This window comes from Synechococcus sp. KORDI-49 (genome assembly GCF_000737575.1).
GTDB lineage: Bacteria > Cyanobacteriota > Cyanobacteriia > PCC-6307 > Cyanobiaceae > Parasynechococcus.
In genome coordinates this window covers 2458902-2514673 of sequence record NZ_CP006270.1, presented here as the reverse complement: position 1 = coordinate 2514673, position 55772 = coordinate 2458902, and the positions used below count along the sequence as shown (strand labels likewise).

60 protein-coding genes, 3 tRNA genes, 1 other RNA gene and 2 pseudogenes (1 of these 66 only partly in view) are annotated in these 55772 nt (G+C 59.5%); 25 read left to right on the top strand and 41 right to left on the bottom strand.

The window, feature by feature from the left end; all coding sequences use genetic code 11:
• A protein-coding gene (locus KR49_RS12685) for an IMS domain-containing protein (RefSeq protein WP_043697557.1) crosses the window boundary here: on the bottom strand, positions 1-596 show its beginning. It extends 1348 nt beyond the left edge of the window; 596 of the gene's 1944 nt are visible here — the first part of the coding sequence; it begins with the start codon at positions 594-596; its stop codon lies off the left edge, out of view.
• Between the two features lie 101 nt (positions 597-697).
• Here KR49_RS12685 and pdhA point away from each other — a divergent pair, with 101 nt between their 5' ends.
• Positions 698-1783: a pyruvate dehydrogenase (acetyl-transferring) E1 component subunit alpha gene (gene pdhA / locus KR49_RS12680; protein ID WP_043696173.1), complete on the top strand. Its 1086-nt coding sequence runs from the start codon at positions 698-700 to the stop codon at positions 1781-1783.
• A 30-nt stretch (positions 1784-1813) separates the two neighbouring features.
• On the opposite strand, the gene KR49_RS12675 is transcribed toward pdhA, so the two are convergent.
• Positions 1814-2755 (bottom strand): RpoD/SigA family RNA polymerase sigma factor, encoded by a 942-nt coding sequence (locus tag KR49_RS12675; RefSeq protein WP_043696170.1) that lies wholly within the window; start codon positions 2753-2755, stop codon positions 1814-1816.
• Positions 2756-3082: 327 nt separating this feature from the next.
• On the opposite strand from KR49_RS12675, the gene mnmA reads away from it, so the two are divergent.
• Positions 3083-4297, top strand: a complete 1215-nt coding sequence (gene mnmA, locus KR49_RS12670) for a tRNA 2-thiouridine(34) synthase MnmA (protein ID WP_052378264.1) — start codon at positions 3083-3085, stop codon at positions 4295-4297.
• On the opposite strand, the gene KR49_RS12665 is transcribed toward mnmA, so the two are convergent.
• Positions 4222-5658 carry an apolipoprotein N-acyltransferase gene (locus KR49_RS12665; RefSeq protein ID WP_043696167.1) on the bottom strand — a complete coding sequence of 479 codons (1437 nt, stop codon included), beginning with the start codon at positions 5656-5658 and terminating at the stop codon, positions 4222-4224. The two genes, mnmA and KR49_RS12665, sit on opposite strands and share 76 nt — an antisense overlap.
• Positions 5659-5711: 53 nt before the next feature.
• On the opposite strand from KR49_RS12665, the gene KR49_RS12660 reads away from it, so the two are divergent.
• The 4 genes from KR49_RS12660 to sodX are packed head-to-tail and all read left to right on the top strand — an operon-like array spanning position 5712 to position 7570.
• The gene (locus KR49_RS12660; protein WP_043696164.1) at positions 5712-6041 is read left to right on the top strand and encodes a phasin family protein; all 330 of its coding nucleotides are present in this window, start codon (positions 5712-5714) and stop codon (positions 6039-6041) included.
• A 37-nt stretch (positions 6042-6078) separates the two neighbouring features.
• Positions 6079-6687, top strand: a complete 609-nt coding sequence (locus tag KR49_RS12655; protein ID WP_043696159.1) for an FKBP-type peptidyl-prolyl cis-trans isomerase — start codon at positions 6079-6081, stop codon at positions 6685-6687.
• Between the two features lie 42 nt (positions 6688-6729).
• Positions 6730-7203: a superoxide dismutase, Ni gene (gene sodN / locus KR49_RS12650; protein WP_043696156.1), complete on the top strand. Its 474-nt coding sequence runs from the start codon at positions 6730-6732 to the stop codon at positions 7201-7203.
• Complete coding sequence (gene sodX / locus KR49_RS12645; protein WP_253912771.1) at positions 7181-7570, top strand: nickel-type superoxide dismutase maturation protease; 390 nt, start codon at positions 7181-7183, stop codon at positions 7568-7570. Before sodN ends, sodX begins: the two co-directional genes overlap by 23 nt.
• A 24-nt stretch (positions 7571-7594) precedes the next feature.
• Here sodX and KR49_RS12640 read toward each other — a convergent pair whose 3' ends face one another.
• The 6 genes and pseudogenes from KR49_RS12640 to KR49_RS12615 all read right to left on the bottom strand — a co-directional run bounded on the left by KR49_RS12640 (position 7595) and on the right by KR49_RS12615 (position 11908).
• The gene (locus KR49_RS12640) at positions 7595-8263 is read right to left on the bottom strand and encodes a hypothetical protein (RefSeq protein ID WP_043696153.1); all 669 of its coding nucleotides are present in this window, start codon (positions 8261-8263) and stop codon (positions 7595-7597) included.
• Positions 8264-8305: 42 nt separating this feature from the next.
• A pseudogene (gene trpC, locus KR49_RS12635) lies at positions 8306-9191 on the bottom strand (indole-3-glycerol phosphate synthase TrpC).
• A gap of 24 nt (positions 9192-9215) precedes the next feature.
• Positions 9216-10658, bottom strand: coding sequence for a dihydrolipoyl dehydrogenase (gene lpdA, locus KR49_RS12630; protein ID WP_043696149.1), 1443 nt, complete (start codon positions 10656-10658; stop codon positions 9216-9218).
• Complete coding sequence (locus KR49_RS12625) at positions 10655-11494, bottom strand: RNA methyltransferase (protein WP_043697549.1); 840 nt, start codon at positions 11492-11494, stop codon at positions 10655-10657. Before KR49_RS12625 ends, lpdA begins: the two co-directional genes overlap by 4 nt.
• 47 nt (positions 11495-11541) lie before the next feature.
• The gene (locus KR49_RS12620) at positions 11542-11790 is read right to left on the bottom strand and encodes a hypothetical protein (RefSeq protein WP_043696145.1); all 249 of its coding nucleotides are present in this window, start codon (positions 11788-11790) and stop codon (positions 11542-11544) included.
• A 34-nt stretch (positions 11791-11824) separates the two neighbouring features.
• Positions 11825-11908: transfer RNA gene (locus tag KR49_RS12615), tRNA-Leu, on the bottom strand.
• Positions 11909-12066: 158 nt separating this feature from the next.
• Here KR49_RS12615 and murA point away from each other — a divergent pair.
• The 5 genes from murA (at position 12067) to KR49_RS12590 (ending at position 16468) form a co-directional block, all read left to right on the top strand.
• The gene (murA, locus tag KR49_RS12610; protein WP_043696142.1) at positions 12067-13368 is read left to right on the top strand and encodes a UDP-N-acetylglucosamine 1-carboxyvinyltransferase; all 1302 of its coding nucleotides are present in this window, start codon (positions 12067-12069) and stop codon (positions 13366-13368) included.
• Positions 13369-13411: 43 nt separating this feature from the next.
• A tRNA-Leu gene (locus tag KR49_RS12605) sits at positions 13412-13494 on the top strand.
• A gap of 13 nt (positions 13495-13507) precedes the next feature.
• Positions 13508-14689 carry an aspartate aminotransferase family protein gene (locus KR49_RS12600; protein WP_043696139.1) on the top strand — a complete coding sequence of 394 codons (1182 nt, stop codon included), beginning with the start codon at positions 13508-13510 and terminating at the stop codon, positions 14687-14689.
• A gap of 16 nt (positions 14690-14705) precedes the next feature.
• Positions 14706-15929 (top strand): folylpolyglutamate synthase/dihydrofolate synthase family protein, encoded by a 1224-nt coding sequence (locus KR49_RS12595; RefSeq protein WP_043696136.1) that lies wholly within the window; start codon positions 14706-14708, stop codon positions 15927-15929.
• A gap of 44 nt (positions 15930-15973) precedes the next feature.
• On the top strand, positions 15974-16468 hold the full coding sequence (locus KR49_RS12590) for a pentapeptide repeat-containing protein (protein ID WP_253912880.1): 495 nt from the start codon (positions 15974-15976) through the stop codon (positions 16466-16468).
• Positions 16469-16486: 18 nt separating this feature from the next.
• Here KR49_RS12590 and KR49_RS12585 read toward each other — a convergent pair whose 3' ends face one another.
• The 3 genes from KR49_RS12585 to KR49_RS12575 are packed head-to-tail and all read right to left on the bottom strand — an operon-like array spanning position 16487 to position 19543.
• Complete coding sequence (locus tag KR49_RS12585) at positions 16487-17836, bottom strand: FAD-binding oxidoreductase (protein ID WP_043696130.1); 1350 nt, start codon at positions 17834-17836, stop codon at positions 16487-16489.
• Positions 17837-17861: 25 nt separating this feature from the next.
• Positions 17862-19115 (bottom strand): amidohydrolase family protein, encoded by a 1254-nt coding sequence (locus tag KR49_RS12580; RefSeq protein ID WP_043696127.1) that lies wholly within the window; start codon positions 19113-19115, stop codon positions 17862-17864.
• Positions 19112-19543: a DUF4359 domain-containing protein gene (locus KR49_RS12575; protein WP_253912770.1), complete on the bottom strand. Its 432-nt coding sequence runs from the start codon at positions 19541-19543 to the stop codon at positions 19112-19114. The genes KR49_RS12580 and KR49_RS12575 overlap by 4 nt, the downstream gene beginning before the upstream one ends.
• A gap of 42 nt (positions 19544-19585) precedes the next feature.
• Here KR49_RS12575 and KR49_RS12570 point away from each other — a divergent pair.
• Positions 19586-19658: transfer RNA gene (locus tag KR49_RS12570), tRNA-His, on the top strand.
• A 4-nt stretch (positions 19659-19662) separates the two neighbouring features.
• Here the strand turns inward: KR49_RS12570 and KR49_RS12565 are convergent.
• On the bottom strand, positions 19663-20733 hold the full coding sequence (locus KR49_RS12565) for a DUF1611 domain-containing protein (RefSeq protein ID WP_043696124.1): 1071 nt from the start codon (positions 20731-20733) through the stop codon (positions 19663-19665).
• Complete coding sequence (locus tag KR49_RS12560; protein WP_043697544.1) at positions 20733-21809, bottom strand: dipeptide epimerase; 1077 nt, start codon at positions 21807-21809, stop codon at positions 20733-20735. Before KR49_RS12560 ends, KR49_RS12565 begins: the two co-directional genes overlap by 1 nt.
• A gap of 83 nt (positions 21810-21892) precedes the next feature.
• Here KR49_RS12560 and miaB point away from each other — a divergent pair, with 83 nt between their 5' ends.
• From miaB to ftsZ, 5 genes are all read left to right on the top strand, one after another.
• Entirely contained in the window at positions 21893-23296 is a 1404-nt protein-coding gene (gene miaB, locus KR49_RS12555; RefSeq protein ID WP_043696121.1) for a tRNA (N6-isopentenyl adenosine(37)-C2)-methylthiotransferase MiaB, read from the top strand.
• Positions 23297-23333: 37 nt separating this feature from the next.
• A complete protein-coding gene (locus KR49_RS12550; protein WP_043696118.1) occupies positions 23334-24392 on the top strand; it encodes a D-alanine--D-alanine ligase family protein in 1059 nt (352 codons plus the stop codon).
• 32 nt (positions 24393-24424) lie between these two features.
• A complete protein-coding gene (locus tag KR49_RS12545; RefSeq protein ID WP_043696115.1) occupies positions 24425-24835 on the top strand; it encodes a hypothetical protein in 411 nt (136 codons plus the stop codon).
• Positions 24823-25683 carry a cell division protein FtsQ/DivIB gene (locus KR49_RS12540; protein WP_071839752.1) on the top strand — a complete coding sequence of 287 codons (861 nt, stop codon included), beginning with the start codon at positions 24823-24825 and terminating at the stop codon, positions 25681-25683. Before KR49_RS12545 ends, KR49_RS12540 begins: the two co-directional genes overlap by 13 nt.
• Before the next feature lie 80 nt (positions 25684-25763).
• Positions 25764-26915 (top strand): cell division protein FtsZ, encoded by a 1152-nt coding sequence (gene ftsZ / locus KR49_RS12535; RefSeq protein WP_043696108.1) that lies wholly within the window; start codon positions 25764-25766, stop codon positions 26913-26915.
• Between the two features lie 5 nt (positions 26916-26920).
• Here ftsZ and ffs read toward each other — a convergent pair.
• An RNA gene (ffs, locus tag KR49_RS13455) (signal recognition particle sRNA small type) lies at positions 26921-27017 on the bottom strand.
• Between the two features lie 43 nt (positions 27018-27060).
• Here ffs and panB point away from each other — a divergent pair.
• Positions 27061-27876, top strand: a complete 816-nt coding sequence (panB, locus tag KR49_RS13450; RefSeq protein WP_071839751.1) for a 3-methyl-2-oxobutanoate hydroxymethyltransferase — start codon at positions 27061-27063, stop codon at positions 27874-27876.
• On the opposite strand, the pseudogene hemW reads toward panB, so the two are convergent.
• A pseudogene (gene hemW, locus KR49_RS12530) lies at positions 27773-29005 on the bottom strand (radical SAM family heme chaperone HemW); the annotation flags it as partial. The gene panB and the pseudogene hemW sit on opposite strands and share 104 nt — an antisense overlap.
• Before the next feature lie 39 nt (positions 29006-29044).
• On the opposite strand from hemW, the gene KR49_RS12525 reads away from it, so the two are divergent.
• The 5 genes from KR49_RS12525 to cbiB are packed head-to-tail and all read left to right on the top strand — an operon-like array spanning position 29045 to position 33581.
• Positions 29045-30193, top strand: a complete 1149-nt coding sequence (locus tag KR49_RS12525) for a PIN/TRAM domain-containing protein (RefSeq protein WP_043696104.1) — start codon at positions 29045-29047, stop codon at positions 30191-30193.
• A 31-nt stretch (positions 30194-30224) separates the two neighbouring features.
• Complete coding sequence (locus KR49_RS12520) at positions 30225-30893, top strand: ATP-dependent Clp protease proteolytic subunit (RefSeq protein ID WP_043696100.1); 669 nt, start codon at positions 30225-30227, stop codon at positions 30891-30893.
• A gap of 41 nt (positions 30894-30934) precedes the next feature.
• Positions 30935-31537: an ATP-dependent Clp protease proteolytic subunit gene (locus KR49_RS12515; RefSeq protein ID WP_043696097.1), complete on the top strand. Its 603-nt coding sequence runs from the start codon at positions 30935-30937 to the stop codon at positions 31535-31537.
• Between the two features lie 36 nt (positions 31538-31573).
• Entirely contained in the window at positions 31574-32569 is a 996-nt protein-coding gene (gene ilvC, locus KR49_RS12510; protein ID WP_043696093.1) for a ketol-acid reductoisomerase, read from the top strand.
• Between the two features lie 4 nt (positions 32570-32573).
• Positions 32574-33581 carry an adenosylcobinamide-phosphate synthase CbiB gene (cbiB, locus tag KR49_RS12505; RefSeq protein ID WP_043696089.1) on the top strand — a complete coding sequence of 336 codons (1008 nt, stop codon included), beginning with the start codon at positions 32574-32576 and terminating at the stop codon, positions 33579-33581.
• Here cbiB and KR49_RS12500 read toward each other — a convergent pair.
• The gene (locus KR49_RS12500; protein WP_043696086.1) at positions 33575-34333 is read right to left on the bottom strand and encodes a sugar transferase; all 759 of its coding nucleotides are present in this window, start codon (positions 34331-34333) and stop codon (positions 33575-33577) included. The genes cbiB and KR49_RS12500 overlap by 7 nt on opposite strands.
• A gap of 30 nt (positions 34334-34363) precedes the next feature.
• Complete coding sequence (locus tag KR49_RS12495; RefSeq protein WP_043696083.1) at positions 34364-35593, bottom strand: glycosyltransferase; 1230 nt, start codon at positions 35591-35593, stop codon at positions 34364-34366.
• Between the two features lie 62 nt (positions 35594-35655).
• On the opposite strand from KR49_RS12495, the gene KR49_RS12490 reads away from it, so the two are divergent.
• Both KR49_RS12490 and KR49_RS13080 read left to right on the top strand, forming a co-directional pair.
• Positions 35656-35925, top strand: coding sequence for a hypothetical protein (locus KR49_RS12490; RefSeq protein WP_043697541.1), 270 nt, complete (start codon positions 35656-35658; stop codon positions 35923-35925).
• Positions 35926-36015: 90 nt separating this feature from the next.
• Positions 36016-38136 (top strand): calcium-binding protein, encoded by a 2121-nt coding sequence (locus tag KR49_RS13080; RefSeq protein WP_162176166.1) that lies wholly within the window; start codon positions 36016-36018, stop codon positions 38134-38136.
• Positions 38137-38818: 682 nt separating this feature from the next.
• On the opposite strand, the gene KR49_RS12480 is transcribed toward KR49_RS13080, so the two are convergent.
• The 23 genes from KR49_RS12480 to KR49_RS14020 all read right to left on the bottom strand — a co-directional run bounded on the left by KR49_RS12480 (position 38819) and on the right by KR49_RS14020 (position 55723).
• On the bottom strand, positions 38819-42304 hold the full coding sequence (locus KR49_RS12480; protein WP_156957220.1) for an Ig-like domain-containing protein: 3486 nt from the start codon (positions 42302-42304) through the stop codon (positions 38819-38821).
• Between the two features lie 1431 nt (positions 42305-43735).
• Positions 43736-43933 carry an AlpA family transcriptional regulator gene (locus KR49_RS12470; protein WP_043696072.1) on the bottom strand — a complete coding sequence of 66 codons (198 nt, stop codon included), beginning with the start codon at positions 43931-43933 and terminating at the stop codon, positions 43736-43738.
• Positions 43933-44229, bottom strand: a complete 297-nt coding sequence (locus tag KR49_RS12465) for a hypothetical protein (RefSeq protein WP_043696069.1) — start codon at positions 44227-44229, stop codon at positions 43933-43935. Before KR49_RS12465 ends, KR49_RS12470 begins: the two co-directional genes overlap by 1 nt.
• A complete protein-coding gene (locus tag KR49_RS12460; RefSeq protein WP_156957219.1) occupies positions 44229-45986 on the bottom strand; it encodes a primase-helicase family protein in 1758 nt (585 codons plus the stop codon). The genes KR49_RS12465 and KR49_RS12460 overlap by 1 nt, the downstream gene beginning before the upstream one ends.
• Positions 45987-46231: 245 nt before the next feature.
• Positions 46232-46474: a hypothetical protein gene (locus KR49_RS14040; RefSeq protein WP_156957218.1), complete on the bottom strand. Its 243-nt coding sequence runs from the start codon at positions 46472-46474 to the stop codon at positions 46232-46234.
• Positions 46475-46875: 401 nt separating this feature from the next.
• Positions 46876-47103 (bottom strand): hypothetical protein, encoded by a 228-nt coding sequence (locus KR49_RS14035; protein ID WP_156957217.1) that lies wholly within the window; start codon positions 47101-47103, stop codon positions 46876-46878.
• A complete protein-coding gene (locus KR49_RS12455) occupies positions 47103-47447 on the bottom strand; it encodes a hypothetical protein (RefSeq protein WP_043696061.1) in 345 nt (114 codons plus the stop codon). Before KR49_RS12455 ends, KR49_RS14035 begins: the two co-directional genes overlap by 1 nt.
• Before the next feature lie 90 nt (positions 47448-47537).
• Positions 47538-48176: a hypothetical protein gene (locus KR49_RS12450; protein ID WP_043696058.1), complete on the bottom strand. Its 639-nt coding sequence runs from the start codon at positions 48174-48176 to the stop codon at positions 47538-47540.
• An 88-nt stretch (positions 48177-48264) separates the two neighbouring features.
• Positions 48265-48696 (bottom strand): hypothetical protein, encoded by a 432-nt coding sequence (locus KR49_RS12445; protein WP_156957216.1) that lies wholly within the window; start codon positions 48694-48696, stop codon positions 48265-48267.
• 199 nt (positions 48697-48895) lie between these two features.
• Positions 48896-49534, bottom strand: a complete 639-nt coding sequence (locus KR49_RS14030; RefSeq protein ID WP_156957215.1) for a hypothetical protein — start codon at positions 49532-49534, stop codon at positions 48896-48898.
• Entirely contained in the window at positions 49531-49791 is a 261-nt protein-coding gene (locus KR49_RS12440; RefSeq protein ID WP_156957214.1) for a hypothetical protein, read from the bottom strand. The genes KR49_RS14030 and KR49_RS12440 overlap by 4 nt, the downstream gene beginning before the upstream one ends.
• A gap of 199 nt (positions 49792-49990) precedes the next feature.
• Entirely contained in the window at positions 49991-50260 is a 270-nt protein-coding gene (locus KR49_RS12435; RefSeq protein ID WP_156957213.1) for a hypothetical protein, read from the bottom strand.
• Positions 50261-50341: 81 nt separating this feature from the next.
• Complete coding sequence (locus tag KR49_RS14105) at positions 50342-50479, bottom strand: hypothetical protein (RefSeq protein ID WP_162176165.1); 138 nt, start codon at positions 50477-50479, stop codon at positions 50342-50344.
• 35 nt (positions 50480-50514) lie between these two features.
• A complete protein-coding gene (locus tag KR49_RS14025) occupies positions 50515-50904 on the bottom strand; it encodes a hypothetical protein (RefSeq protein WP_156957212.1) in 390 nt (129 codons plus the stop codon).
• 259 nt (positions 50905-51163) lie between these two features.
• On the bottom strand, positions 51164-51559 hold the full coding sequence (locus tag KR49_RS12430) for a hypothetical protein (RefSeq protein WP_043696046.1): 396 nt from the start codon (positions 51557-51559) through the stop codon (positions 51164-51166).
• Entirely contained in the window at positions 51559-52242 is a 684-nt protein-coding gene (locus KR49_RS12425; protein WP_043696043.1) for a hypothetical protein, read from the bottom strand. The genes KR49_RS12430 and KR49_RS12425 overlap by 1 nt, the downstream gene beginning before the upstream one ends.
• Before the next feature lie 93 nt (positions 52243-52335).
• The gene (locus KR49_RS12420; protein ID WP_043696040.1) at positions 52336-52932 is read right to left on the bottom strand and encodes a hypothetical protein; all 597 of its coding nucleotides are present in this window, start codon (positions 52930-52932) and stop codon (positions 52336-52338) included.
• 794 nt (positions 52933-53726) lie between these two features.
• Positions 53727-53951, bottom strand: coding sequence for a hypothetical protein (locus KR49_RS12405; protein ID WP_156957211.1), 225 nt, complete (start codon positions 53949-53951; stop codon positions 53727-53729).
• A 5-nt stretch (positions 53952-53956) separates the two neighbouring features.
• Positions 53957-54208 (bottom strand): hypothetical protein, encoded by a 252-nt coding sequence (locus KR49_RS12400; protein WP_043696029.1) that lies wholly within the window; start codon positions 54206-54208, stop codon positions 53957-53959.
• Positions 54205-54528 carry a hypothetical protein gene (locus tag KR49_RS12395; RefSeq protein ID WP_043696027.1) on the bottom strand — a complete coding sequence of 108 codons (324 nt, stop codon included), beginning with the start codon at positions 54526-54528 and terminating at the stop codon, positions 54205-54207. Before KR49_RS12395 ends, KR49_RS12400 begins: the two co-directional genes overlap by 4 nt.
• Before the next feature lie 3 nt (positions 54529-54531).
• Positions 54532-54873, bottom strand: coding sequence for a hypothetical protein (locus tag KR49_RS12390; RefSeq protein WP_156957210.1), 342 nt, complete (start codon positions 54871-54873; stop codon positions 54532-54534).
• A gap of 222 nt (positions 54874-55095) precedes the next feature.
• The gene (locus tag KR49_RS12385) at positions 55096-55386 is read right to left on the bottom strand and encodes a hypothetical protein (protein ID WP_043696022.1); all 291 of its coding nucleotides are present in this window, start codon (positions 55384-55386) and stop codon (positions 55096-55098) included.
• 190 nt (positions 55387-55576) lie between these two features.
• Entirely contained in the window at positions 55577-55723 is a 147-nt protein-coding gene (locus KR49_RS14020) for a hypothetical protein (RefSeq protein ID WP_156957209.1), read from the bottom strand.
• Between the last annotated feature and the right edge of the window lie 49 nt (positions 55724-55772).

Sequence of the window (55772 nt, the reverse complement as noted above, 5' to 3'; positions counted from 1 at the left end):
AGATCACGACTGAGCAGGTCAAGGACCCGATAAGGATGCAGGGCCTGAAGTGCCTGCTCGAGCTTGGCCTGTTGATCAGGAAGCTTGCCCATCCGCTGCTGGAGCTCAATCCCCTCCTGCAGCAACCCGGCGGCCACCTCATAACGGCGCAACTCCCGGTCTTCCGCCGCCGCATCACAACAGGCGAGAGCTGCCAGCAGGGTGAGATCGGCTTCACGCCCACTGCCAAGCGCTGGTGCCTGCGGTGGTTGCAGCCCCTGACGCGCCAACTGGAAGGCTTCATGGGAGGCCCGGGCTTCCCACAGCAGGATCAGTCCCGCCACCTCACTGCTGGAGGCCAGATCGAGACCGACGGTTCCATCCGGGTGCGTCTCACTGAGCTGCAGCAACGCTGCTTCGTACTCCTCCCGTCGCTCCTGATCCGTCAGCAGGTCCGCGGATCGCTGCAGCAGGACCTGACGCTGCTGCAGCACCTCGTGGGTGAATCCCTGATCCGGCGGGTGATCGCAACGACTCTGAAGCTTGCGAAGAATGGCCTGAGCATCCGAGGAAGGACTGACGCCCAGCAGTCGGAAATGATCGATGGGCAGGTCCACCACCAGCGCACGCAATAGCTGCGAACTTTAGTCAGTGTCTGGGATTTTGCCTATTTCTCATCCGTTGGCCCTTACAGTCGGTCTCTGTTGTCTTGAAGGGCATGGGTCAGGACCTCGCGGTCGAGTCCGCTCCGATCACCTCAGCGGCCGCCGGTCCTCATGCCGAGCGTCTCTCCTCACTGGTCACGGCTCAGCGAGCCAGCGTCGACCGTGAGACCGGCCTGGCGCTTTATCGAGACATGACCCTCGGTCGGCGTTTCGAGGACAAGTGCGCCGAGATGTACTACCGGGGCAAGATGTTCGGGTTCGTGCATCTCTACAACGGTCAGGAAGCTGTCAGCACCGGCGTCATCGGTGCGATGAAGCGTCAGCACGACTGGTTCTGCAGCACCTACCGGGATCACGTCCATGCCCTGAGCGCCGGAGTGCCGGCACGGCAGGTGATGAGTGAACTGTTCGGGAAGGAAACGGGTTGCAGCAAAGGCCGGGGAGGCTCGATGCACCTGTTCTCCAAGGAACATCATCTGCTCGGAGGCTTCGCCTTCATCGCCGAAGGAATTCCGGTTGCCCTCGGATCGGCCTTCACCAGTCGCTACCGGCGCGACGCCCTCGGTGACTCCTCAAGCAACGCAGTCACCGCAGCATTTTTCGGTGACGGAACCTGCAACAACGGCCAGTTCTTCGAATGCCTGAACATGGCCCAGCTCTGGAAGCTGCCGATCATTTTCGTTGTTGAGAACAACAAGTGGGCGATCGGCATGGCGCATGACCGGGCCACCAGTGACCCTGAGATCTGGCGCAAGGCCGGAGCCTTTGGCATGGCTGGAGAAGAGGTGGATGGCATGGATGTGCTGGCCGTTCGAGCGGCAGCTCAGCGAGCCATCGAACGAGCCCGCGCAGGCGAGGGACCGACGCTGCTCGAGTGCCTCACCTATCGATTCCGTGGCCACTCCCTGGCTGACCCCGACGAGCTGCGTTCGGAGCAGGAGAAACAGTTCTGGGCCGAGCGTGATCCGCTCAAAGCGCTGGAACGTGACCTCAGCGGCGCTGGGCTGGTCCAGAGCGATGAACTGCGAGCGATCGAGAAAGAAATCGATGCTGTGGTCGAAGACTGTGTGGACTTCGCCCTGTCGGCTCCGGAGCCCGATCCCTCGGAACTGACCCGTTACATCTGGGCTGAGGACTGAAAAGTCCCGCCCAGACGTTCTCAAACTTGATCAGATGCCGCTGGGCAGGCGTCGGGTGAGATTGCGGAGCTTGCGGAGTGCTTTCAGCTCCACCTGACGCACCCGCTCCCGTGACACTTCCATCAAGCGGCCAATCTCGGCGAGCGTGTGGCGCTCATTGCCCTCGAGCCCGAAACGAAGTCGCAGAACATGCTGTTCCTGATCGCTGAGATGGCTGAGCCAGCGACCCAGCTGCTCGTGGTGAATCCGCTGCTCAACGATGTCCAGGGGCTCATCGAGTGAGGAGTCGGCGATCAGATCACCGAGGAAGCTGCGACCTTCCTCTCCGTTCACCGGGGCATCAAGGCTGCTGGTGGTGAGCGCCTGGCGAAGCAGGGAGTCGAGCTCATCGAGAGGGATGTCCATCGCTTCCGCGATCTCGACCCGGCTGGGCATCGCGCCGAGTTTGTGAGCCAGGTCAAGGCTGACCTTGCGGATGGTGGTGAGGCGCTCGCTGAGGTGGACAGGCAGACGGATCGTTCTGGACTGACAGGCGATGGCACGCGTCATGCTCTGACGGATCCACCAGAAGGCATAGGTGGAAAATTTGTACCCACGGGTGGGGTCAAATTTCTCAACCGCCCGCTCAAGGCCGAGAGATCCTTCCTGAATCAGGTCAAGAAGTTCAAGACCTTTGCCTTGGTATTTTTTCGCGACGCTGACAACAAGCCGAAGATTGGCTTTCATCATTCTTTCCTTCGCCCGCCGACCGATGCGGATCATTCGGCGCTGCTGAGTGGTGAGAGCGCTTTCGTCGAAAGACTTCGAACCGTCTTCCGTGAGCTCCATCATTTTCTGAACCTGGTTGCCCAGTTCGATTTCCTCAGCCGGGGTGAGCAGAGGAATCCGACCGATGGTCGCCAGGTACCAACTGACCGGATCGCTGCTGCGACGGCGCTGCGTCTCTGCAGGCCTTGGGGCGGTAGAAACCATGTCCCTCGTCAGAGATGTGTTGGGAATGACTTTCTTATGGGCAGAGCAAATGGCGCGGTGATTTCAGCAACCTTTCAGATTCGGACCAGCAAATCGAAACATTCAAAATCTTTGAAAACGAACATTGAAAAAAACATTCGATTCGTACCAACCAAAAAACGTTGGTAATGCTGGTGTCTCACGTGAAACAGCTCAGTCCAGAACCGCGCCCGCCTGACATCTGCTTTTGCTGACATTCGCCGTTTTCACCTGCAGGCAATTCATGACCACTCCGGATGGATGGCTTGCCGGTGGCAGTTCAGACTGGAATCACGCCCACTCGCGCCGATGTCCTCCGGTCTCAGCTCCACTCCTGCCGGTCAGGCAGCCCTGGAGCGTCTGCGGCAGTGGCCGGGTGATCACCGTGTCGCCGTTGGACTCTCCGGAGGAGTGGACAGCTCACTGACTGCAGCCCTTCTGGTGGAGGCCGGTTGGACCGTTGAGGGTCTGACGCTCTGGTTGATGAGTGGCAAGGGATCGTGCTGCGCGGAAGGGCTGGTCGATGCCGCCGGAATCTGCAGCCAGCTCGGGATTCCACACCATGTCGTGGACAGCCGCGACACATTTCAGCGGGAGATCGTCGGACGCCTCGTCGACGGCTACCGGGACGGCATCACGCCACTGCCCTGCTCCCAGTGCAACCGCTCGGTGAAATTCGGACCGATGCTCGCGTGGGCCCGCGAGGAACGGGGGCTGCCGCGCATCGCAACCGGGCACTACGCCCGAATCCGCCACGGTGGCGAGAGCGGACGCCACCAGCTGCTGCGCGGCCTCGACTCCCACAAGGACCAGAGCTACTTCCTCTACGACCTCAGTCAGGACATGCTCGGGCGCATCGTCTTTCCGCTCGGGGAACTGACCAAGCCGGATACACGGCTGGAAGCGGCACGCTTCGGACTGCGCACCGCTGACAAGCCGGAAAGTCAGGACCTCTGCCTGGCGGAGCATCACGGCTCCATGCGGGCTTTCCTCGACGCCTACCTGCCTCCAAGGGACGGAGAGATCGTTCTCGCCGACGGCACGGTGGTGGGCCAGCACGACGGGATCGAACATTTCACGATCGGCCAGCGCAAGGGCCTCGGAGTTGCCTGGTCGGAACCCCTGCATGTGATCCGACTCGATCCGGCCATGAATCGCGTCGTGGTGGCGCCCAGGGCGGAAGCCGGTTGTGGCTCCTGCCCGGTCGGGGCGGTGAACTGGGTGTCGATCGATCCCCCGACAGCCCCCCTCAACGTGGAGGTTCAGGTGCGCTATCGCAGCGAGCCGGTGCAGGCCCGGATCTCTCCGCTTGAGGCCACCGATGCGGACCACGCCAGGGACCGTCCGTATCGCTGCGCCGTGGAGTTCAACGAGGCGCAGTTCTCGATCACCCCAGGCCAGGCCGCTGTCTTCTACGACGGCGACGTGGTGCTGGGCGGAGGACTGATTCAGCGTGATGCCAGCAGCCGCAGCATGCCGACCACCAACAGCGGCAGCAGCACCACATCCCTCCAGCGGGCGTAGAGGGTCGTTGACGCACGCGGCCGCAGCTCCGCCAGGGCCACCCCTTCCTGAAGCGGAGGCAGCAGCGGATGGACCCGGCCATCCGCCTTGATCAGAACGGTGGGACCGGTGTTCGCAACACTCAGGAGATCCCGGTCATTCTCAAGGGCCCGCAGCTGCCCGAGAGCCGTGAACTGGCGCTGCAGCAATTGTGGATAGGGATCGAGATTGGCGACTGCCAGCAGCCAGCGCGCCCCTTCCGCGGAGGCTGCCGCCAGCGCCCGACCGTCGCTGATCTCGTAGCAGATCGCTGCCGCTCCAGCCGGTTGCAAACCCGCCAGGGCACGGGATGGTGTTCCCGGATGCAGGCCGCCCACCGCGGAGAGTCCGGCGGTGAGCCCCAGTGGCAATGGTGGAAGCCATTCCCCCAGCGGAACAAGCCGATGCTTGTCGAGCAGGGGGAGGGGTTCGACGCCACCTGGCTCCAGCAGCAGCAGGCTGCTGCGCTGCTGGCCCAACTCCCAGCGGAAGCCACCACTCAGCAACGGCAGTGGAGCGGCATCGGGGAGCGTCCAACCCACCGGAAGGGTGCCTTCCGGTGCCACCAGCAGTCCGGCACCGAGCTCATCGGCCTCCGCCAGAGCCCGCTGCAGTGCTGATGGAAACTGCTGCCGGCGCTCCGGGGTGAACTTCTCTCGGGTGGGGATGGCCGGCTGCCAGGCCGCCAGCCGCAGGAGCTCCGGCTCCGATGCCGGTTGTCCCGTGGCGGCACCCCTCAGCAGCAGGCCCCCGAGGCCATGGGCCAGCAGCACGCTGGCGACGGTGATCACAGCCAGACGCCGCCGTCCTGGACGCCAGCGCCACAGGCTGCAGGCTGCCCATCCCCAGAGCAACTGAAGGGTCGCCAGTCCGCCAGCTCCGATCCAACGGGAGAGGCCCGCCAGAGGACGATCCAAAGGCAGGGTGCTGCCACCGACCCCGATCCAGAACAGTGGACCAGCGGCCAGCATCACCTCAGCGACCCCCCAAACCGCTGCGAGCAGCAGCACCGGCGTTCCGGACCAGCGCGCCAGCAGCGACCAGAGGCCCACCAGCACCGCCGCAGAGGCAGCACAGACCATCCAGATCGCCACGGCAACGGGAAGACTGAGCAGAGACGGCACCCCCATCCAGGTGAGCGGGTGCAGGGACAGCAGCCAGCGGTGGCTGATCAGAACCGCCACAGCACCCCAGAGGGCCGCCAGGCGAGGACGCTCCGCGATGGACCAGAGCAGCGCCAGGCCTGGGATCATCAGCAGGGGACCCAGACCAGCCGGAGCCAGTCCGGCCAGAACTCCACCGGAGAGCGCCTGCAGCCAGGGCTGGGATCGGTGATCTCCCATGGTCACGGTCGTCCGGTCAGAGGCATCCTGTCCTGGAGTCTCACCGCCCTCGGATGGACGCTGCCAATCCGCTCCAGCAACTGCTGCTCCGTGGCCTCGGCACCACCAGCCTGGTGGCTGATCGGCTGCGCGGGGTCAGCCAGGCCTGGGTCAGCAGCGGACGACTGGATCCGAACCAGGCCTCAGCCCTCGTGGACGACGTCATGAAGGCGCTGCGGGGCGAGACGCCGGAATTGGAGGAGCAGGCGGAACGCAAACTGGAGCGCAACCGCGACAACCTTCTCCAGGACATCGGTGTGGCAAGCCAGAAGGAACTCGATGAACTGCGAGGTCGCATCGATCGACTCGAACAGCAGCTGCGTCAGCTGAACCGGGTGGAATGAACCGGAGGGCAGAATCAGCCGGTCCGAACCGGTTCCCGTGCGCGACATCCTGATCAGTTCCACCGTCTGCGTTCTCTGTCTGCTGCTGGCCCTTGTCAGCCAGCTGGTGGCGCCCTCGACCGTCAACGCAACCGTCAACACTGCTGTTTCGTCTGAGATCAGTTCCGGGCCCAGCACGGCCAAAGCCAGAACCAGCCCAGGCTTCGAACTCGATCCGGACGACCCCAACCCGACGCTTTTCGCCATGGCACCCGACGACACCCTCGCCGACGCTTCCGCTCTGGGTGGTCCCCTGGAGAGCCCCGACACCCGCCTGACCACCAGCGGACTGAGCATCACCGAACTGGAGATCGGGAGCGGCGCAGAGGCGGCTCCCGGACAGACAGTGGTCGTCAACTACCGCGGCACGCTGGAGAGCGGCAAGGAGTTCGACAGCAGCTACGGGCGCGGCCCCTTCAGCTTTCCTCTGGGAGCCGGCAGGGTGATCAAGGGCTGGGATGAAGGCGTGGCCGGGATGAAGGTTGGCGGCAAGCGCAAACTCGTGATTCCGCCTGATCTGGCCTACGGGAACCGCGGCGCCGGAGGCGTGATTCCCCCCAACGCGACGCTGATCTTCGAGGTCGAGCTGCTCGACGTGAGGAAGTGAGTGGCAGTTAGGCTCAGATCAAGCCAAACCCACTCTTATCCGATGCTGCGCTCGGCCCTCACCGCCCTCGTCAGTGCCCTTCCCGCCCCTGTTGTCGAGGCTCACTGCGACGGCCCCTGTGGTGTTTACGACCCCGCCTCTGCCCGTGTGGCAGCCGAAGCGGTGCTGTCCATGACCAAGAAGCTGAAGGGCCTGGAGGCACCCGCTGCCGGCGACGCCGCCGCCCTGGCCGCGTTCAACAACACCTTCGGTCGTTACGTGGCCATCAAGGAAGAGGAGGCCCAGAAGACCAAGAAGGAGCTGCTGATTCTCTGGACGGACTATTTCAAGCCCGACCACCTGGCCACCTTCCCTGACCTGCACGACACCTTCTGGAAGGCAGCCAAGCTCTGCAGCGCCTGCAAGGTGAACATCGATCAGGCCAAAGCCGAGGAACTGATGGCAGCTGTGGAGAAAATCCACGGCATGTTCTGGCAGTCCAAGGGCCGCAGCGATGCCTGGGTCACAGCCTCCTGAGCCCATTCAGCCTCAGATAGGCCAGCCTCCTCCGCAAGCAGCTCTCAGCGATCTGCTTGCCCTGTTTCTGTTTCGCCGTCGTCACATGCGTGTCGACGGCTTTTCCATGGCACCGACCCTGGTACCCGGTGACCTGGTTCTGATCACGCCGAGGCAGGCCGGGGCGACGCTTCCAGCCCTCGGCTCGATCGTTGTGGCACGCCATCCTGATCGACCCGCGACCCGGATCATCAAGCGGATGGCGGACGTCCAGGACGGGGGTCTTGTTCTGCTCGGTGACAACCCTGGGGCAAGCACGGACAGCCGTCAGTTCGGGGTTGTCCCCTCTCGGCTGCTGATCGGCGAGGTGACGTCTGTGGTGCGCTGAGCGACGCCGCTCGGAACGCCCCCTTCAGAACATCGCCGCTGACGTGCGGTGCAACCAGAAGACACCCGTGAGGATGGAGAGTGCACCGGTGCCTCCGACCAGGAGGGGCAGCAGCCTGGCGCCGCTGCGCAGGGTGAGGAAGGAGACCACAGCCACAACGGCGAGCATCGCTGCCATCGAGCCGCAGAGATACGACAGCAGATAGGTCGCGGCACCGAGAGGTGGAAGGGCCAGAGCCGGAATCACAGCCAGCAGATGACTGGCCCCCGCCAGACCGTGCAGAAGCCCCAGTCCCGACGCGGCATGGGCATGCCGGCGGTGGTTGCTCTGACCCCGGACATGCAGGTGCAGGTGCTGGTGGATTGCGTCACCTTCGTGATGGTGTTCATGGCTGTGCAGTTCCAGACCGAAGGCGGTTCGCACCGCCAGGCCACCGACCACCAGCAGAGCCACGCCCACCAGGAACTCCGCCCAGGCAGACATCGCCTTCACGTGGGCCAGATCCTTGATTCCGATCGCGATCAGCGCCAGCACCACCACTCCGACGGAGTGGCCGGCCCCCCAGGCCAGGCCGGCCCGCAAGGCCGGCAGGGGCTTCCGCAGGGAGAACGGAGCCATGGCCACGAGATGGTCGGCTCCACCGACCACGTGAACAGCACCGGCGGCGAAACCGGTGAGGACGCTGATCAGCACTGCACTGCTCCGAAGACGTTGATTCTGCAGGACCGGTCGGATCTATCCACCGATCAGCGTGGTCAGGGCCATCTGCACGTCCTGCTGACGCATCAACGCCTCCCCCACCAGCACGGCTCCTGCACCGGCTGCCTGGACCCGATCGAGATCAGAGCGGCTGAAGAGGCCGGATTCACTGACCAGCAGAGCCTGCTGCTGCTGAAGACGAGGTCGAAAGTCCTCGGTCAGTCGCTCGGTGGTCGTCAGATCCGTCTCGAAGCTGGTGAGATCCCTGTTGTTGATTCCGATCAGCGGGAATTCACCGAGGGTCAGCACCCTCTCCAGCTCGCCGGCGTCGTGAACCTCCACCAGAACGTCCAGGCCAAGACTGGCGGCGGCTTTCCGCAGATAGCGCAGATCCTGGTCCGTGAGAATCGCGGCGATCAGCAGCACGGCATCGGCGCCAGCCGCACGGGCCTGGAACAGCTGGTAGGGACTGAGCACGAATTCCTTGCAGAGCAGGGGAAGATCCACCGCCTGTCGCACCTCCACCAGCACATCAAAGCCGCCCTGGAAGAACGTCTTGTCGGTGAGCACGGAAAGACAGCTGGCACCTCCGGCTGCGTAGGCCCGGGCAATGGCTACGGGGTCGAAGTTTTCCCTGATCACTCCCTTGCTTGGACTGGCCTTCTTCACCTCAGCGATGACGGCCGGCAGCACCGGAGCGGAACGCAGGGCAGCGATGAAGTCGCGGGTGGGAGGCAGCTCGTCGATCTGGCGCTTGAGGTTCTCCAGGGGGGACCCGCTCACGCGCCGCATCGACCTCACGGTCCTTGGCCCAGACGATTTTCTCCAGGATGTGCCTGGGTTCCTGCTCATCGTGCGGAACGGCGTATTCCAGATGCGCCACGCGCACCTTCGGATTGGGGGGACGACGACGGATCTCCATGGTTCAAGTAAAGGGTTGATCGATTCAGGAGACGAGCTGACCTGCGGCCTGCTTGTAGGCCACTTCCACCACCTCGCTGAGCGTTGGGTGGGTGTGCACTTCGGTGGACAGCTGACGCACGCTCTGGCGACGAGCCACGGCATTGGCCACTTCCTGAATCAGATCGGCGGCGTGCAGACCGTAGATGTGAGCCCCCAGCACCTCGCCGCTGGCCTTGTTGAACAGAAGCTTCATCAGGCCATCACTCTCCAGCTCAGCAAGAGCCTTGGAATTGGCCTTGAAGTAGCTGCGCACCGCTCCGAGCTGAAAGCCTTCCTTGGCCGCAAGCTCCTTGGCGTCTGCTTCGGTGAGGCCGACCGAGCTGATCTCGGGATGGGTGAAGGTGGCCGCCGGAATGCTGCGGTAATCGATCTGGCGGCTGTGGCCGAGGATGTTGTCCACAGCGACCGTGCCCTGAGCAGCCGCCGTGTGCGCCAGCATCAACTTGCCGGTCACGTCGCCGACAGCCCAGAGGTGGGGAACGGGTTGATCGTTCACCAGCACCCGCATTCCGTCGTCGATCGGCACGAAACCACGGGTGGTCTCGACGCCGAGAGACTCGAGGTTGAGCCCTTTGCTGCTCGGCACCCGTCCGGTCGCCACCAGAACCGCATCCACCTCAAGAGTCTCCACAAGCTCCCGACTTGCGAAATCCGCCAGTTCGATCCGCACCGGACAACCCGGCGTCACCTTGCTCGCCAGGACCCCGGATCGGGCATCGATGTCGCGGCCATCGATCAGATGGCGACCGGCGATCTTGGCGATGTCCGGATCAAAGGTGGGCATCACCCGATCCAGAGCCTCGATCATCGTCACTTCGCAACCGAGGGCGGTGTACACATCGGCGAACTCCAGGCCGATGTAGCCGCTGCCGATGATGGCGATCCAGCGCGGCAGCCACTCCAGATTGATCGCCTCATCACTGGTGAACACCGTGCGGCCATCGGTCTCGATACCGGGCGGGACAAAGGGGTCCGAGCCGGTGGCCAGGATCACGTCGCGAGCTCGCAGCATCCGATCCACGCCGCTCGGCTCGCGCAGACCGACCCGCTGGGATCCTTCCAGGCGACCATGACCGCGCAGGATCGTGACGCCCGCCCGTTCCAGCGACTTGGTGAGGTTGGTGCGGATCGTCTGCACCAGCTGATTGGCATGGTCAGCGATCTTCTGCCGCTCAAAGCGCACCGGCGCGGCGTGGATGCCGAAACTCGCCAGATGCTGATCATCGGCCAGTTCACGCACCTTGCCGCTGGCCGCCAGCAATGCCTTGGAGGGCACACACCCCCGGTTCACGCAGGTGCCGCCCATGTCACGCGATTCGATGATCGCGGTCTTGAGGCCATGCTCCGCAGCATGCTTCGCAGCATCGAAACCGCCGTAGCCGGCGCCGATGACGATGACGTCGAAATCGAAACTGGCGTCGCTCACCCGGACTGCTGCGATGTTGTGGCGGTCATTGTCGCCCTTCGGCGCTCCAGGAGCAGGGGGACCGCGGCGGCGGCGACATTCAGAGACTCCACCCGATCGCTGTGGGGAAGGGTGACGGCATGGGTGCAGCAGGCCTGAAGCCTTGGATGCAGGCCCGCTCCTTCCGTTCCCAGCACCAACGCCGTTGGTCGGGTCCAATCCAGTTGCCAGTAGGGGATGGGGCGACTGGTGCCTGCCGCATCCGGCACCAGCGTGGCCACCACCTGAATGCCGGCCTCGGCCAGCTGCATCAGCCGTGCTTCGAGCTGATCCAGCGCAGCCTGTTCATCGGGCCCGAAACGATGGTGAGGGAGTTGCAGCAGAGCCCCTGCGGAAGCCCTCAGCACCTTCGGGCTGAGGGGGTCAACACCTGAGCCGAGCCATGCCAGCTGTACATCAGCGGCGAGCGCCGTGCGCAGGAGCGTTCCGAGATTGCCTGGATCCTGGACCCGATCCAGCACCAGCATCAGATCCGGGGCGGAGGGAGGCCGGGGGAGCATGGAGAGCGGTGCCAGACAGGCCACCCCGTCAGGAGTCACGGTGGTGAGGGCTGCCTGCAGGACGGATTCCGTGACGCACTGGCGCTGGACGGTGGGATCGAGGCGCTGTTCCAGGTCGGCGTGGATCCCCCACCAGCGTTCCGTGGCCACGATCTCCAGCGGACTGCGGCCAAGACGAAGCAGTTCCTGCAGCAGATGAGTCCCTTCCAGCAACAGCAGGCCCTGCTGCTCTCGCCCCTGACGCGTGGTCAGGCTCCGGAGCCGTTTCACGAGCGGATTCCGGCGGCTGCTGATCAGGGAATCGGATGCCCCGGACACGGTGGATGGAATGACCGTGGTCCTGGTCAGAAGCTGCTGTGCTTCCGCACTTTCAGGCCTTTATGAACGGAGAGATCGTCGCCGCTGAGGTCGAGCCCATTGATCGCAGCGATCTCGCCTTTGAGACCTTCAGCAGCGAGATTCTCAACCAGCTTCTGAATCACCTGATCCTCGACTGCGGCGTTGTCGATGGAATCGGGAGTGAGGCGTTCCAGGAAACGACCCACCTTGGAAGCGACGACCTCGGAAGCGTTGGAGATCTTCAGGACAATCATGAAGTCGGTAGGTGTCTCATAACCGACAAGCTAGTGCGGATGGGGAGACTTGAACTCCCACGATGTTGCCACCACTAGTACCTGAAACTAGCGCGTCTACCAATTCCGCCACATCCGCTGGCGTGTGTCGCTCAGGCGACAAGACGAACATACGGCATCGGCGATCAGGGCTCCTGAGCAACAGGCGCGAAGGCAACAACCAGTTTCAACTCCGGCCGTCTAGACGGTCTCAAGAGTGCTTGCAAAAATGCGCCCGTAATCAAGAAATCAGTAGAGATGACGGCTGCGGCAATCGCGTCTCAAGAGATTCTCAAGCCGCATCTCACTGTTGCAGGTGGACATTCCTTAGGGGGAACCATCCGGGTCAGCGGAGCCAAGAATTCCGCCCTTGTGCTGATGACGGCCAGCCTTCTGACCGCCGACACGCTTGAGCTGTGCAACGTCCCGGATCTGACGGATATCGGCGGGATGAGCGAGATCCTCGTGTCCCTCGGGGTGAAGGTGGAGCGTCAGGCCGATCGCGTCCGACTCAACGCAGCCGTTCTGTCCAGTTCCGAACCCCCCTATGAACTGGTCAACAGCCTCCGGGCCAGCTTCTTCAGCATCGGACCCCTGCTGGGCCGCCTCGGACACGCCAAGGTGCCCCTGCCTGGAGGCTGTCGCATCGGGGCCCGTCCTGTGGTGGAGCACATCCGGGGGCTGAAGGCTCTTGGTGCCGTGATCCAGGTTGAGCACGGGATCATTCACGCCAACGTGCCCGGCCCGAACAAACGCCTCAAGGGCGCTTCGATCATCCTGGACTGCCCAAGCGTCGGCGCCACAGAAACCATTCTCATGGCTGCCGTGCTGGCCGAGGGCACCAGCACGATCGAGAACGTGGCTCAAGAGCCTGAAGTCCAGGACCTGGCCAACCTGCTCAATCGCATGGGCGCCAGGGTCAGCGGCGCCGGTAGCCCCGTGATCACGGTGGAGGGTGTGGAGTCGCTGCACGGCTGCCTGGATTATCCGGTGATCCCTGACCGCATCGAGGCCGGCACCTTTCTGATGGCTGCCGCCATCACCCGTTCCAGGCTGCGGGTCGAGCCTGTGGTTCCCGACCACCTGAACGCTGTTCTCCAGAAACTTCGCGACTGCGGCTGTCATCTGGACATCGACGCCACAGGGATCACGATCACGCCGAAGGAGATCACGGCCGTCGACATCACCACACAGCCCTTCCCCGGCTTCCCGACCGATCTTCAGGCACCCTTCATGGCCCTGATGACGACGGCTCGCGGAACGAGCGTGATCACCGAGCGGATCTACGAGAACCGCATGCAACACGTGGGGGAACTGCAGCGGATGGGAGCCTCGATCCGGGTGGACGGCAACACCGCAATCGTTGAGGGGGTGTTCAGGTTGAGTGCGGCTCCCGTGAAGGGAAGCGATCTGAGAGCTTCAGCAGCCATGGTGCTGGCCGGCCTCGCGGCCGACGGCACCAGCAAGGTCAGCGGACTTCAGCATCTGGACCGCGGATACGACGACATCGAAGCCAAGCTCAACGGGGTCGGAGCTGTCATTTCACGCCAGGCCTCCTGAGTTGATCGATCAAGGCTGAGTCAGTCCATACAATTCCTCTCAGGGGAGCCTGGCGGAATTGGTAGACGCAGCTGACTCAAAATCAGCCGGCCACTGGTCTTGGGGGTTCAAGTCCCCCGGCTCCCATTCATCGGCTGTGATGAACACCTACAGCCGGTTTCCGCTCACGCTGGTGCGTGGGGCCGGATGCTGGGTGTGGGATGACCGTGGGACGCGCTATCTGGATGCCGTCGCCGGCATCGCCACCTGCAGCCTCGGCCACAGCGATCCGGTCATGCGCCGCAACCTGGGGCGTCAGCTGCGTCAGCTGCAGCATGTCTCCAACCTGTATCGGATCCCGGAACAGGAAGAGCTGGCCACCTGGCTCGTCGACCACAGCTGTGCCGACAGCGTTTTCTTCTGCAATTCCGGCGCGGAAGCCAATGAGGCCGCCATCAAGCTGGCTCGTAAACATGGCCACACCCGACGCGGCATCGAGCGTCCGGTGATCCTGACGGCGACGGCCAGCTTCCACGGCCGCACCCTGGCGGCGGTGACGGCCACGGGGCAGCCGAAATACCACCAGGGGTTTGAACCGGTCGTCGATGGGTTCGATTACGTCCCCTACAACGACCTTGAAGCCTTCGAGAGCTGCCTGAACCGCCATGAAGCGGCCGGACCATCGGTCGCTGCCGTTCTGATTGAACCGCTGCAGGGCGAAGGGGGCGTGAACCCTGGAGATCGGGTCTATTTCCAGAAGCTGCAGGAGCTGTGCAGAGCCCGCGACATCCTTCTGATCCTCGATGAGGTGCAGGTGGGCATGGGTCGGAGCGGCCGTTGGTGGGGCTACGAACACCTGGGCATCGAACCCGATGCGTTCACCCTCGCCAAGGGACTTGGTGGCGGGCATGCCATCGGGGCCCTGCTGGTGCGCGCCCAGGCCGATGTTTTCGAGCCCGGGGATCACGCCAGCACTTTCGGAGGCAATCCTTTCGCCTGCCGGGCAGGCCTGACGGTGGCCCGCGAAATCGAACGCCGCGGCCTGCTGCTGCAGGTGGAGCAGCGCGGCCGACAGCTGCGGGAGGGGCTGGAAGCTCTGGTGCTCCAACACCCCCACCTGCTCTCGGGTGTGCGGGGATGGGGCCTGATCCAGGGACTGGTGATCCGTCAGGACAGCGGCATTACCGCCCCTCAGCTCGCCAAGGCGGCGATCGATCAGCGATTGCTGCTGGTGGCAGCAGGTCCATCGGTGCTGCGCATGGTGCCGCCCCTTGTGATCAGCGCCCGCGAAGTCCGTCAGCTGCTTGAGCGACTGGAAACCACGCTGCGCGTGGCCGGCTGAGGGAAGCCCCGGGGCGATGACCGCGACCGACCTGTCGGATCTGATTCCCCGCTTCGATCTGCGCGGCATGGATCTGCAGCTGGATCGCATGCAGGCGGCCCTGGAAGCGCTGCGCTCCCCCTGCCAGGAGGTCCCGGCGATTCAGGTCGCCGGAACAAACGGCAAGGGGTCGATCGCCAGCTTTCTCGCCTCAGCCCTTCACCGGGCTGAGATCCGCTGCGGACTCACCACCTCTCCCCATCTGATCAGCTGGTGCGAACGAATCCGCGTCGACGGCAGACCGATCGCCCACGACTGTCTGAGAGACGCGCTGATCGCCCTGCGGCCCATCAGTGATCACCATCGGCTGACGCCCTTCGAACAACTTCTGGCGGTCGCCCTCAGCCATTTCCATCGTGAGCAGGTGGAGCTGCTGGTGCTCGAGGTGGGACTCGGCGGGCGCCTGGATGCCACCACAGCTCATCGCTGTCGTCCGGTGATCGCCCTCGCCGCCATCGGTCTCGACCACTGTGAACATCTCGGGGAGACGCTCACGTTGATTGCCCGGGAAAAGGCGGCCGTGATCACGCCGGGCGCCACCGTGATCAGCGCCGTGCAGCCGCCGGCGGTGACCGCCGTGATCGAGGAGACCTGCCGGCAGCAGGGAGCCAATCTCCACTGGGTTGCGCCCCTGCCGGACGACTGGCAGCTCGGCCTCGCCGGGGTGATGCAGCGCCACAATGCCGCGGTTGCCCGCGCAGCCCTGCAAGCTCTGGCACCGCTGGGGTGGACGGTGGACGAGAACGCCATCCGCTGCGGCTTCGCGGAGGCACGCTGGCCAGGACGACTGCAGAGCGTCCGCTGGCAGAACCATCCGTTGCTGCTGGATGGAGCCCACAACCCACCCGCTGCCGCCCAGCTGGCCCTGGAGCGTGGCCGCTGGCCCGGTGAAGACGCCGGGGTCTGCTGGATCCTGGCGATGCAAGCCCACAAGCAGGCCCCAGCGATGCTGGAGCACCTGCTAAAGCCCACTGACCGGGCCTGGATCGTGCCGGTGCCGGACCATCACAGCTGGACGCGCAGCAGGCTGGCGGAGCAGTGTCCCCAATGGCACAACCAACTGCTGGAGGCCGACAGTGGTGAGGCCGCCCTGCTCGAGATCCAAGCGCGCGGTGCCTGGCCCCGCCCGATGCCGGTCGTGGCTGGATCGCTTTATCTGCTTGGGGATCTGTTCGCCAGGGCGGTGGTGACGGCAGAGTGATGCCTGCGACCAGCCCCCCGATGCGACAGCTGCTGCTTCCCCTGATGCTGACGCTGCTGATGGTGCTCACACCAGCGGCCCATGGCCTGGATACGTCAGCGGGGGTGGGACTGCAGGACCGGGCGCTGTTCCAGGAAACCGTGGACTTCACCCTCACCAACCAGGACAGCGGCGATTTCCATGGTCAGAACCTGGCCAACACCTCATTCGCTGGGGCCGTGGGCCGACGCGCGGATTTCAGTGGAGCGAACCTGCACGGAGCGATCCTCACCCAGGGGGCTTTCGCCGAGGCCGACTTCCGGGGCGCCGATCTCTCCGATGCCCTGATGGACCGCGCCGATTTCTCGGGCGCCGATCTGCGGGACGCTGTTCTGAGCGGAATCATCGCCTCAGGAAGCAGCTTCAGCGGTGCTCAGATCGACGGCGCTGACTTCAGCGATGCCCTGCTGGATCGCGACGACCAACGACGGCTCTGTCGCGAGGCCGACGGCATCAATCCAGCCACCGGCGTCGCAACCCTGGACAGCCTTGGCTGCTGAAACAGCCTGGCTGCTGAATCAACTCCGCTCCTGCCAACCACGCAGCTTGCCTGGATTGAGCAGCCCCGCCGGATCGAAGCGCTGCTTGGCAGCCACCTGATCGGCATCCACGACCCCCAGGCCCCCATCCTCCACGGTCACCACGTGGGGGTTGAACAGCACCGCGCCGACGCCGCGGCAATCCTCCATCAGCTGATTCAGACGCTCAGCCCCCTGCCAGCGCACCAGCGGCAACGCCGCCAGTCGGGTTGCGCCCTGCTGCCGCACCGCCTCGAGATGCCAGAGAAGGTTCTCTCCCCAGCTGGCCCGCAAGGCATCCATCGCCGCAGCCTCCGGCTGCGGCAGCAGCATCTGCAGATAGGTCCAACCCGGATCGCTGGCACGCATGTGCAGGGTGGTGTGATTCCAGCTCAGCTCCCGCAGGCCACGGCCGCCACCGAGCTCCTCGGGGCCAAGGTCATGCACGGCAGCACCGAAGCTGCGGGCCAGACGCGTCACGCTGCTGATCCCATCCGGTGAGACCAGCAGCAGCACCCGGTGATGCTCGCCACCGGGGCCGCTCCAGTCGGGGAGTTGCTGCAGCACCGGCCGTTCCAGCAGGGTGGCGAGATGCAGGCTGACCGCGGATCGGCAGCAGGCCTGCAGCAGGGCGACGGCATCGTTCCAATCAGCACAGTCGAGGCTGAGCTGGTGCCAGTCCACTGCCGGGGCTGTGGCCAGCTTCAGGGCCGTGATGATGCCATTGGTGCCATAGGCATGATTCAGGGCTTCCGCCTGCTCACCCGACAGCGTGAACCGCCGGGGACGGACCTCCATGGAGACCGCCTCCAGGCCCAGCAGATGCCCGGGATCACGCAGAAATCCCCAGCGGATCGAGCCGATGCCACCGGAGCCACCGGCGATGAATCCGCCGATGGAAGCGCTGCGCCAGGTGCTGGGCAGCAGCCGCAGCTGGCGACCGGCGCGGCGCAGCTGCTGATCCAGCTCCCGCATCGGGCAGCCGGGTTCCACCGTCACCACCCCGGTGAGGGGATCCAGTTCCCGGATCGCCCGCAGGCCACCGCTCAACATCACCACGCCCCCCTCCAGCGGCACGCACTGGCCGTAATTGCCGGTGCCTGCTCCGCGCACGGTGAGCGGAACGCCATGCTGCGCACAGACAGCCGCCAGCCTCTCCACTGCAGCGACATCGGCAGGACAGACCACCAGCTGCGCCCGGCAGGCAGCCAGACGCTCCGTCAGCACCGGTGAATAGTCGTAGGCATCGCGGGACAGGCGTGCCAGCTCCATCGGGTCCGTCTGGAGATCCATGGCCGGATCCAGCTCCAGAACCTGCCGGACGGCGGCGAGGGCGGCGGCATCTCTCATCACAGCAGGGCCGGGCTGTTGTGGTCTAACGGGTGGGCGGCCGCCACCAATGGCCCGCGATCAGGATCTGTCTTGCCGGGGGGCTCATCAACGCCTCGGACCAGCTGGAGGCCTCCAGCAGCATCAGATCAGCCGGGGCACCCTCACGAATCACGCCATCCCAGGCAAGATCCATCAACGCTGCGGCCGCCGTGGTGAAGGGCGCCAGCCCGAGACGCTGCCAGGGGGCCAGTTGCGCCAACGGCAGACTGGAGGCCATCAAGGCGATCGGGTCGAAGCCACCGGCAGGGAACCAGGGGTCAGCGACGTTGTCGCCACCCACGGCGACGCAGACGCCGGCCCGCTGCAGCTGATGGATCGGGGCCAGAGGGCGAAGCACCGGGGTGCGGCCGGGGCGACGGGCCAGCAGCCAGCCGTTGGTCAGCGGCAGGGCCGCCACCCGCAGATCGGAGGCGGCCATGCGCCGGCAGATCCGCTGCAGAGGCCTGTCGGCAAGCAGGCCGAGGCTGCTGGCATGACTGCAGGTGATCGGCAGCGGCGGCCGCTCACGCTCCAGCACGTGCAGCAGCTGCCGCAGTCCAGCGGCGGGGGTTCTGTCGGCCTCATCGATGTGCAGGTCGATCCCGCAACCGAGCTGCTGCGCCAGGCGAAGCATCCCTCGCAGGGACTGGCGCACCGTCGCTCCCCGGCAGGGGGGCACCAGGACCCCGCCGAGCAGACCTCCGGCCGCCGCCACGCGACGAGCCAGCGTCGCGCCGTCCGGAGTGCTCCAGTGATCGATGGGCACCAGGGCCACCAGCTGCAGGGTCAGCCGATCCCGCCAGCGATCCCGCAGCTCCAGGAGGGCCTGCCAGCTCGCCTCCGCTCCAGGGCCGAGGCTGTCGATGTGGCTGCGGACCGCCCGCAGGCCCCTGGAACAGCCCAGCTGCAGGGCCCGTTCCGCCCGCTCGAGAACAGCCGTCTGCGTCCGCTGCTGATGCTCCTCCAGATTGGCCGCCAGGGCACCGCTGTAGGTGCCCGAGAGATTGGGATGTGCGGACCAGGTGAAGGCCTTGTCCAGATGAACGTGAGGATCCACCAGCCGAGGCAGCACCAGCTGGCATGGCGGAGCCTGCTGCTGCGGGAGGGGCTCAGGCATCAGCAGCCGTCCGTCCCGCCAGCGCAGCCGCACCGCTGTGAGGCCCTCGGCAGTGGCGCTTGGAACGGGTTCAGCGGCCGGGAGCTGCAGGAGGCTGCGCGGAACCCAGGCATCGAGCCATGGCGTCGGGTCGGCCGTCACTCAGCCCCGCCGTCGCTGGTTTGCGTGTGAAGGGTGAGAAAGCGACCGGCACCGGCAAGGGTGACCACCTCGACGCCCGGCAGCGTCAGACCGGGCAACAGCTCCTGGCCGCCCACCCGCGTGGTGTAGATGCTGGCCACGAGCAGATTGCGTCGGGTGGTGAAACGGCCCGCCAGCGACGCAAGGGTGGGCTGCTGTGAGGCCACCAGCCCCGGACAGTCCCGGATCCACAACCGCAGCACCATCGGCAGACCGCTGTTCTCACACAGCTCTTGCGTGGCCAGGGTCACGAGCTGCCGGCCAGCGTGGGCCTCGTACTCCTTCATTGAGGGATTGGTTCCAGCCAGAGCGAGGGCTCCTCCAGCCCCGATGACGACGGCGATGATCGCCGCGAGGGGCAGCCGCCGGGAGGACTGTGAGGGCTGCACCGGGTTGGCTGCGACACGGATTGGTAGATTCTCACCGACGCGGCGGGCGTCGCCAAGTGGTTAAGGCAGCGGCTTGTGGCGCCGCTATTCGGGGGTTCGAATCCCCTCGCTCGCCCTTTTCATTCACCGCAGCTGTTCAGCACAGCGTCCAGAAGCCTTTCTCCGCCCCAGCGGATTGGATCTGTGCAGGGAAGTCCGATCTGATCGGAGACCGACGCAACGGCTGATCGCGCATCCTGCTCCCCTAGACGTGCCGTGTTGAGCGCAACGGCCCGCACCCTCGGAGGCGCACCAGCCGCACGGGGTCGGCCCAGGGCGGCGAGGGCCTCACAGAGGTTGACCAGCTCCTGCAGCGCCGGCAGAGCAATCTGCGGCAGCCGCTCGATGCTGGTCTGATCGGCCCGGTGGACCAGCAGCAGATCCGTCGGCTGACTGCCGCGCAGCAACGGAAGCGTTGCCGTGGATCCCGGATGACACAGGGATCCCTGACCCTCGACCAGCACAAGACCGTCGGCGGGAAGCGCCTCGGCTGCCTCCAGAACCGCCGCTTCGACGGCGCCGGCGGCGTAATCGACGCGGACCGCATCAAGGGGGACCCCGCCGCCGGCGATCAGGATTCCGGCCTGGCCGGTGCCCACGAAACGACAGGGGAGATGCCGACGCCTTGCCGCCTCAACCAGGGCCAGACAGGCACTCATCTTGCCGACGGCCATGTCCGTGCCCAGCGCCAGCAATCGCCGGCAGGACAGAGCAGCCGCCCGCGCCTGCCCGACCCGCACATCCTCCGGTTCACAACGCAGATCCCAGATCCAGCGCCCGGGCTGCCGCGCCGAGCACAGCTCCGGGTCCTGCCCGAGACGCGTGTGCAGGCCACTGGCCAGACTCAGGCCGGATCGCAATGCCGCCAGGGCATCCCGGCGAACCGGATCCGGAAGACGCCCTCCGGAAGGAGCCAGGCCGACCACGGCCACCTCGGGCACGAACGGCAGCGCCTCCTCGAGCGAGGCGACGATCGGCACATCCCGCCGGATCCCGGTGATCCCCTCCAGGGACCCCCCAGCATGAACGGGATCGATCACAGCCACGATCGGGCCGAAGCGATGGCGCAGCATCGCCAGCCCCGTCTTGCCGGTGAGACTGTCCAGCCCACCGTGCTGCAGCAGCACGACCCTGTCCTCCGCCGCAAGCATCAGGAGGCCTCCCGTCGCTCGATGCCCAGCCCTGGATACCGGGACGGCATCAGACGGTCTCCCTCCAGCGGCAGCCCGTCGAACGGGTCATCGATGAGATTGAGATGGCTATCGAGATCCGGCCAGCGGATCAACGGCAGCAACTGAGCAGCCGCACCATTCAGCAGCCGGCTGTCGGAGTAGCAGCCCACCATCAGATCAAGGCCGAGCTGTTGCGCCACCCGCGCCATCAACCAGGCCTGACTGAGGCCACCGCTCTTGAGCAACTTCAGGTTGACCCCATCCACGTGGGGGGCAAGACGCAGCAGATCCTCGAGCCCCCAGCAGCTTTCATCCGCCACGAGCGACATCGGGCATTCGGGATGCAGAGCCGCGAAACCGGCGGAATCGCGCTCCGGATCCAGATGAGGAGCAAGCGGCTGCTCCAGCAGCACAACGCTCCGCTCCTGCAGAAGCGGCAGCATGCGGCGGGCCTGGTCCAGGGTCCAGCCACCGTTGGCATCCACCTGGAGCTCCGCCGCAGGACGACGGTCATCGCCGGCCATGGCATCCGCCACCGCCGAGAGCAGCGCACGGTCGTGCTCCAGCCCGTCAGGGCTCCCCAGCTTGAGCTTGACCCGGGTGACCGGCATCAGCTCACGCCAACGCTGCAACCGCTGCAGCACCTGCTCCACCGCAGCGAGGCCAAGCGTGACGCTGGTGGCCACGGAACGGGCCCCATCCAGCCCCCAGAGCTGCCAGACCGGAGCCTGCAAACGGCGGCCTCGCCAATCCCAGAGAGCGAGATCGAGGGCACATCGTGCCGGTGGCGTGAGGTCCGCCAGCAGCGGATCGAAACCCTGCGGCACAGAGGGATCCAAACCCTCAAGCCGTGGCAGCAGCGTCTGCAGCTCGATCTCCACGGCGTCTGTGGAGTAGCCCCGGTGGCCGGTCTCGAATCCACCGGTCTCGCCGCGGCCTGTGATGCCATCCCGGCTGATGCTCAGCTCCAGACGCTGCACAGCCGAGGTGGTCCCGCGGCTGATGGCCAGAGGTACCGCCTTGGTGAGGGAGAAACGCCTGAGGCCCCAACCCATGCCGGCCAGTGTCCAGTCACCAAACTGACACAACACCGTCGTGACTCAAACTGAGAGCAGCCCCTCCTCTCTCCTCCCCCGCCTTGGTCGTCTCCGCTCCAGACCGCACCAGCATCGGCACGGATGCGCGCGGCAGCTACTGGATCACCACCTTCGGCTGCCAGATGAACAAGGCGGATTCCGAGCGCATGGCCGGCATCCTCGAAGCGATGGGCTACCGGGAAGCCAGCGCTGAACTGGAGGCGGATCTGGTGCTCTACAACACCTGCACCATCCGGGACAACGCCGAGCAGAAGGTTTACAGCTACCTCGGTCGACAGGCTCAGCGGAAACGGACCAATCCAAACCTCACGCTGGTGGTGGCCGGCTGCGTGGCACAGCAGGAAGGGGAATCGCTGCTGCGCCGGGTTCCGGAGCTTGATCTGGTGATGGGTCCCCAGCATGCGAACCGCCTGGAGACCCTGCTCCAGCAGGTGGACAGCGGTCAGCAGGTGGTGGCCACGGAGGAGCACCACATTCTCGAAGACATCACCACTGCACGGCGTGACAGCCGCATCTGCGGGTGGGTCAACGTGATCTACGGCTGCAATGAACGCTGCACCTACTGCGTGGTGCCCTCTGTGCGCGGCAAGGAACAGTCGCGCCTCCCGGAAGCGATCAAGCTGGAGATGGAGGGTCTGGCAGCCCAGGGGTACAAGGAGATCACCCTGCTGGGTCAGAACATCGACGCCTACGGCCGTGACCTGCCGGGCATCACGCCGGAGGGGCGCCGCCAGCACACGCTCACCGACCTGCTGCATCAGGTTCATGACGTGGAAGGGATCGAACGGATCCGCTTCGCCACCAGCCATCCGCGGTATTTCACCGAACGGTTGATCGACGCCTGTGCTGATCTCCCCAAGCTCTGCGAGCACTTCCACATCCCCTTCCAGAGCGGCGACAACGACCTGCTGAGGGCGATGGCCCGCGGCTACACCGTGGAGCGCTACCGGCGCATCATCGACCGCATCCGCGAACGGATGCCCGATGCCGCCCTGAGCGCCGATGTGATCGTCGCCTTCCCCGGTGAGACCGATGCCCAGTACCGCCGCACTCTGGAGCTGGTGGAATCGATCGGGTTCGATCAGGTGAACACCGCGGCCTATTCACCACGTCCCAACACCCCGGCGGCGACCTGGGACAACCAGCTGCCCGAAGCGGTGAAGGTGGAGCGACTGCGGGAACTGAATGCCCTGGTGGAGCGCACTGCGCGAACCCGCAATGCCCGCTACACCGGCCGCGTCGAGGAGGTGCTGGCGGAAGGGATCAACCCGAAGGATCCCCATCAGCTGATGGGGCGCACCCGCACCAACCGGCTCACGTTCTTCAGCGCAACAGGGCCGGATGGCCACAACTGGAATCCCGGTGATCTCGTGAGGGTGACGATCGACGCGGTGCGTTCGTTCTCCCTGAGCGCCACCCCCCTGCCGGTGGCGGAACAACGCTGATACCTTTGGCGCGCCTCAGACCGCACAGCGCGTCGAAATGACCAGCCAGCGCAAGCATGTCGGCCTCGTGTTCGGTGGCGTCTCCGGTGAGCATGAGGTTTCCATCCGTTCAGCCAGCACGGTGCTGGCTGGATTGACGAGCGGCAGCAATCCGGAGCGTTACGCCGTGACGGTGCTCTACATCGACCGCGAAGGCCGCTGGTGGGGACCCGGGATCGCTGCCGCGGTGCTGGAGAGGGGCGAAGCCGCCACCGACGAGCAGCTCCCCCACCCCCTGCCGCCCGCAGGATTCCGGGGACTGCCGCAGGACTGTGAGGCCATCGACGTCTGGTACCCCGTGCTGCACGGCCCCAACGGCGAGGACGGAACCGTGCAGGGGCTGTTCCGCCTGATGCGCCAACCCTTTGTGGGAGCCGGTGTGCTCGGATCCGCCGTGAGCATGGACAAGCAGGCGATGAAGGCCGCCTTCGCGGCCGCCGGACTCTCCCAGGTGCCCTACGTCTGCGTTCAGGCCAGCGAACTGAAGGACGACACCACGTTCAACCCGCTTCTGAAGCGCATCGAACAGCTCGGTTATCCCTGCTTCGTCAAGCCAGCCAACCTCGGTTCATCGGTCGGGATCAGCAAGGTGCGCAACCGGGCGGAACTGGTTGAGGGCCTCCACAAGGCTTCCCTCCTGGATCCGCGGCTGGTGGTGGAGCAGGGGGTCACGGCACGGGAACTGGAGTGCGCCGTGCTGGGGCGGAACGACCTGAGGGCCTCCGTCGTCGGGGAGGTTCGTTTCGAAGCCGACTGGTACGACTACGAGACCAAGTACACCGCTGGACTGAGCTCCACACTGATTCCGGCGCCGCTTCCAGACGGCGTCGCTGATCGGATCCGACAGCAGGCTCTTCAGGCCTGCGAAGCGGTCGGGGTCCTGGGCATGGCCCGTGTGGATTTCTTCTACGACGAAGCAGCCGGAACGATCTGGATCAATGAGATCAACACCCTTCCTGGATTCACCAGCCAGAGCATGTACCCGATGCTTTGGGCAGCAAGCGGCTTAACACTCGATCAACTGGTGCACGAACTGGTGGAAACAGCTGGAGAATGAAGCAACGCCCACGGTCGACCCCCGCCTGATCCATGAGCCACGGCCTGCTCTGGTTACCCCTGCTGGCGGCCTTCGTGCTGCTCGCCGCCCTCGGCTGGCTGGAACGCCGGCGTCAGAACCTCTTCCGCGACTGGGCGGAGGGTGCCGAGCTGGCGAAGCTGGACGGCTGCGGCGGCGCGCGGCTGAAGGATGGCCATCTGATCTGGAGCAGCTTTGAAGCCGGACGTTTCCAGGATCAGGGGCAGTTCGATGTCTGCCGGCTGGAGCTGGTGGAACTGATGGCTCTGGCCTCAGGAGATGCCCCCCTGACAGACGAATCCCAGGGGCGCTGCCGCCTGCGCCTGGTCGGCAAGGACAAACAGATGGACGTGCCCTTCGCTGATGCGGACCGCGCCCGGCGCTGGGGCGATCAGCTGATGGCACGGGCCCGGTGCGATCTGTGACGAAGCAGGCGCCTGCGAAGCGACAGCGCAAGCCAGTGACCCTGACACCGCAGCTGGAACGCAGGCGTGCTCTGCGGCGTCAGCAGCGTGCGCAGCTGTTGATCCAGATCTGGCGCGTGCTGGTGCTTCTGCTGCTCAGCACAGGGCTGGGCTGGATTCTGCTGCGCCATGGCTGGACCCTGGAAGGCACCAATCAGGTGATCGTGCGCGGCGACACCGGGATCTCACCGGATCTGGTCGCCAAAGTCGGAGGGTTTTCGTTTCCGCAACCGCTTCTGGAGATCAACCTCAAGACCCTGGAATCACAACTGCGACAGGAGCTGCCAGTGCAATCCGCCCAGGCGGACCGCCGACTGCTGCCAGCGCGACTCCACGTGCAGCTGGTGGGTCAGATCCCCGTTGCCCGGGCGACCCGACGCCTGGCCGGCGGCATGGAAACGGGAATGGTCGACGGGGAAGGGCACTGGATCCAGACGAACACCAAAGCTCCCAGCCCGGCCCCGACGACGGCCATCACCGTTGAGGGCTGGAGCCCCGATAAACGGGCTGTGCTGGCCAAGCTTCTCGAACAGCGCGGCCGGATCAGCGACAGTCTTCAGACCATCGTCCTCCACCCCGATGGCGCCATCAGCCTCCGCACCCGAAGCCTCGGACTGATCGATCTGGGGCGCGACAGCGACCGACTGGTGCAGCAGATCGACGCGATCGTCCAACTGAACAGCACGATGCCCCCCCATCTGCTCGATCAAGGACAAGGTTCCATTGATCTGAGCAATCCGGATCGACCGGAACTGGAGCGACCCGCCAAGAAGCCCGAGCCCGCTGAGAAAGCGACACCAGGAGCTTGAAACGCTGACGAAGTGTTGCCGTTCCTTTCCGCCGGACGGAACGTATCCAAACTTTCCCGGTTCAGAGCCGCAGGGACATAATGCAGCCAAACCTGAACGGATCGGTCGAAAAGATGGAGATCGTCAGCGGTGCGTCATCCCAGCATGCCGCCGGCATTCAACCCAGTCAGTCCGCCCGCATCGAGGTGATTGGTGTTGGTGGCGGTGGCAGCAACGCCGTCAACCGCATGATCCTCAGCGATCTTGAAGGTGTGGCTTATCGCGTTCTCAACACAGACGCCCAGGCACTGATTCAGTCCCAGGCTCAGACGCGTCTGCAACTGGGACAGACCCTTACCCGCGGCCTGGGCGCCGGAGGCAACCCCACCATCGGTCAGAAGGCCGCCGAAGAGTCCCGCACCGACCTGCACGAAGCACTGCAGGGGGCGGATCTGGTGTTCATCGCCGCCGGCATGGGTGGAGGAACCGGAACCGGTGCGGCCCCGGTGGTGGCTGAGGTCGCTCGTGAGGTCGGAGCCCTCACAGTGGGCATCGTCACCAAGCCTTTCGGTTTCGAGGGCCGCAGGCGCATGCGTCAGGCCGATGAAGGGATCACACGGCTTGCAGAGCATGTGGACACCCTGATCGTGATCCCCAACGACCGCTTGCGCGATGCGATCGGCAGCGCACCGCTTCAGGAAGCCTTCCGCAGTGCCGATGACGTGCTGCGTATGGGTGTGAAGGGCATCAGCGACATCATCACCTGCCCCGGCCTGGTCAATGTCGACTTTGCCGATGTGCGCTCGGTGATGACCGAGGCCGGCACCGCCCTGCTGGGAATCGGCATCGGCTCCGGTCGCTCCCGCGCTGTGGAAGCCGCCCAGGCCGCCATCAGCAGCCCTCTGCTGGAGACGGAGCGGATTGACGGAGCCAAGGGCTGCGTGATCAACATCAGCGGAGGCCGGGACATGACCCTTGAGGACATGACCACGGCGTCGGAAGTGATCTACGACGTCGTCGATCCCGAGGCGAACATCATCGTCGGTGCTGTGGTGGATGAAGCCCTGGAGGGCGAGATCCACGTCACCGTGATCGCCACCGGCTTCGAGAACGGTCAGCACTACCGCAGCGAGCGATCTGCAAGCCGCCCCCTGACGGCTCAGGCTCAGCGAGGTGACCGCCGCGAGATCGATGACAACGGCGCCCGTATTCCCGAATTCCTGCGTCAGCGCCAGCATCAAAGCGACAGCTGAAGAGGGGTGACCCGGATTCCACGCCTGCCCTGAGCATCCCGTGTGGCTGCTCCCTTCCGGTCCTGACCAGATTTAGGCGTCCGAGCCGCATGGGTCCGAGTCGGCTTGATGCTAGCAAGGAGCCACCAAGGGCTCAGCCCACTCCATGCGTCCAGCCGATCTGATCCGCTTCAAGCAAGACGGCCGACCGATCACGATGCTCACCGCATGGGACAGCCTGTCTGCGGCCCTGGTGGAGCTCGCCGGGGCCGATGCCGTGCTGGTGGGTGACTCGCTGGGAATGGTGGCTCTCGGGCATGCCACCACCCTTCCGGTCACCCTCGAGCAGATGGTGCACCACACGCAGGCCGTGGAGCGCGGCTTTCAGGCGATGCCGGCCCAGCAGCCCCTGCTCATCTCCGACTTGCCGTTTCTCAGCTATCAGTGCGGTGAGGACGCAGCGGTGGCCGCTGCCGGGAGGCTGCTGAAGGAATCCAGCGCCGCGGCCGTGAAGCTGGAAGGCGCCGAACCGGAGGTGGTGAGGGTCATTGATCGGCTGGTGCGCATGGGCATCCCGGTGATGGGGCACCTGGGGCTGACGCCGCAGGCGGTGCATCGCCTCGGCCTGCGGCGTCAGGCGGTGGATGCTCCGGCGCAGCAACGACTGATGAGCCAGGCCAGTGAGCTCGAGAGCACCGGATGCTTCGCGCTGGTGCTCGAGCATGTGCCGGACCAGCTGGCCGGGCAGGTGCGCCGTCAGCTCGCGATTCCGGTGATCGGCATCGGTGCCGGGGCCGATTGCGACGGACAGGTGCGGGTGACCGCTGATCTGCTGGGGCTCACGGCTCAGCAGCCCCCCTTCAGCCCCGCTCTGCTGCCAGGACGGCAGCTGTGCGCGGAGGCTCTGGAGCGCTGGGTGCTCGATCAACGTCAGACAGCGACTCCCACCACAGCAGAACCTCCACCAGAACCCGGTTGCTGAGAGCCATCCCCTCCGGATCGGACAACCGCCAGCGACCGGCCTCGCCCACCAGCAACCCTTCGGCGATGAACGGCTGCCAACGCTTCAGCAGTTGGTCGGGCGCTGGGCATCCAAGAGCCTGCAGATCCACCCCCTCCCTGCGTCGCAGGCCCACCAGCAGCAGATCATCCAGGGGTATGCCGGTGCCTCGCCACGGCACTGCAGCGGCTTCCTGGTCCAGCCAGACGCGATAGGCGTCCCGGGTTCTGGGCCTGGCCTGGCGCTCTCCCCACGGGGCTGAGGTGGCGCCCATGCCGAATCCCCACCAGCCGGCACCACTCCAGTACACCCTGTTGTGGCGGGAGGCGTGGCCGGGGCGGGCATGGTTGGAGATCTCGTAGCGACCGAGCCCGGCGGCTCCGAGGTGATCACTGGTGAGCGCCATCAGCTCCGCCGCCAGCTCCTCCTCCGGCAGATCCAGCTCACCCCGCTGCTGACGGCGCTCAAAGACCGTGCCTGGCTCCACCGACAGGTCATACACCGAGACATGGGGGGAATCCATGGCGATGGCCTGCGCCAACTGCTGCTCCCAGGCGAGGCGGGTCTGTCCCGGCAGGTTCTGGATCAGATCAAGACTCCAGGACCTCAGCGCGCCCTGCCTCAGCGCCTCCCGCATCCAGCGGCAGGCCTCCAGCAGATCAGCGCGCCGGTGACGACGGCCGAGCCCGGCGAGAACGTCATCGTCAAAGCTCTGGCCACCGAGGCTGATGCGGTTGACCCCGGTCCTGAGCACCGCATCCAGCTGCTGCCGATCAAAGCTGGCGGGATCCATCTCGAGGGTGATTTCCGCACCCTGCTGAAGACCGAAACGGACCTGCAGCGCCTCAAGCAGAGCCTGGATCTGAGCGGCCGTCAGCAGCGATGGGGTACCGCCGCCGATGTACACCGTCGCCAGGGGCGGACCCCAGGGTGCAGCTGCGATCTCGCGATGCAGCAGGGACAGGTAATCGCGGATGGAAGCGCTTCCCGGTCCCCCGTCCGCGTGGGCCCGATCCCCCAGCGGCACCACAGCGAAATCGCAGTAGTAACAACGTCGATGGCAGAAGGGAATGTGGAGGTAGGCGCTGCGGGGAGGAGGGGGATAGGGCATGCTGCGCACATTCGGATTGAGCTGCCACGACCTGAGCCCATGGTTGATCTGCTCATCCTGATGCTGTTCGTCGGCTCCGGTGGTGCTGCCGGCTGGATGGGGGTGCATCTGCTGCCCGCGGAACTGGTGAATCCCGCCACCGATGCGGAACAGCTGCGGTTGATCCTCACGGGTTCCGGCGGCGGCGTGGGGCTTCTCGCTGGACTGGTGTTCAAACGGTTGCGGCTGCGCCTGATGCAGCAGGTGCGCACCATGCCCACCGACCTGCTGGTGAGCCGCGCCATCGGCTTGATTCTGGGCCTGCTCGTCGCCAACCTGCTGCTGCTGCCGGTGCTGCTCCTGCCCTTTTCCGGTGGGGTGGTTCTGCTGAAACCGCTGCTGGCGGTGGTGAGCAATGTGTTCTTCGGGATCCTGGGCAGCAACCTGGCCGAAGTGCACGGCCGCACGCTGCTGCGCCTGCTCAATCCAGCCAGCAGTGAAGCCCTGCTGGTGGCCGACGGTGTGCTGACCCCAGCCACCGCCAAGATCCTGGACACCAGTGTGATCATCGATGGCCGCATCCGCGGGATGCTCGCCTGCGGGCTGCTGGAAGGGCAGGTGATCGTGGCGGAGTCGGTGATTGATGAGATGCAGCAGCTCTCCGATTCCACCAACGTCGAGAAACGTGCCAAGGGGCGGCGGGGCCTGAAGCTGCTCAAGGACCTGCGCGAGACCTACGGCCGTCGCCTCGTGATCAACAGCACCCGTTACGACGGGAAGGGCACGGACGACCGCCTGCTGCAGCTGGCAGATGACACGGGCGGAACGCTGGTCACGGCCGATTTCAACCTGGCCCAGGTGGCCTCGGTGAAAGCGCTCAAGGTGATGAATCTGAGCGAGCTGGTGATTGCACTGAGGCCGGAAGTGCAACCCGGCGACGAGCTCAATCTCAAGATCGTTCGTGAAGGCAAGGAGGAGAGCCAGGGGGTCGGCTACCTCGACGACGGCACGATGGTGGTGGTCAATGACGCCCGCTCCCTGATCGGCCAGAGGAAGCCGGTGGTGGTCACAGGAGCTCTGCAGACCCCCACCGGCCGGATGGTGTTCGCTCGGCTGGAGACCGAAGGGAAAGCCAAAGCGCAGGCCAAATCCAAGGGGCAGGGCAAACCGCCCCGCACCAGCGAGCGCAAGCCTGAAAGCCCCCGCTAGGCTCCTGCCACACAGTGATGGTGCGCGGTAGATGACCACCTCAGCCCCCTATTACGGCGACAGCGCCGTGATGAGGACTCCTCCTCCCGATCTGCCTTCACTCCTGCTCAAGGAGCGGATCGTCTATCTCGGCCTGCCGCTGTTCTCCGATGACGATGCCAAACGTCAGATGGGCATCGATGTCACGGAATTGATCATCGCCCAGCTGCTCTATTTGGAGTTCGACAATCCGGACAAGCCGATTTACTTCTACATCAACTCCACCGGGACCAGCTGGTATTCGGGCGATGCGATCGGCTTCGAGACCGAGGCCTTCGCCATCTGCGACACGCTCCGCTATGTGAAGCCTCCGGTGCACACCATCTGCATCGGTCAGGCGATGGGAACGGCTGCTGTGATCCTTTCAGCGGGCACGAAAGGCCAGCGCGCCGCTCTTCCTCATTCATCGATCGTGCTGCACCAGCCCCGCAGCGGTGCCCAGGGCCAAGCCACCGACATCCAGATCCGCGCCAAGGAAGTGCTCCACAACAAGCGGGCCATGCTGGAAATCCTCTCCAGCAACACCGGCCGCAGCGTCGAGGAACTGAGCAAGGACTCCGACCGGATGAGCTACCTCACTCCGGAGCAGGCCATGGAGTACGGGCTGATCGACCGGGTGCTCAGCAGCCGCAAGGAGCTGCCCGGCAACAGCGCCAACTGATCACAGATTTCCACCTTTTTCGCCCTCTCACGTCCTGACCCATGCCGATCGGTACCCCCAGCGTTCCCTACCGCCTGCCCGGCAGCCAGATGGAGCGCTGGGTCGACATCTACACCCGTCTAGGAGTGGAGCGCATCCTCTTCCTGGGCTCCGAGGTGAATGACGGCATCGCCAACAGCCTTGTGGCCCAGATGCTGTATCTCGATTCCGAGGACAGCACCAAGCCGATCTATCTCTACATCAACTCCCCCGGTGGATCCGTGACGGCCGGTCTGGCCATCTACGACACCATCAAGTACGTGAAGAGCGATGTGGTGACCATCTGCGTCGGCCTCGCCGCCTCCATGGGCGCCTTTCTGCTGGCAGCCGGCACCAAGGGCAAGCGGGTGGCCCTGCCCCACAGCCGGATCATGATCCACCAGCCTCTCGGCGGCACCAGCCGCCGTCAGGCCAGCGACATCGAGATCGAAGCCCGCGAGATCCTGCGCATGAAGGAGATGCTCAACCGCTCCCTGGCAGACATGAGCGGCCAGGACTTCGACAAGGTGGAAAAGGACACCGACCGCGACTACTTCCTCAGCGCCGAGGAAGCCAAGGACTACGGGCTGATCGATAGGGTCATCACCCATCCCAGCGAAGCGTAAGCTCGCTGCTTGCACCGCCTCGCAAGCGCGCTCCGGATGGCCCAGCTCTTCTATGACTCCGATGCCGATCTCGGTCTGCTGAACGGCAAGACCGTGGCAATCATCGGTTATGGCTCCCAGGGCCATGCCCACGCCCTCAACCTGAAGGACAGCGGTGTCAACGTGGTGGTGGGCCTCTATGACGGCAGCCGCTCCGCCGAGAAAGCCAAGGCTGACGGTCTTGAGGTGCTGAGCGTTGCCGATGCCGCTGCCAAAGCGGACTGGATCATGGTGCTGTTGCCCGATGAATTCCAGAAGGACGTCTACGACAAGGAAATCGCCCCCAACCTGAGCGCCGGCAAGGTGTTGAGCTTTGCCCACGGCTTCAACATCCGTTTCGAGCTGATCAAGCCGCCGGCCGATGTGGATGTGGTGATGATCGCTCCGAAGGGACCCGGCCACACCGTGCGCTGGGAGTATCAGAACGGCCAGGGCGTTCCGGCCCTGTTCGCGATCGAACAGGATGCCTCCGGCAACGCCCGCGCTCTGGCGATGGCTTACGCCAAGGGCATCGGCGGCACCCGTGCCGGCATCCTGGAGACCAACTTCAAGGAAGAGACCGAAACGGATCTGTTCGGTGAACAGGCCGTGCTCTGCGGCGGGCTCTCCGAGCTGGTGAAGGCCGGGTTCGAGACTCTGGTGGAAGCGGGCTATCAACCCGAGCTGGCCTACTTCGAGTGCCTGCACGAGGTGAAGCTGATCGTGGATCTGATGGTGAAAGGCGGCCTCACCGCCATGCGCGATTCCATCTCCAACACCGCTGAATACGGCGACTACGTGAGCGGCCCACGCCTGATCACCGCAGACACCAAGGCGGAGATGAAGCGTGTGCTGGCTGACATCCAGGACGGCACCTTCGCCAGGAAGTTCGTGGCTGAATGCGATGCCGGCAAGCCCGAGATGAAGCGCATCCGGGATCGCGATGCCGCGTTGCCGATCGAAAGCGTCGGCAAGGGTCTTCGCTCGATGTTCAGCTGGCTGAAGGACGCCTGATCCCTTGCTGTTCCAGTCCGGTGCCGCAGCGGTCCTGGCTGCCGCCGGACTGGATGTCCTGATCGGAGATCCGCTTTGGTGCCCCCACCCGGTGGTGCTGATGGGGAAGCTGATCAGCCGCCTGCGGTTGTGGGTCGAGCGCCTGAGCGGTGACCGGCCTGAGGCCCTCCGCCTCGGCGGTGGCCTGATCACTGCTGCGCTGGTTCTGGGAGCCGGGAGCTGCGGCTGGCTGGTGGAGCAGCTCGCCAGGGCCTCTCCGGTTGGCTCAGCCCTGCTGGTGCTCGGCCTGGCCAGCGCCCTGGCGGCCCGCAGCCTGCACGACAGCGTGGCGGCCATCCTCAGTGCTCTGCCGGATCAGCCGCAAGGGGATCTGACGGCGGCACGCGAACGGCTGAGCTGGATCGTCGGCCGCGATGTGCAGCAGCTGAGGGAGCCGGAGATTTTGAGAGCGGCCGCCGAGAGTGCCTCGGAAAATGCTGTGGACGGCCTGTTCGCACCACTGTTCTGGATGATCATCGGCGTGGTGCTTCAAACGCTCTCACCGCAGCTGCCGGGACCGCTGGCCCTGGCCTGGGCCTTCAAGGCCAGCAGCACCCTCGACTCGATGCTCGGCTATCGGCGCGGACGCCTGCGATGGCTCGGAACCGCTGGAGCCCGGCTCGATGACCTGCTCACCTGGCTGCCCTGCCGGCTGGTGATGATCACGCTGCCGCTGGTGAGCCAGCCCTGGCGGGAGCTGCCGGCCCTGGTGCGCGCCGCCGAGCGGGATGGGGCTCCCGATCCCTCCCCCAATGCGGGCCGCTCCGAAGCGATCTACGCCCACTGCGCCGGCGTGCAGCTCGGTGGACGCAACCGTTATGGGGAGCGATGGATCGACAAACCTTTGCTGGCAGCAGATCTGCCACAAGCAGACCGCAACGCCGTCAATCGGATCCTGGTGCTGACCAGTCGGCTGGAAAGCCTTTGGCTGCTCCTGCTTCTGCTGGTCGCCCTGCTGATGGCAGGTCAGTAAGCGCCGCGATCCATGGGCAGTAGCAGCACGCCGAACGTGCGCAGGATGATCGCCAGATCCAGGCTGAAGGAACGTCCGCGGGCATAGGCCAGATCCAGCTTCACCCGCTTCTTGTAGCTGAGGTTGTTGCGTCCGCTCACCTGCCACAGACCGGTGAGACCGGGGCGCACCGCCGCCACTTCATCCATGTAGTCGCCGTAGCGGGTGAGCTCCCGATCAACGATCGGCCTTGGTCCCACCACACTCATCTCACCCCGCAGCACGTTGAGGAACTGGGGCAGCTCATCGAGGCTCGAACGACGCAGGAACTGACCGACCCGGGTGATGCGGGGATCGCGCCGGAGTTTGAAATCGCGCTCGAACTCACTCCTCAGCCCAGGATCCTCATCCAGAACACGCGCCAGAACAGCGTCGGCATCGGCTCGCATGGTGCGGAACTTGATGCAACCGAAACGGCTGTAATCGCGACCGACCCGGCGCTGCACGTAGAACACAGGCCCGGGCGAGCTCAGCTTCACCAGGGCCGCCAGCAGGAGCAGCACCGGAGCACCAAGACCGAGCACCGCCAGGGAAAAAACAATGTCGCCGCCGCGCTTGAGGCCTCGGCCGGTACGACTCTGCTGGCGGATCAGCAGACCGGTCGGTACAGCGACCGGCGGGGCTGTGGTCACCGCCAGGTGAGGCCGATAGGTACCACGACCGAAGGCCAGACGAGCGGTCTGACGCAAGGAAGGCCGTGTGGCCGTCGTCAAGGCTCAGACTGCGTCTCGCCACACTCAACGTCACGAGAGCAGGCCTGGCACCTTTGCAGGGTCACTCGCGGCAACGTCACAGCTTCGGCGATGCGCCGCCCAGGCCCGTTGCAACGCCGCCTCGAACCGGGCAGCGAAAGCATCCGGCCCGAACCGTTCCGCCCAGCGCCGGATCACCGCGGCATCCAGCTGACGCCAGAGCCGCTGCTCCTCAAACCACTGCACCGCCTGCTGCAGAGATTCCAGCGTCTGATCGGGGAACAGAACTCCGGTGGCCTTGGGCATGCCGGCGGACGCGCAACGCACCGTATCCAGCAGGCCGCCCCGGCCCAGCGCGATCACCGGTGCACCGGACGCCATCGCCTCCACCGGTGCGATGCCGAAATCCTCGAGCCCCGCATACACATAGGCCCGGCAGCGGGCCATCAGCGCTTCCACCTGCTGAGGGGACTGGCGTCCCAGCAGGGTCACCGTGGGACCAGCCAGGGCCTGCAACCGTGCCCGCTCCGGACCATCACCGACCACCACGAGGGGCAGCTTCAGACGGTTGAAAGCCTCCACCACCAGATCAACCCGCTTGTAGGGCACCAGGCGACAGAGACAGAGGTAGACGTCATCACGGGGGGCATCCCAGCGAAATCGGCCCACATCGACGGGTGGATGGATCACCACGGCCTGCCGCCCCCAGAACTTGCGGATCCGGCGGGCGGTGAAACGCGAATTGGCGATCAGGTGATCCACCCGCTGGGCGCTGAGCTGATCCCATTGGCGCAGGGCATGCAACTGCCAGCGGATCAGGGGGCCGAGACCGCGCCGGGCCAGGGCTGAGCGCTGCAGATAGGCATGCATCTGGTCCCAGGCGTAGCGGACAGGCGTATGCACATAACTGATATGCAGCTGATCGGGAGCGGTGAGTACCCCCTTGGCCACCAGATGGCTGCTGCTGATCACCAGATCGGCAGCGCCGAGATCGATCTGCTCGATCGCCAGCGGCAGCAACGGCAGGTACTGCTGCACATGGCTGATGCCCAAGGGCAGCCGCTGGATCGGAGAGGTGAGCACGGAGCGGCGCTCGAGCCAGCTGCCGGGGCGTCGGCTCTCGCCATCCACCAGCGCAGCGAGCTGGGGCTGGCGATCCGCTGCCGTGAGCAGAGCATCGATGGCCTGAACCACCAGCTCAGCTCCTCCACTGGAACGAGGCGTGAACCACTCGTGAACCAGGGCAATGCGCCGGGGCAGGGCATCTGGAGCCGGCGGCATCGTGTACGGACCCGATCGATACGAAGTCTCTCAGCCCGTTGCCGAGGCTGGATCAGGTCTCGATGCTGGTGGTCATGGCCAGCTCAACCCTGCCGATCAACGCACTCCTGGAGGAGGCCCTGAACGAACCGGACATCGGCACGACGGGCCGGTTCCGGTGGCACGCCACTGCTGTGGGCATCGCTGCCCTGTGGATCGATGCCAATCCCCCGCTCACGCCACCGTTTGAGGATGCGTTGCAGGAAGGCCTCAAGGTGGGACTCGACCTCAGCCGCGAAGAGCGTGAATTCCACCAGGTGCAGCAGGGCCTGGTGCTGCTGTTTCATTCTTAGGGGAAGCAAACAAAGAAGATCTTGAGAGCTGTGGATTTCGACCAGTTTCCTTAACATGAAGATCTAGCTGGACGGCGGAATCACGTCTCGATGGCTCACACTGCGGATATCACCGAGTTTTCCTTCACAAGCCGCATTGATGCGGAAACTCAACTTCCCTGGCTGGACCTAATTATTGGCTTCAGCGATCATTTTAGTGAAGCCAGAGCGATCAGCCTGTTGTACTGGGTGGAGGGGAAAGAACAGACCTGGATCTATCCAACCCGAGACTCAGCCGATGAGCCATTCCGCCACAGCGTTGAGCTTCATCCGAATGCTCCGGATGGTGTTTATGCCATCCGATCCATCCAAATCCAGGACGACTCAGGTGTGCAGCTGGAATTTGACAGTGATCAGCTGCGGCAGGAATTCAGCCTGACTCCATCGACAAGCTTGACCAATCCCAACGCAGATAACATATCCCCATCGCTTCTCGAAGCCAAAGTCCAGTCAGCGATTTTTGACGAGGAGGGAATCAGAATACCGGTGATATTCAAGGCAGACGACAACCTCAGCGGTCTGCAATCGGACTTCATCATTGAACTCCTCTCACCCAGCGGCAGCAGCATCCAGCGACGCCACAGCTTTGATCAGAACGGCGCATTTGAAGGAGTCTTCGATCTCCCGAAGTTCAGCGCATCAGGCGAGTACAGCTTCAACAGCATCCGGATCACGGATCAGGCCGGAAATGAGACCCACTCAGAGGAATGGGTGGAGACGAGTTCAGTCATCGAAATCGACAACCCCAACGGAGACATCACTCCTCCAGAGCTCAATGATTTCGAACTGGATGCGGAGTTCGACCCGGCAACAGGTAGACCGCGCATTGTGTTCAGCGGCAACGCCAACGACAATCTCTCTGGAATTTCCGGCATTTATTTGCGTCTCAACGGTCCCGAAGGAACCTCCCAGGCCTTGGACACATGGATCTACGAAGACCATTACTCAGGCAATCAGCGCTCGGAGGTTGACTTCCTTCATTACAAGGCTCTGACCAGCGGCTACCTGCCGGGAACCTACCTGGTGGATTATCTGCGATTCACGGATGCGGCCGAAAACGAGATCAACTACTCCGGTGATGATCTAAACGCCATGGACATGGCCAGTGCAATCAATGTGCTGTTCCAGAACGAGGTGAGTGAGGACCTGATCGCTGGTGCTGATGACAGAGACCACCTGTTCGGCTCGCACGATGCTGATGACACTCTTTACGGCGGCGGCAGTGACGACAAGCTGCTCGGCGGTGGCGGAGATGACCTGCTCGATGCCGGCTCCGGCAACGACACCCTGGATGGAGGAGAGGGCCGCGACCGCTTCATCACTACATCCCGTCGCCTCAGTGGATTCCTCAGTCAATTGGAGCGGGATCATGTCTTGGTCAACCTGACAGAAGGCACGGCAATCAGTGCCGGACTCGGGACGAACACCCTGGTTGCCATCGAGGACATTCTCTCGGGCGCAGGCGATGACCGATTGACGGGGAGTCATGAAGACAACCGGATCGATGCCGGCGAAGGGGACGACACCCTGCATGGGGCAGGAGGCGACGACACCCTGCGTGGCGAGCACGGCAGCGACTTGCTGGTGGGAGGAGAGGGGCGGGACACAGCCCTTTTTTCGGGCGACTTGGCGGACTATGCGATCACCCCGACCGCTAACGGTTTCCTTTTCCGCGATCAGCAAGCGGTACGGGATGGGAGTGACACCCTCATGGAAATGGAGGTGTTTTCCTTCGCAGATCAGACCCTTCTGCCTGAACAGCTGTCACCCCTTGGGGAAGACTTTGATGGAGATCTGTCAGTGAACGCATTCAGCGATGGCCTGCTCGTGAGTACCGCTGCGCTGCTGGTGGAGAGGGCCGCAGGTACACGGAACACAGAGGCTGATCGTCCCATCGCTTCGATGGGCAATCTGATCAACCCGAAGGGACGCCGAACAAATTCTGACAGTGTCAAAACTCAATTGGTGGATGCCATCAACAACGGCATCCTTGAGACCAATGCCAACGGCATGCTGGATCTTCAGGATGCTCACGTCCTGCTGCGCAGACTTCTGGGAACGTTCCCGTCAGAGGCTGACACGAAGGATCTGATCAGTTCCCCCGGCGGCAACAATCCAATTCCCCTGATCAGTGGAGCGGATCAACAGTCAGTGATCGACAGCTGGAGCTGATCTTGGATTTTGACTCGTTGAACAAAACGGAGAGGGTGTTCGTTCATAGATCGTGACATCGACTGGTACCACTGTGCTGGACTAAATTTCTCCCCTTGTTCTGTCCCCTCAAAGCGGGGCACTACACGGGGCCGGTTAGGGCTCCCTGGCATCACCCCTACTTATCGTTATTGGCCCTTAGAAAACAGCAGGCTCTTGAATTCGACCTTACGCGCTAGTGCTTTGTTATTCGCTTTCCGAAAACCAAACAAGGACAACACGACCACCTTCCGCCAACATTAAATCAATATTACTTGACTTAAATGAACATACCAGTACAGGTGTTTTCAGTTTAGACAAAGTAAATAGTAGCGAGCACTTGCTCTTTTCATTTTGCGATTCTTCAAGGCAAGCGCTGGCTTTCCTCACTTTGCAACATCAATTTCTAGGAGAACAAACTTTCTTGGATCTCACAGCTTAGGCCGCCTCTAATCCATGCTATTCACATACTTGCCGCCATTAATTGCAGCAAACCCCTACTTCGATCTCGTATTTTGCTTTCCAATTGTTGTCAAAACAAAGCAGCTTGGATCTTTCTTGAGATCCGCTTGGGTATAGCACCTTCGCAACGCAGGGAATCACCAACAGCTTGATTGCATTACCAAGGCATGAGGCAATAATCTGCTCGCTACAAGTTATGTAGTCAGTTCAGCCAGCTGGCTTGATCGATAGCAGTCAGCTGTTGATCCAGACTGGGCTGCTCTGTATTGAATTCAGTAAGGCTTGAGCCGGATAAGGAAAGAGCAGAGGTAAGACTATTGCCTGGAAACGTACCCATGGAAAGCCGCAAAAGGATTTCTGCGTCGTCCAGCTCATAAGTGTTATTCTGATTCATGTCTAATGAAGATGTTGAATCAAGGCTGATTACATGTTTTAATTTTTCCTTTATATAACCCGATTCTTCCCAGGTCCAGTTGCCAGTTGGGTTGAGCACTTCGTCGAGATCTAAATCATTGAGATTTTGGGTAAATTCTCGAGGATCGGCTGAGCTTGTCGAACGTCTAGTACTCTCCATCGCGACTGCTGCAAAGATAATCCCGTCACTAACAGGGTTGATCAGTGAGTCGCCATCCAAGTCGAACTCATATTTTGTACGTGGATTGATCAGGTATTGATCAATGGGGTTCTTGATCAACACATTGTGAATTGATGAATTCCCTGCTCGATCTGTTGCCTTGATTTTGAACTGGTATTGTTCTTGCTTAGGCAAGGATTGAGAGTGCTTTATTCCAGTGCCTGTCCAGAGATCTCCTGAGAAATCAAAATATTGGGAATCATCAGTTTCACTTTTGATCACCATGATTCCCGGCGGAGATGGGTCACCAGGCCGTGTTGGAAGCGGGTTAAGGTTGAAACTATTCGATAGCGAGTAGAAGTTTTTGCTGTATGAAGCAATCAGCTCACTATCGTATTCAGCTGACAGATCTTGTGTGTCAATTCTCAAGATTAAGGGTATACTCCGAATCTCTTTGGAGGTTTGACGTTCCTGTGCAGCCTCAACGATGAATTTTCCGTCTTCCAGTGGATCATCACTCTGAAACGACCAAAAACCACTATCATCCGTGGTACTGCTTCCAAGTAATTTGTTATTTGCATATATTTCTATTTGCGAGCTCGGCTCTGCAAGCCCACTAAAAATAGGATTCCTGACATTAGTAATATTGTCATTATTGAATGATCCGGAATCTTGAGAGGCTGGCAGAAATACGGTCGGAGTTTTCGGCATACCTGTCTCATTAATTTCGGTTAAATATTCCCAGTTCCCATTTTTGTCCGTTACTCCAGTGAACAATAAATTTTCTTCCGAGAGTAGTTCTATAGCTGATGCATAGTCTGGATCAGTCCACCACATGTACTCTGCGGCCCATGGAAATGAAATCGATACATCGCCTATTCCTTGGCCTTCAACGGCGTAGCCAAATTGTAAGTGCTTGATTTCATTGACAATGGGTTGAGCGTTTTCAGCGGTGCTCTTCATGCTAAAGCTAGTCAATTCTTCTCCAGTTTGAGCATCAAAAATATAAATATTGGTTTGATGTGCCTCTCTTGATATGGCAGCAATCGTACCAGTAGAATTTTCAATCTGAATAGGTGTAACCATGCCAGGATCGTCATCTCTAAGGGGACTTCCAAATTGCTTTGACCATTTCAAATTGCCGGCTGAATCGATCGCGGCAAGAAAGATATCACTTTGATAGATATTTTGTCCTGTAGTTGGCGCCCATCCAATGCTATGACTACCGGTGAACACGCCACTCAATAGATAAGCATCAGAGCTCAACTGATCCATATTTGCCACCCTGATCATGCCGCTGTTGGGGATATGAACCCATTGGCTCTCTGGGCCTACGGCGTCAAGCAAGCCATCGAAGTAAATATCATTAAAACGTGAATATGCGCTTGCTTCTTTGTCATGATTAATTGTATCAATGAACAGCTCAATGATATTGCTTTCAATGTTAAAGCTTGAAGAGCTATTGCTAAAGCGATCCGCGGCTACGGACACTTCGCCTTTGATAGTACTTTCGGCGCTCGGGGTGAATTTAGCGGTGTAAGACCTACCACTTCCCGTGAAATTGCTGATGTCACCACCACTAATGCTGATATCCTCAATCGTAAAGTCGGTTGATATTTCAGATAGCGTGAAGGCGAGTGTGGCTATGTCACCTATGCCGAGCTCACTCTTATCCGAAGTGATTTTTGCTGTTAGAGGTGTTATATTTATAGTATCAATAGTCATGGTGATTGATACGGCTTCCTCGTTGGCATTGTCAGCCGCGTTGCTAAATGCACCTGCTGTCACAGTGACAACACCATTTTCTGTGCTGCTTGCCGTAGGGATGAATGTGGCTGTGTAAGACGTGCCACTGCCTGCAAAGTTGCTCAGGGAGCCGCCGCTGACGGTGACGTCTTCAACTTTGAAATCTGTAGAAGCCTCGGACAGAGTGAAGGTGATGCGGGCTGTTTCATCAATGCCCAGAGTGAGATCGTCACTGGCAATGGTTAACGTCGGCCGCGCCAGGGTGTTGACATTCAGGGTCACCGAAGCACCAGTGGTGCTGGCGTTGCCGGCGGCATCGGTGAAGGCACCTGCTGAGACGGCGATGATTCCGTTTTCTGTGCTGTCCGATGTTGGGGTGAAGGTTGCGGTGTAAGAGGTGCCACTGCCGGTAAACCCACTTAGTGAGCCGCCCCAGACGGTGGCATCTTCGAGGAAAAAATCTGTGGCTGCTTCCGAGAGGGTGAACGCGATGGCTGCTGTTTCACCGGTGGTGAGAGTGTCGTCAGCCGTGGTGATGGCAATCGTTGGTGGGGTGGTGTCGCGCGTGTCCACCGTCATGTTCACCGAGGAAGCAGCAGTGCTGGCGTCTCCTTGGGCGTCGGTGAATGTGCCAGAAGCAACGGAGATAACACCATCAGCGGTGCTATTTGGCGTTGGCGTGAAGGTTGCGGTGTAAGAGGTGTCGCTGCCGGTAAAGCCGCTCAGGGAGCCGCCGCTGACGGTGACGTCGTCGACGGTGAAATCTGTGGCTGATTCTGAGAGGGTGAATGTGATGACTGCCGTCTCACCAATGATGAGGTTGTCGTCAGCTGTGGTGATGGCAATCGTTGGCGGGGTTGGTACTCTTTCTGCAACAGCGTCACCCAGCGTCACGACACCATCGATGACATCTGTCGTTGTGAGTGCAACAGATCTCCCGTTGACCATCCCATGGATGCTTACCTCTCCAATATTTAGATCAAAGTTGAGGATTTGATCTCGTGTTCCAGCTGGAATTTTTACCAGCAAACTTCCGATAGTGAGTGGATTTTCATCCGTGATAGCTGATGGATCATCGACAGCAATTCCATCGTTCGATCCTACGGCAACTTTGATGAAACCGGACCCCCTATTCTCACGTGCCATAGCAGCACCAGTGACAAGTTTAGAAGCGCCCTCTCCTTTAAATGCCGTTCCTGGATCAACTAGCCATCCTACTTTGCTGGTGTCTGAGAGTTGACCAACAGCATTGAAATTCGGAACATTAATATTGATCCACTCGATTGCAGTGTTTCCACCATCTTGGACTAAGTCCAGGATGGTGGCGTCATAGTTGATCCGTATTTCCAATCCTGTAATCGCAGCCACGCCCGCTTCAAGGAATGTGACGTCAAGAGGCAGCGCAATTATTTGTTCAGAATCAACTACTGAGGCAACAGAGGTCGAACCTAACCTGACTATTGGCACAAGAGCAACACCTACTATTTACACAGTATCATATTTTCTTAATATTTGTCTACAACGGTTTTTGGTCTTTTTACGTGCACAGAGCTGAGCTCCACTGCTTTAAAAGTATGCTCAATCTCATACAGTTCTTTAGTCCGGGCAATCAAGAGGCTGCTTTTTTGCTGGGCTTTGAGCTCTTTAACACTTGAATCTGACATCGGCGTCTCTATCCCATGTCTACCTGGGGGACACCGGTTTCGTGTCCCCCGATTTGTCCCCCAAATGCTTTGGAACCGGGTGGGACGCCCTGGAACCGAAATTCCGTCAAAAGTCAGTGATACCAGACGATCTTGGGACTCCCTGGGACCTGACGGACCCCCCTGGGACCAGGAAAAAACGGAGAGGGTGGAAGTCCAATTCACCTTTTTTTGGACGCTCTCACACAGTCTTGGACAACTTCAGGGTGATTTTACCTGAAATTACCTAACACATTACCTAACACGCGCATTAGACGGTGCAGGACAGCGCTGGACTGAGGGAGTGCCCTACGCGATCTCACGAAGGGAAATGCCGTAAACGATTTCGCACCACAGACGATTTCAGGCACAAAAAAAGACCCCTGGGTTCTCACCCCAGAGGTCCCGTCCCCTCGCTTGACGCCCCATTACCTTCATCCTGGCGCTCTTCTGTGAGGAGTAGGAGAACCGTCAGAGGAGGTGGTGAGGACCGCTCCTGGTTCGGTTGCCCGTAAGCAATAAAAAAGGCGGCAGGGAATGCCGCCACTGAAGGGGACTAATGCGTCGAACCAAGGGAGTAGGTCCGAAGGCAACATCACCGCTCCAACGGCAGATGCGAAAGCACTCTTTACGAAACGGCACAAAAGTGGGGGTGTTCCCTAAGCACCCCCGCGTTCGACGCATCGCCCCCTTTCACCGAAAAGGAAGCACCCAGAGGATGACGCGAGGGGTGGCAACACAACGTCGCCATAACGACCAAACGACTACTTGAGTCACGGGACGCACAAAAAAGGAGGGTTCCCTAGTCCCTCCCTCGATGACGCATTCACCCCTCCAGAGAGGGTTGATGGAACTTTCACGTCCCTGGAGTGCTGCCGCCATCCGTAGAAGCGCGCATTTAAAAGGGGGGTGCGGGACCCCCCTAAAGGTCGTTGAGACCTGCTTTGCAGTTCCTATAAGTCTCTGACCTCATTCCCGTTCTAAGGGGGTTCAGAGCACCGGGGCATAAGAAGAACTACCCCTTTCTGTATCCATGGGGCGCAAAAAAGGCAGAGCACCGATGAGTGCCCTGCCTTAGGAGAGTTCTGTCGGTACTTAGGTCCCCCACCCGTCGGGGTCATCTGGATGCCATGCGGTCTTCCATCCACTGGACCACCTCACGCTCGTTCCAGACGATGGTGCGAGGACCCAGGTGGATCTGCTTGGGAAAGGTGCCCTCTGCCATCTGGGCATAGATGAATGAGCGGGACATACCCGTCATCTCCAGGACCTCCCTGACACGCAGGAAGCGGGGTGCTGTGGTCAGTCGTGCCATCAGTTCCCTGCCTCATGGCGCTTGCGGTACGCGATGACGTTGTGCAACCACTCCTCTGCGTCGTCTGCCAGTTGCTGCGGATCGGTGATCTCTGGGCGCATGTGGGAATAGACGTTCAAGAGGTTGATGCAGGACTTGTTCGTTTCGTCTCCTTCCTCCTCTGGGACCAGGTCCCAGATGTCACGAGCAGCAGTGATGGTCTGAATTTGCTGCTCTGACGGAACCCAGTCCGCCAGTTTTGGATTAGTGCTGAATGGTTGGGTCATAGGTATGGCGTTGGTATTCGTTTGCGTCATCAGTCCTCCTCACCGAACAGGAAACCAGCAAATCGACCGCCCTTAACCACAGGTGGTTCCTCTGCTGCTGCCTTCTCGGCATTGGTCTTGATGCCACCAGAACCCTTTTGGGTTTGAGGGGCATCAGGTTGAAGAGGACGGACCAGTTCGTAGAAGTCCTTCATCTCTCCATTCACCTTCTGCTGCCAGCGGTTTCCAGTGCGTCCTGGATTGACCTGATATCCCATCCCCGCAGCAATGTCCTTGAAGCGACGGGTTTTCCAGGAGGCACTCCAATCGGAGTAACGCTCCAGGTCTGGGTTGGTCTGGTACAGATTCATCACCTGATCGCGTTCGCAGACGCCACCACTGCGGACAACCTCTTCGATGAACCCCTGCATGATCTGAAGCAAGGTCTCGTCGTGCGCGGCAGCAGCAAGCAGTTGGCGGTCATGGAGGACATGGTCGTTGAAGACAACAAGTCCCTTATCGACGTATTCCTGAATGCAGTGGATACAGGTCACGTAGAAGGAGGTCCAGTCCTCACTCGTCCAGTTCCCCTCTTCCAGCAGGTATCCGCCATGCACGTCAGCAGGCGTCTTGCCCTGGGAGTCGTTGAGGACCCCATAGAACTGACTGATGGGAACGAAGTGAACGCGGCGACGGTCTGAGCGACTGACCGCAGGGATGGTGTAGTTGGTGTTGAGGAGCAGTTTCGGTGCCAGTTTCTTGGGGATGGTGAAGACGGGTTTGCCCTTGCCTTCCACCGTGAAACCGTCGGAAATCATGTTGTAGTAGTCCTCCAATTCCCAGTCCTTGCGGAGGTCTGAGATGAGGACCACACGCTTGTCCTCGGTGTATCCCTCCATCACGAACCGCTGCTCACCCTTCAGGCGTTTGCCGTCAATCCAGTGGTAGGGACGGAGTTGGTTGATGCCGTCGCACAGGATCGACTTACCAGCACCGCCTTCACGGATGGCATTGGTGCGGTCATAAAGAACGATTGCCTTGCGGAGGTCGGGTGGGGTGTAGTCGTGCAGCAGATATCCGTAGGAGGTCATCAAGGTGGTGAGCATCCCGTGGTTAACAACCCAAGTCCCCTCTACGAATTCGCGGGAGGTGTTCTGCATGAAGTCCCACCAGACCCCATGAGGACCTAAGTCCAAGAGGTCGCTGTTGATGTCGTAGTTCCGAACCTGGTCCTGCCAGATAAAAATCTCCTTGGGCAGGCGGGAATAGGGAACCGCAACAGGTTCTTTGCCCTTGCGGATGACCACCACAGCGTTCTTAAAGCAGACATGTGCTTGCTCAGGGTTGTCCCGTAGTGATCGTTGGGGCACAACCTCTGTCTTGCCCATACCGTCTTCGCTTTCGACCTCGGGCAGTTCAGGCAAGAACTGCATCGTCCATTTTTCGAAGAGGTTTTTCTTGAACATCAATGCCTTTTTGATGTTCTTGTAGTCGGGGAGGTCGCAACCAACCCCACAGAGGTACTTAAGTGAATCCAGTGTCCAGCGAAATATCTTTTCAGTCGTCTTGGGGTCATTAAGACCACCGATGATTTGGACGAAGCGACCGTTCTTCTGAATAACCTGAAATTCAGCAGACTCCTCACAACTGGGGTCTCTGTAAGAGTAGAAACCAAAGGCAGGCAGGAACTTATCGACATAGTCATAGACGTTCCAACCCTCCAGTTTCTCAATCTGTTTCTTGTCGTCTTTGGATTGCTTCCAAAAAAATGCTTGGCGTAGTACGCCCTTCGGTTCGATCACCGACATGGTGTTGGAACCGACTATTTGTTTAGCGGAATACATAGCAACTGGTAGGTAGATTTTATTGTTAAATTGGTGTATAATCTATTAGGAAACACCGTAGTTATATAGTTTTATATGGCAGCACTCTTAGACAAAAAGAATATCAAGAAAGAAAAGAGGGTGGATGAGAAGTGGATTCGTCTTTCACCCTCTCCTGGTGTATACGTCTATAAACTCATTTAAGCGACAACGGAATAACAGATTAACGATCAAAAACTTGTAATAGGTTCACGGTCAATGGGTAGTGAACGGATAAAACGATTAAGGGAATATCGAATATTGCGTTGGTAGTTAGAACCAGGTGAGGCAGAAAGACCAAAGATCCTCTCCTCACCACCAAAGCGGGCAACAACGATCTGGTGCCCACTCTTCTTACGCATACTGATTTCGTTGTCATCTGCCAGTTCACGAAGGCAATCAAGCACCTTGCGGTTAACTGTGTTGAAGTTCATCGTGCGGTCATAACCTCCTTGTATTGATGGATTTGAATATTCTTTTGTTGATTGCGGTATGCAGTCCGATTCTTCTCAAGAGAAAGTAGTTCGAGGACCTCACGACACTTGTTGTTTGCAGTGCCTGGTCCTCGCACAACAACGCGAGTACGCTTCCTTCTACGCCGATTTTCCATTGTTAATCTGTTAATGTGTTACCTGTTCACCCATCCAGGAAGAAGTCTTTAGTTGATCCTGGATTTGGTAGGAGAGGAGTGCAAGTTGCTCAAGTGTGAGATCGATACACAGGTAGTCGCCGTCAATATGAGAAACAAGAGAACGGGAAAAAGAGACAATGCGTTCTTCACAGCACGGGCATTTGTGGACGGTAGTTTTAAGCATCAAACAGGTGCTCCATCTCTCTAAATCACAGGATCTTCGTCTTCACTGGATGAATACCACTCCAACATCATCTCTGCTGTTTCTTGGGCGGCAAGTGCAAAAGCACCTTGGTACTTGTTGCAAAAATCAGTCCACTCCTCTTCTGTAAGTCTCTGATCCATATCTACGGCATCTTTATCCAAGGTCTGCGTAAGAACTCTTCCGCAAGCAACGTCAAGGTCAGAAACATAGCGACGTGAATAAGTCATCACAGAGTCTCGATAACAGGTTTGTCAGTCGGCAGAGCATCCTCAAAGTTTTCGTCGTAGTTGCCACGCGTCAGGAGTACGACCTCTTCGCCAGTCTCGATTGTTCCCTGAGATGCCTCATAGACACGCTCGCTGAAGATTTCGTATGCCATATCAAAATTGGGGCACTCATTAGCGTCGATTTCCACCAGGTGGTAATTGTTCAATAACTTGTCTTGAAGGTATTCCACCTCTGCAAAATCAATTCCGCGTTCAACAAGGTCGAATGGATCGAATTTCAGATGCTTTACGTCGAAGATGAAGGCATCACTGCAATATGCAGGTGCCGAAGTGGTTACGGTCATCGTATTTTGATATAAGGAATAAAAGGGACAAACACCAGCAGTTGCCTGGTCCCCTGCAGGGTTTATTGACGGTCTGAGGTCGTCAGCAACTCAGAGAGTATGGACTACCGATGAGGTCGAATCACTCAGTTGGGTACGTGCCTCGCTCAGTTCCACTTCTGCACTCTTCACCACAGATCGCTGTTGAAGAACATCCTGCTCAACTGATGCCAATCGTTTTGTCTGGCGGAAAAGTTGATCAGTCAAATCCCACACGTTCAAGGCAAGGGCAAGCGGACCAAAGGAGGACATGTCATATCCCCGCTTGATACCAGTTTCACGGTTGTACTCCCACGTAATGTCTTCAGGGGATACAAATTCAGCAGCAACGTTCTGGATAAAGGAACGGTGCGCGTTGAGAGATTTTGCAGAGAGGTCTCGTCCGCTGCGATAAGAGCAGAGGCGGTAGAAGGTCATGCCTGCGCTCCAAGTGCTGGAAGGGACTTCCTTCTCCTCGGTCTCCCTGTTGAACTGCGGAGTGAAGTCGCGCTCGATCTGGGCACCCTTAGCAATACCCTTCATGTATTCGAGTATCAAGGTCTTCTCCTGATCATTGGAGAATTCAAGACCAGAAAGTTGCGCCGTGATTTTCTCGATATTCTCTTCCCGCCAGGAGCGGTAGTAGCGACGTCGCTCCTCCCAATCCCAAGAATCAAGACTGGCGAGGAATAGATCGTTGTTGTATTTCATTTTTTTGTATTAGAAAGTCGTGCATTAGTTACCACTCAGTCTCCTCAACGCACCAAGGGTTTAGTGACGGTCTGAGGTCGTCAGTGGGTCATTTGACGGAGGGGACCTTATCCATGAAGTAATAGTCCTCACGACCCTGGTTGTGGTTCATTGCGTCTTCCCACATTGCATGACCTTCCTCAGACAGGAATTCATCAAATGCCTTCTTCGGGGGTGAAAGTGGAAAAGGATGAACGTCGCCACAACAATCAAAGATAATGAATCCACGATCAATCTCTGGATTGCTAAATGCGATTACCTCATTTTGGTGGAGAGGATGAACAAGTCCGAAACCAGTTGTATCGTCGGAGTAAGGTGATTTTAATTTCACCAAGTCAAACTTTTCATTTGGATCTTCCCCGTTGTACTTGATAAATGCAGCAAGCAACCGATGTGATGCTTCCCTGTACTCCTCATCAGAACCATCTGAGAGAACTTCACCAATAGTTCTCTGGTCATCGTCTTTTAATGTCTGACTCATGATCAATAGGTGGCAGGGAACTCGGTGACTACTTGCGTCGTTCTGCCATCTGCCTTAAAGCGAAAGCGGCAACCAGTCTTCTTTCGAAACTCCTGCATAAAAGAAATAAATTCATCTACATCAGTTGCAGGCACCTGATCGACGAGATAGTTCGTCTCTGTGGGTGGATTGGAAAACTTGTAATTAAACTCAGACATGATTAAACGGTGTAGGAAGAAGGGAATAAGAATGCAAAACTTTTGACAACTGGAATACCAACTTTTTGACACAGACGGGCGGATCGACCACAACAAGTAATCGAAGGGACAACCACTTGAAGATTGTCTCGGACCTCTCGCACAAGTTCCTTCAAGGAGTCGAGGTCACTCATTACCAATGCTCGCCATTGTTGGTATATCAAGGAACCATATTTGCCAGTGATATCCTTCTCAATTGCTTCAGGGTGGAACCTATAAACACCACCTGTGTTTACACTAATTGAAAAATCATAGAACTTATTTCGCGTATCATGATCAACTCCAACAGTCCACAAACCATTGGTAGCAGTAAGAATTACCTTGAGTTTCTTATGACTTTCTCTAACCCATTCTCCTTCTGGATTTTCCTCAATCTCAAGTCCGCTTAGATCTGGATTAAAGAGGTCGTCAAGCGAATACGAGTGATTGCGTCTGGTGTATTCTGCGGTCCAGTCAGATTGCTGAGCACGTACGTTTCCAATGCGATTGTCAGTGCGTAAGCGAAAAAAGTTGTTGATGTATTGCTCAGAAGATAATTCACTAAATCCCCCGCCTGATTTACGGGAGGGGATGGTGGACGCAATTAAGAGATTCGATTTCATACGGAAGCAAACAGTGGTTCGGTGGCGATAGAGGTATTAGGAATGGGTTCGACAGACATGAAGACCTTTCCAACCACGAAGTCCAGGAGGTATTCCTTGATGTGCTTGTAGTAATGGTCGGAGTAGACCAGGTCTTCTACCTCGTAGTCAGAGAGGCGACCTTCTACTTGCAGGTGCTCTGGGAAACGATCCAGCACACGGGCAATGCAATCTTCGAATTCAAAGGGAAGTTCATCGCGCACGAAAGAGAGCGCCAAGTTGCGGAGTTCTTTTTGGGTCATTGTTAAAAGGATTTTGTTAGTGATCAGTCTTCAGACATGTAAGACGAATAGAGTTCGTCTCCTTTAAGTTCAATTAGTTCTTCGAGTCGATGTTCAAGAAAGTCGGGGTCTTCGTTGCAATAACCAATCAATGCGTGGAGAAGTTCCCACTTCTGGTCGTCGGTAATAAGCATTTTCAAACAGTGAGTTGAACTTCTTTGCCGTCCTTTTCGACGAACCAGGTCGTTCTTAGGTAAACCTCAAATCCCTGCTTACGCAGGTCTCTTGCTGCTTCCTTGCCGTCCCACCCGTAAATATCTTTTCGAAATTCAGTTAGGGAGTAGTCGATGCTATCCAGCAAGGTGTCGCGATATTCCTCAAGTTCGCAGGCAACAGTCCTGACGTCGTCAAGGATTGATTCGTCAACCTTCAACAATTGAGGTTTCTTTTCTGTTAATTCAGGCATTTTCAAAACATGAGTAAGAGTGTTCTTTGTCCTTTTGCGTCTCTCCAGAACTGAATCTTGAAGACACGCCCTAAAAACCACTTATGCCAATACAAGGGTTTCTTCCTCCTTGCGATTGATCTCTTCTGGAGCAACCCAATAAGGGTTCTCCAGTTCTCCAGGAAAGGGCGCATAAAGACCCTCTTCGATCTCCTGGAAGATCTGCGCGTAGATATTCATGGGTTAAGAGCAAGTGTTCTGGTTAGATCTGTTCTTCAGCGCAGAACACGCGCTTTTCTCTTTCCCTCTGGGCGCTGGTAAAGGGAGGGGAGTGAGGCAACAACCTCATGCCCTTCCATTGCTTGAACTGCCTCAGGGGCAGCAGGAGGAGTCCAGGTTTTCAACGAGGGGTCAAATGAAACCCGCGCACGGCGTGTAACGCGGCGGCGCTTGGGTGAACCACTGGGCGATGCACCAGTCCAGGTGCGTTGCTTCTTGTCCTTAAGCGCCTCTCCAGTTGTCTTGGCACCTTCCCGAACCAGGGGGTTCAGATGCATTGCCTTGAACTTCTTGAGGAAGAAACGCTCTTGCTCGCTAAGCGTGCAGTACCCGTAGGTGTCTGCGTGGTTCTTGAGGCGGTCGTAGGTCTGCTGAGCAGTAAGCAACGTGAGTGCTGCGAAGGAACAGATGCCCCAATGACCGAAGGGGCGTCTTGATGGAGGAAGCACTCCTCTTTCGCGGCGGCGCAGGGTTTAGAGGCAGTTGCCGATTGCCTGATGGTTGGTTGGGGTGCCACCCCTGTTGTTCATGTACTTAGTGTAGCGACTTTCTCCGCGCAGAGAAGGTCATGTTTGCAAATCGAAACAAAGAGACGACGTCTCCATGCGGAGAGAGCAGTGTGCTTTGGGATCTCCTGTCCTGCGGTCAGGTGTGCAGTGAGGGGAACTCCTGTTCAGCAGTTCCAAGGTCTTCTTGGAGGGCGGTGTGGACATAGCGGAAGGCAGCAAGGCACCCGCTGTTGAACCCGTTCTCCCAATCCGAGTTGATCAGTGCTTCGGTGAGTTGTGCCCGCAGTTCTTCGGACATCTCCTCTGCATTGCACCTCGGCGGCAACTCCCCATTGAGTTTCGCTACCTCATCTGGATAGATCTCTTGGACCCTTGCCTGAGCATTGAAGGCACCCTCACGGATGTGATCGGGGACTTTGTCCCAGTAATCGGTGTCTTCCTTGGGGCGGGAGCGGGAATACCAGACAAGATCGGAATACTTCCGCTCCTTCTTGGCAAACGCTTCGGCGTGCTCGTTTCGGTAGATGCGCATTACTTCTGCCCCACCAGTTCGGTCGTGGTCGTTCCAGAGGTCTGCTTCGTGACCTGGAGGATCAGGTCTTCTTGGATCTTGTCGAGGTGTCCATCCATGACCATGTCCCACTCATCGCTCCAGAGGTCTTCCAATTCATCCACGGCGTCCTCGTCCTCAGGGTTCTCTGCCTCTTCCCAGAGACCTGGGTGGTTCTCCTTTGCCCAGGTCTCTCTCAACTTGCTGATCTCGGTGCAGTAGTCCAGGACCACTCCGTCTTTGGCGACGGTGACCCCGCAGAAGTCTTCTCCACACTCGTCGTAATGGAGGGTCAAGAGGACCCCAGGGAACTTCTTGGAGAGCACCTCCATGCAGTGCTCGTTGAGGGGTGACCATGCACTCTCGAAGGGGATGTCGAAGTCAGTGCTGGGTTCCGTGGGGAAGTCCAATCCGTGCCCCTCGTAATCAATCCACCTGGTGCCCCAGTTCAAGTTGCGCCAGTCCCACCAGGAGTTCTCACGAATGGTGGGTTCGTTCTGCAGGATCTCCTGCTTCTCTTCTTCGGTCTTGGCGTGGAAAGCAGCATGAGTCTCTGGAAACTTGTGGGGGACGGGAGTCACCGTGTAGTCGGGTTCGGGGAAAAGGGTCGTGAGGAAACCTCCCACCTTCTGCTCTCCTGCCACACAGGCATCTACAACCTCCATCCATTGGTCAACTGAGAGACCTGTGAAAGAAAGATAATTTGAGCAATGATTTGCCATATTCAATAAGTAAATAACAGATTAACGAATTAACAGTTAGAAGTCAGAATATTTGAGTTGCCTTATTTCGCGTCGATACATATCACGTTGAAAGCGAAGTTGATTTAGCGCATACAAGTCCTTTCTGACTTGTTCTATCTGTTCAAATATTTGGACTAATGATTTGGTGGTTTGGTTGTTGCTTTCTTTCAGTTCCTGGTTGTATGCCTCCTCTAATTTTAGAAATCGATCAAGTTTGACTCTGAGGTCACGATGGACCCGTCCAAGGGATGGATTTAAGACCTTCACCACCTGATCAATGACAAGTTCATGAGACGAACCTGACCCTCCATGGCAAGTGCCTTGAAGGGTGTGCTCAAACTTTTGGGTAATGAGTTTTTGGTCTGTTAGGTCACTGGATAGGAACAGGTCCTTAATTAGGAAATACCCTGCAACACCCACAACAGCGTCACACTTGTTTTGTAGAAACTGAAGGGGATGAACAAGGGATTTTTCAGGGTCAAAGGGAATGTGGGTCTGAATCCAGAACTTCTCAACCTCACGCTTGAGGGTGGAGGCAGAGAGTTCGGGTTGTTTGGTAGTCCCTGAATGGAATGAAAGGGAAAGGACCCGCGCACCATTCAGGACAGACATTAGTAATCAGGGTATTGGTCAAGTTTTGCCTCGGACATTCCCCGAAGCATGTCCCAGGCACGTTGTCCTGAGACGGCGTATTCAGAGCAGTAGAAGGACACCATGTCCTCCGTCAGTTCAAGCAGTTCATTTGCCTGATCGCAGTAGTCGTCAAATATGGTTTCCATCATCCGTTTGATATCAGCAGAACGCGCTCGCGTCGAAGTGTGAGGAGGTTGTCGTACTCCTCCTGGTCTTCAGGCAACAAACAAAGGTTGTTTGCACGCCAGAGATTTCTAAGCACCAAAAGGCGCTTCAATACTTTTGCAGGTTTCATTTCTACGATTAGGCGCTGTTAATTTGTTAATGTGTTATTTGGGCAGTCCCCACTTCATCTCCAAGTACTTTGCTGCCGCAATACGTATCTTGTCCGTGAAGACCTCAAGATCTTTATCCTCAATGCGCTGAGGGAAATTCTCAGGATCTTTCGTCCTGAAATACGTGGAGGCATAGCACTCCAACTTGTCGAAGTAATTGGTATGCTCCGAATCCAGAACCTGCATCACGAGGTCCTGGTGTTCCTTAGTTCCGTAAATAGCGTCCATCTGTTCTTCTTTGGTCTATGGGTTATAGGAAAGAGTCAAGGTGACCTTCCAGTTAAAGTCCTCAGTCAAGATCTCAATTTCCTCTCCCGAGTCGTCATAGAGAGGATGGTTAAGAAGATAGTGTTCTATCTCGTCAGGAAGACAGTTCTGGTCAAGACAAAGAACTAAGTCTTCCTCCATTTTTGCAAGCAGGTCAGGAGTCATCTGGTTCTATGATTTGTATTCAAAGTAGTCTGGGAATAACTTATAGATCTGTGCCACTTCATCAAAGACCTCTTCGCACCATTCCTGGTCTTCATGGGTCAAACCAGATGCTGCACACAAGTCCTCATAAAATCTATATGCAGGTTTCATTCTCTGCGAAGAAATGGCACGGCAAATCTCTTCAGCATAATAATAAGCAGTTTGCTTCTCATTTTCAGTAGGCGTTTCCATGATCATCAGTGAAATTCACATCCCATTTGGGTGAGCACTTGGTCACGAAGACTATCCTTTTCATCGGTGTCTTCCTCCATATACCAACCTTCAATTTTCTGCTCATCCATTGCAATGTCGTAGTCAGAAATCAAGTCATACACAATTTCATCAATATCAATCATGTAATAAACTTTGTCCCAAAATCTTCCGATTATTTCTTTAGGTGTTACTGGGTCGGACACGAAGTCCCGAACCCTGATTTTTGCTTCACTCATAATGGGTTGTAGTTGCCTGGATCAATCTGGTAGTGGGGCAAATAGACTTGCTGGAAGTAATCCCACATATCTTTCATGCACTCCACATATTCTCTTGTCCTTTCCTGTATCTCTGATTCCGTTGCTGCCATCTCACATTCCATGAGTTGTTGGAAGTGATGCTCTCGCATCATGAATGAGAAGAGAGAAGCAATGGTCTGGTTTTTCAGGTTCTCGCCTGATAGTCCATTGCTTGATAGCAATTCAATGTGACTGTCGAGGTTCCACTCATCATCTTCTGGAACTACGCAAAAGTCCCACTGAGTACAAGTTGCGGTCATTCTTCAATCGCAGCGTTCGCCAGGACAGATTTCCCATGTGGTTCCATACATCTCCTTTGCTGCTTCTTCGTCCTTGACGATTAAGGTTGCGAACTCCTTAGGAGTCATTCCATAAAAATTGAAGTCATCCTCGTTCTCATCCTCAAAGGTTCCTTCACCCATTGCTGCCTCTGACAGGATTTCAGACAGGTGAGTGATTGCACTTGCCTCATCACAAGGTCCTGTAAAGTCCCATCCACAACGGAACTCTTCCTCACCCTGCCTAATAAAAGTCTCTGCCTTGTAGGTCTGTGTTGCGGTTGTCATCTGAAAAAATGAATAGGTTGATTTCTCAGCACTTCTCACGAAGCGGGTTTAGCGACGGTCTGAGTTGATCGTCGGTAAATCGATACTCTTATTTGGTCAACTTCTTGAAATAGTCTTCAGATGCAATATGCCCCGTATAACCAGGGAAGAACTGCTGCATCAGCGCAGGTATGCCCATTGCCGTAATACTGCTATCGATACGAATCCAAACCTCTTTTCGATCCTCAAGAACGATATGAGGGAAAGGGAAGTCTGGTCTTCTCATACCTCAGCAGTCTCACGCCAATCGATGAACCCAGATGGATCGGTGTAAAACACAACACCTTCCCACACACCTTCCTTAATCAGGTTATGCAGTTGCATAAACTCAGATGAATTCGAAAAGTCAGTAAATTCCCAATTAATTTCACCAGCATCGCCTGCCAATAGCATATAGATTGATCTTTTCCTAAGATCAACAATTACTGCTGTAATCAGAATGAATTCACCGTCTTCAATGTAGAAGGATTCATTGCCCTTTGTGGCGATGGAAATGAAGTCTGAATCGAACATTGTTGGAGTGGATAAAGTGAGGTTTCGTTCTTCAGTTCAAATTCTTTCTCTACCTTTTCTTTCTTGCCCTTGCATTCCGAATTTGAGTCGGAGTGGGAACTTTGCGTCCACCACGGGCAGCACGCTTGGCATGACGGATGACTGTTCTGATCATGTGGATGAAGAAGTGAGTGATCGGTTCAGGCAGTAATCAGTTATTAATTTCTTTCTTGTAAGCACTCAGACCTTCCAGTTGACGCATGACGTCGCTGAAACCCACCAGGTCGCCCAGGGTGAACTCTGTTTCGGCGTAGGTGGTCTCTTCGGTTGTGTTCTCGGTTTGATTCAGTACCAGCATTGGTTTGAGCGGTAGTAGGTGGATCGAGAACCAGTTCGCTGTTCGCGTT

Bases quoted from the DNA above. Each gene is read 5' to 3' on its own strand.
- KR49_RS12400 (WP_043696029.1), bottom strand. From the start codon at position 54,208: ATGAGTGAAGCAAAAATCAGGGTTCGGGACTTCGTGTCCGACCCAGTA.
- KR49_RS12545 (WP_043696115.1), top strand. From the start codon at position 24,425: ATGAGCCACGGCCTGCTCTGGTTACCCCTGCTGGCGGCCTTCGTGCTG.
- KR49_RS14040 (WP_156957218.1), bottom strand. From the start codon at position 46,474: ATGAACTTCAACACAGTTAACCGCAAGGTGCTTGATTGCCTTCGTGAA.
- KR49_RS12405 (WP_156957211.1), bottom strand. From the start codon at position 53,951: ATGGAAACGCCTACTGAAAATGAGAAGCAAACTGCTTATTATTATGCT.
- KR49_RS14105 (WP_162176165.1), bottom strand. From the start codon at position 50,479: ATGAATATCTACGCGCAGATCTTCCAGGAGATCGAAGAGGGTCTTTAT.
- panB (WP_071839751.1), top strand. From the start codon at position 27,061: ATGCGTCCAGCCGATCTGATCCGCTTCAAGCAAGACGGCCGACCGATC.
- KR49_RS12420 (WP_043696040.1), bottom strand. From the start codon at position 52,932: ATGTCTGTCCTGAATGGTGCGCGGGTCCTTTCCCTTTCATTCCATTCA.
- KR49_RS12620 (WP_043696145.1), bottom strand. From the start codon at position 11,790: ATGATTGTCCTGAAGATCTCCAACGCTTCCGAGGTCGTCGCTTCCAAG.
- KR49_RS12395 (WP_043696027.1), bottom strand. From the start codon at position 54,528: ATGACCGCAACTTGTACTCAGTGGGACTTTTGCGTAGTTCCAGAAGAT.
- KR49_RS12585 (WP_043696130.1), bottom strand. From the start codon at position 17,836: ATGAGAGATGCCGCCGCCCTCGCCGCCGTCCGGCAGGTTCTGGAGCTG.
- KR49_RS14030 (WP_156957215.1), bottom strand. From the start codon at position 49,534: ATGAAATCGAATCTCTTAATTGCGTCCACCATCCCCTCCCGTAAATCA.
- KR49_RS12385 (WP_043696022.1), bottom strand. From the start codon at position 55,386: ATGTTCGATTCAGACTTCATTTCCATCGCCACAAAGGGCAATGAATCC.
- KR49_RS14020 (WP_156957209.1), bottom strand. From the start codon at position 55,723: ATGCTGGTACTGAATCAAACCGAGAACACAACCGAAGAGACCACCTAC.
- KR49_RS12495 (WP_043696083.1), bottom strand. From the start codon at position 35,593: ATGCCGCCGGCTCCAGATGCCCTGCCCCGGCGCATTGCCCTGGTTCAC.
- KR49_RS12490 (WP_043697541.1), top strand. From the start codon at position 35,656: ATGCTGGTGGTCATGGCCAGCTCAACCCTGCCGATCAACGCACTCCTG.
- KR49_RS12450 (WP_043696058.1), bottom strand. From the start codon at position 48,176: ATGAAATACAACAACGATCTATTCCTCGCCAGTCTTGATTCTTGGGAT.
- sodX (WP_253912771.1), top strand. From the start codon at position 7,181: ATGCCTGGGTCACAGCCTCCTGAGCCCATTCAGCCTCAGATAGGCCAG.
- pdhA (WP_043696173.1), top strand. From the start codon at position 698: ATGGGTCAGGACCTCGCGGTCGAGTCCGCTCCGATCACCTCAGCGGCC.
- KR49_RS12660 (WP_043696164.1), top strand. From the start codon at position 5,712: ATGGACGCTGCCAATCCGCTCCAGCAACTGCTGCTCCGTGGCCTCGGC.
- murA (WP_043696142.1), top strand. From the start codon at position 12,067: ATGACGGCTGCGGCAATCGCGTCTCAAGAGATTCTCAAGCCGCATCTC.
- KR49_RS12550 (WP_043696118.1), top strand. From the start codon at position 23,334: ATGACCAGCCAGCGCAAGCATGTCGGCCTCGTGTTCGGTGGCGTCTCC.
- KR49_RS12470 (WP_043696072.1), bottom strand. From the start codon at position 43,933: ATGGCACGACTGACCACAGCACCCCGCTTCCTGCGTGTCAGGGAGGTC.
- ftsZ (WP_043696108.1), top strand. From the start codon at position 25,764: ATGCAGCCAAACCTGAACGGATCGGTCGAAAAGATGGAGATCGTCAGC.
- KR49_RS12665 (WP_043696167.1), bottom strand. From the start codon at position 5,658: ATGGGAGATCACCGATCCCAGCCCTGGCTGCAGGCGCTCTCCGGTGGA.
- KR49_RS12455 (WP_043696061.1), bottom strand. From the start codon at position 47,447: ATGACCGTAACCACTTCGGCACCTGCATATTGCAGTGATGCCTTCATC.
- ilvC (WP_043696093.1), top strand. From the start codon at position 31,574: ATGGCCCAGCTCTTCTATGACTCCGATGCCGATCTCGGTCTGCTGAAC.
- mnmA (WP_052378264.1), top strand. From the start codon at position 3,083: ATGTCCTCCGGTCTCAGCTCCACTCCTGCCGGTCAGGCAGCCCTGGAG.
- KR49_RS12590 (WP_253912880.1), top strand. From the start codon at position 15,974: ATGCTGACGCTGCTGATGGTGCTCACACCAGCGGCCCATGGCCTGGAT.
- KR49_RS12460 (WP_156957219.1), bottom strand. From the start codon at position 45,986: ATGTCGGTGATCGAACCGAAGGGCGTACTACGCCAAGCATTTTTTTGG.
- KR49_RS12435 (WP_156957213.1), bottom strand. From the start codon at position 50,260: ATGCCTGAATTAACAGAAAAGAAACCTCAATTGTTGAAGGTTGACGAA.
- KR49_RS12675 (WP_043696170.1), bottom strand. From the start codon at position 2,755: ATGGTTTCTACCGCCCCAAGGCCTGCAGAGACGCAGCGCCGTCGCAGC.
- KR49_RS13080 (WP_162176166.1), top strand. From the start codon at position 36,016: ATGGCTCACACTGCGGATATCACCGAGTTTTCCTTCACAAGCCGCATT.
- KR49_RS12515 (WP_043696097.1), top strand. From the start codon at position 30,935: ATGCCGATCGGTACCCCCAGCGTTCCCTACCGCCTGCCCGGCAGCCAG.
- sodN (WP_043696156.1), top strand. From the start codon at position 6,730: ATGCTGCGCTCGGCCCTCACCGCCCTCGTCAGTGCCCTTCCCGCCCCT.
- KR49_RS12565 (WP_043696124.1), bottom strand. From the start codon at position 20,733: ATGCTTGCGGCGGAGGACAGGGTCGTGCTGCTGCAGCACGGTGGGCTG.
- KR49_RS12465 (WP_043696069.1), bottom strand. From the start codon at position 44,229: ATGACGCAAACGAATACCAACGCCATACCTATGACCCAACCATTCAGC.
- KR49_RS12520 (WP_043696100.1), top strand. From the start codon at position 30,225: ATGACCACCTCAGCCCCCTATTACGGCGACAGCGCCGTGATGAGGACT.
- KR49_RS12525 (WP_043696104.1), top strand. From the start codon at position 29,045: ATGGTTGATCTGCTCATCCTGATGCTGTTCGTCGGCTCCGGTGGTGCT.
- KR49_RS12595 (WP_043696136.1), top strand. From the start codon at position 14,706: ATGACCGCGACCGACCTGTCGGATCTGATTCCCCGCTTCGATCTGCGC.
- KR49_RS12430 (WP_043696046.1), bottom strand. From the start codon at position 51,559: ATGCGCATCTACCGAAACGAGCACGCCGAAGCGTTTGCCAAGAAGGAG.
- KR49_RS12560 (WP_043697544.1), bottom strand. From the start codon at position 21,809: ATGGGTTGGGGCCTCAGGCGTTTCTCCCTCACCAAGGCGGTACCTCTG.
- KR49_RS12425 (WP_043696043.1), bottom strand. From the start codon at position 52,242: ATGGAGGTTGTAGATGCCTGTGTGGCAGGAGAGCAGAAGGTGGGAGGT.
- KR49_RS12600 (WP_043696139.1), top strand. From the start codon at position 13,508: ATGAACACCTACAGCCGGTTTCCGCTCACGCTGGTGCGTGGGGCCGGA.
- KR49_RS14035 (WP_156957217.1), bottom strand. From the start codon at position 47,103: ATGACTTATTCACGTCGCTATGTTTCTGACCTTGACGTTGCTTGCGGA.
- KR49_RS12445 (WP_156957216.1), bottom strand. From the start codon at position 48,696: ATGAGTCAGACATTAAAAGACGATGACCAGAGAACTATTGGTGAAGTT.